The 57671-nt window shown below is 69.9% G+C and carries 48 protein-coding genes (2 of these 48 only partly in view); 13 read left to right on the top strand and 35 right to left on the bottom strand.

Annotated elements, in window-relative coordinates; all coding sequences use genetic code 11:
- The 18 genes from ADL05_RS17375 to ADL05_RS17295 form a co-directional block, all read right to left on the bottom strand.
- On the bottom strand, positions 1-3379 hold the 5' portion of the coding sequence (locus ADL05_RS17375; RefSeq protein WP_053618018.1) for a type IV secretory system conjugative DNA transfer family protein. 623 nt of this gene lie to the left of the window's left edge; only the first 3379 of its 4002 coding nucleotides appear in the window; its start codon is at positions 3377-3379; the stop codon falls past the left edge of the window.
- Positions 3380-3611: 232 nt separating this feature from the next.
- Positions 3612-5975 (bottom strand): hypothetical protein, encoded by a 2364-nt coding sequence (locus tag ADL05_RS17370; RefSeq protein ID WP_053618017.1) that lies wholly within the window; start codon positions 5973-5975, stop codon positions 3612-3614.
- Positions 5976-6079: 104 nt separating this feature from the next.
- Positions 6080-7861, bottom strand: a complete 1782-nt coding sequence (locus ADL05_RS17365) for an AAA family ATPase (protein ID WP_053618016.1) — start codon at positions 7859-7861, stop codon at positions 6080-6082.
- A gap of 222 nt (positions 7862-8083) precedes the next feature.
- Positions 8084-8287 (bottom strand): hypothetical protein, encoded by a 204-nt coding sequence (locus ADL05_RS30605; protein WP_197285832.1) that lies wholly within the window; start codon positions 8285-8287, stop codon positions 8084-8086.
- Between the two features lie 127 nt (positions 8288-8414).
- Positions 8415-8651, bottom strand: coding sequence for a hypothetical protein (locus ADL05_RS17360; protein WP_156365885.1), 237 nt, complete (start codon positions 8649-8651; stop codon positions 8415-8417).
- Between the two features lie 92 nt (positions 8652-8743).
- Complete coding sequence (locus ADL05_RS17355) at positions 8744-9790, bottom strand: hypothetical protein (RefSeq protein WP_053618014.1); 1047 nt, start codon at positions 9788-9790, stop codon at positions 8744-8746.
- Positions 9791-9829: 39 nt separating this feature from the next.
- A complete protein-coding gene (locus tag ADL05_RS17350; protein WP_053618013.1) occupies positions 9830-10318 on the bottom strand; it encodes a hypothetical protein in 489 nt (162 codons plus the stop codon).
- A 35-nt stretch (positions 10319-10353) separates the two neighbouring features.
- Positions 10354-10998 (bottom strand): hypothetical protein, encoded by a 645-nt coding sequence (locus tag ADL05_RS17345; protein WP_231640788.1) that lies wholly within the window; start codon positions 10996-10998, stop codon positions 10354-10356.
- Complete coding sequence (locus tag ADL05_RS17340) at positions 10991-12031, bottom strand: hypothetical protein (RefSeq protein WP_082376492.1); 1041 nt, start codon at positions 12029-12031, stop codon at positions 10991-10993. Before ADL05_RS17340 ends, ADL05_RS17345 begins: the two co-directional genes overlap by 8 nt.
- A 129-nt stretch (positions 12032-12160) precedes the next feature.
- Positions 12161-12811 (bottom strand): hypothetical protein, encoded by a 651-nt coding sequence (locus ADL05_RS17335; RefSeq protein WP_053618010.1) that lies wholly within the window; start codon positions 12809-12811, stop codon positions 12161-12163.
- Complete coding sequence (locus ADL05_RS17330) at positions 12811-13824, bottom strand: hypothetical protein (RefSeq protein WP_053618009.1); 1014 nt, start codon at positions 13822-13824, stop codon at positions 12811-12813. The genes ADL05_RS17335 and ADL05_RS17330 overlap by 1 nt, the downstream gene beginning before the upstream one ends.
- Before the next feature lie 114 nt (positions 13825-13938).
- Positions 13939-15924 carry a phage tail tip lysozyme gene (locus tag ADL05_RS17325; RefSeq protein WP_053618008.1) on the bottom strand — a complete coding sequence of 662 codons (1986 nt, stop codon included), beginning with the start codon at positions 15922-15924 and terminating at the stop codon, positions 13939-13941.
- A 69-nt stretch (positions 15925-15993) separates the two neighbouring features.
- A complete protein-coding gene (locus tag ADL05_RS17320; protein ID WP_231640787.1) occupies positions 15994-17295 on the bottom strand; it encodes a hypothetical protein in 1302 nt (433 codons plus the stop codon).
- A 157-nt stretch (positions 17296-17452) separates the two neighbouring features.
- Positions 17453-17788: a hypothetical protein gene (locus ADL05_RS17315; protein WP_053618006.1), complete on the bottom strand. Its 336-nt coding sequence runs from the start codon at positions 17786-17788 to the stop codon at positions 17453-17455.
- 225 nt (positions 17789-18013) lie between these two features.
- Positions 18014-21205 carry an ABC transporter permease gene (locus ADL05_RS17310; protein WP_053618005.1) on the bottom strand — a complete coding sequence of 1064 codons (3192 nt, stop codon included), beginning with the start codon at positions 21203-21205 and terminating at the stop codon, positions 18014-18016.
- A complete protein-coding gene (locus ADL05_RS17305) occupies positions 21202-23568 on the bottom strand; it encodes a hypothetical protein (protein WP_053618004.1) in 2367 nt (788 codons plus the stop codon). Before ADL05_RS17305 ends, ADL05_RS17310 begins: the two co-directional genes overlap by 4 nt.
- A gap of 114 nt (positions 23569-23682) precedes the next feature.
- Positions 23683-24549: a hypothetical protein gene (locus tag ADL05_RS17300; protein WP_053618003.1), complete on the bottom strand. Its 867-nt coding sequence runs from the start codon at positions 24547-24549 to the stop codon at positions 23683-23685.
- A 147-nt stretch (positions 24550-24696) separates the two neighbouring features.
- On the bottom strand, positions 24697-25314 hold the full coding sequence (locus tag ADL05_RS17295; protein ID WP_053618002.1) for a hypothetical protein: 618 nt from the start codon (positions 25312-25314) through the stop codon (positions 24697-24699).
- A 256-nt stretch (positions 25315-25570) separates the two neighbouring features.
- Between ADL05_RS17295 and ADL05_RS17290 the strand changes: the two genes are divergently transcribed.
- The 4 genes from ADL05_RS17290 (at position 25571) to ADL05_RS17280 (ending at position 29600) form a co-directional block, all read left to right on the top strand.
- Positions 25571-25897 carry a transposase family protein gene (locus tag ADL05_RS17290; protein ID WP_231640786.1) on the top strand — a complete coding sequence of 109 codons (327 nt, stop codon included), beginning with the start codon at positions 25571-25573 and terminating at the stop codon, positions 25895-25897.
- Between the two features lie 114 nt (positions 25898-26011).
- Entirely contained in the window at positions 26012-26674 is a 663-nt protein-coding gene (locus tag ADL05_RS30600; protein WP_156365884.1) for a hypothetical protein, read from the top strand.
- Complete coding sequence (locus tag ADL05_RS31180) at positions 26667-28223, top strand: hypothetical protein (RefSeq protein ID WP_197285831.1); 1557 nt, start codon at positions 26667-26669, stop codon at positions 28221-28223. The genes ADL05_RS30600 and ADL05_RS31180 overlap by 8 nt, the downstream gene beginning before the upstream one ends.
- 234 nt (positions 28224-28457) lie before the next feature.
- On the top strand, positions 28458-29600 hold the full coding sequence (locus ADL05_RS17280; protein WP_053618000.1) for a DUF418 domain-containing protein: 1143 nt from the start codon (positions 28458-28460) through the stop codon (positions 29598-29600).
- A 30-nt stretch (positions 29601-29630) separates the two neighbouring features.
- Here the strand turns inward: ADL05_RS17280 and ADL05_RS17275 are convergent, their stop codons facing one another.
- On the bottom strand, positions 29631-30320 hold the full coding sequence (locus ADL05_RS17275) for a CPBP family intramembrane glutamic endopeptidase (protein ID WP_053617999.1): 690 nt from the start codon (positions 30318-30320) through the stop codon (positions 29631-29633).
- Positions 30321-30786: 466 nt separating this feature from the next.
- Here ADL05_RS17275 and ADL05_RS17270 point away from each other — a divergent pair, with 466 nt between their 5' ends.
- Positions 30787-31479, top strand: coding sequence for a hypothetical protein (locus tag ADL05_RS17270; RefSeq protein WP_156365883.1), 693 nt, complete (start codon positions 30787-30789; stop codon positions 31477-31479).
- A gap of 113 nt (positions 31480-31592) precedes the next feature.
- Here ADL05_RS17270 and arsB read toward each other — a convergent pair whose 3' ends face one another.
- Positions 31593-32672: an ACR3 family arsenite efflux transporter gene (gene arsB / locus ADL05_RS17265; protein ID WP_053617997.1), complete on the bottom strand. Its 1080-nt coding sequence runs from the start codon at positions 32670-32672 to the stop codon at positions 31593-31595.
- Positions 32669-32983 carry a helix-turn-helix transcriptional regulator gene (locus tag ADL05_RS17260; RefSeq protein ID WP_053617996.1) on the bottom strand — a complete coding sequence of 105 codons (315 nt, stop codon included), beginning with the start codon at positions 32981-32983 and terminating at the stop codon, positions 32669-32671. The genes arsB and ADL05_RS17260 overlap by 4 nt, the downstream gene beginning before the upstream one ends.
- 95 nt (positions 32984-33078) lie before the next feature.
- Here ADL05_RS17260 and ADL05_RS17255 point away from each other — a divergent pair, with 95 nt between their 5' ends.
- The gene (locus tag ADL05_RS17255) at positions 33079-33480 is read left to right on the top strand and encodes an arsenate reductase ArsC (protein ID WP_053617995.1); all 402 of its coding nucleotides are present in this window, start codon (positions 33079-33081) and stop codon (positions 33478-33480) included.
- Between the two features lie 29 nt (positions 33481-33509).
- Here ADL05_RS17255 and ADL05_RS17250 read toward each other — a convergent pair whose 3' ends face one another.
- Complete coding sequence (locus ADL05_RS17250; RefSeq protein ID WP_053617994.1) at positions 33510-33953, bottom strand: hypothetical protein; 444 nt, start codon at positions 33951-33953, stop codon at positions 33510-33512.
- A gap of 150 nt (positions 33954-34103) precedes the next feature.
- Here ADL05_RS17250 and ADL05_RS17245 point away from each other — a divergent pair, with 150 nt between their 5' ends.
- The 4 genes from ADL05_RS17245 (at position 34104) to ADL05_RS17230 (ending at position 40136) form a co-directional block, all read left to right on the top strand.
- The gene (locus ADL05_RS17245) at positions 34104-34679 is read left to right on the top strand and encodes a TetR/AcrR family transcriptional regulator (protein WP_053617993.1); all 576 of its coding nucleotides are present in this window, start codon (positions 34104-34106) and stop codon (positions 34677-34679) included.
- 278 nt (positions 34680-34957) lie between these two features.
- The gene (locus ADL05_RS17240) at positions 34958-36058 is read left to right on the top strand and encodes an SDR family oxidoreductase (protein WP_053617992.1); all 1101 of its coding nucleotides are present in this window, start codon (positions 34958-34960) and stop codon (positions 36056-36058) included.
- A 270-nt stretch (positions 36059-36328) separates the two neighbouring features.
- Complete coding sequence (locus ADL05_RS17235; RefSeq protein WP_053617991.1) at positions 36329-37129, top strand: hypothetical protein; 801 nt, start codon at positions 36329-36331, stop codon at positions 37127-37129.
- A 412-nt stretch (positions 37130-37541) separates the two neighbouring features.
- Complete coding sequence (locus ADL05_RS17230; protein ID WP_053617990.1) at positions 37542-40136, top strand: glycoside hydrolase family 9 protein; 2595 nt, start codon at positions 37542-37544, stop codon at positions 40134-40136.
- 203 nt (positions 40137-40339) lie between these two features.
- On the opposite strand, the gene ADL05_RS17225 is transcribed toward ADL05_RS17230, so the two are convergent.
- From ADL05_RS17225 to ADL05_RS17205, 5 genes are all read right to left on the bottom strand, one after another.
- Positions 40340-41488, bottom strand: coding sequence for a sorbosone dehydrogenase family protein (locus ADL05_RS17225; protein ID WP_053617989.1), 1149 nt, complete (start codon positions 41486-41488; stop codon positions 40340-40342).
- A 130-nt stretch (positions 41489-41618) separates the two neighbouring features.
- On the bottom strand, positions 41619-42437 hold the full coding sequence (locus tag ADL05_RS17220; protein ID WP_053617988.1) for a hypothetical protein: 819 nt from the start codon (positions 42435-42437) through the stop codon (positions 41619-41621).
- 268 nt (positions 42438-42705) lie between these two features.
- Complete coding sequence (locus ADL05_RS17215) at positions 42706-43845, bottom strand: aromatic acid exporter family protein (RefSeq protein ID WP_231640785.1); 1140 nt, start codon at positions 43843-43845, stop codon at positions 42706-42708.
- Between the two features lie 193 nt (positions 43846-44038).
- Positions 44039-44551: a DUF1360 domain-containing protein gene (locus tag ADL05_RS17210; RefSeq protein ID WP_053617987.1), complete on the bottom strand. Its 513-nt coding sequence runs from the start codon at positions 44549-44551 to the stop codon at positions 44039-44041.
- A complete protein-coding gene (locus tag ADL05_RS17205; RefSeq protein WP_053617986.1) occupies positions 44548-46449 on the bottom strand; it encodes a glycoside hydrolase family 15 protein in 1902 nt (633 codons plus the stop codon). Before ADL05_RS17205 ends, ADL05_RS17210 begins: the two co-directional genes overlap by 4 nt.
- Before the next feature lie 405 nt (positions 46450-46854).
- On the opposite strand from ADL05_RS17205, the gene ADL05_RS17200 reads away from it, so the two are divergent.
- Complete coding sequence (locus ADL05_RS17200) at positions 46855-47958, top strand: SDR family oxidoreductase (RefSeq protein ID WP_082376488.1); 1104 nt, start codon at positions 46855-46857, stop codon at positions 47956-47958.
- Positions 47959-47974: 16 nt separating this feature from the next.
- Positions 47975-48343, top strand: a complete 369-nt coding sequence (locus ADL05_RS17195) for a DUF3140 domain-containing protein (protein WP_053617985.1) — start codon at positions 47975-47977, stop codon at positions 48341-48343.
- A 254-nt stretch (positions 48344-48597) separates the two neighbouring features.
- Here ADL05_RS17195 and ADL05_RS17190 read toward each other — a convergent pair whose 3' ends face one another.
- Together ADL05_RS17190 and ADL05_RS17185 are read right to left on the bottom strand one after the other, a co-directional pair.
- The gene (locus ADL05_RS17190) at positions 48598-49368 is read right to left on the bottom strand and encodes an O-methyltransferase (RefSeq protein ID WP_231640784.1); all 771 of its coding nucleotides are present in this window, start codon (positions 49366-49368) and stop codon (positions 48598-48600) included.
- Positions 49369-49491: 123 nt separating this feature from the next.
- Complete coding sequence (locus ADL05_RS17185; RefSeq protein WP_053617984.1) at positions 49492-50871, bottom strand: MFS transporter; 1380 nt, start codon at positions 50869-50871, stop codon at positions 49492-49494.
- Positions 50872-51281: 410 nt separating this feature from the next.
- Here ADL05_RS17185 and ADL05_RS17180 point away from each other — a divergent pair, with 410 nt between their 5' ends.
- Positions 51282-51482, top strand: coding sequence for a DUF397 domain-containing protein (locus tag ADL05_RS17180; RefSeq protein WP_053617983.1), 201 nt, complete (start codon positions 51282-51284; stop codon positions 51480-51482).
- Positions 51483-51569: 87 nt separating this feature from the next.
- Here ADL05_RS17180 and ADL05_RS17175 read toward each other — a convergent pair whose 3' ends face one another.
- The 6 genes from ADL05_RS17175 to ADL05_RS17150 form a co-directional block, all read right to left on the bottom strand.
- On the bottom strand, positions 51570-52136 hold the full coding sequence (locus ADL05_RS17175) for a putative toxin-antitoxin system toxin component, PIN family (RefSeq protein WP_053617982.1): 567 nt from the start codon (positions 52134-52136) through the stop codon (positions 51570-51572).
- Between the two features lie 14 nt (positions 52137-52150).
- Complete coding sequence (locus ADL05_RS17170) at positions 52151-52603, bottom strand: helix-turn-helix domain-containing protein (protein ID WP_053617981.1); 453 nt, start codon at positions 52601-52603, stop codon at positions 52151-52153.
- Between the two features lie 123 nt (positions 52604-52726).
- Positions 52727-53887: a VWA domain-containing protein gene (locus ADL05_RS17165; protein ID WP_053617980.1), complete on the bottom strand. Its 1161-nt coding sequence runs from the start codon at positions 53885-53887 to the stop codon at positions 52727-52729.
- Positions 53884-56418, bottom strand: a complete 2535-nt coding sequence (locus ADL05_RS17160) for a DUF5682 family protein (protein WP_231640783.1) — start codon at positions 56416-56418, stop codon at positions 53884-53886. Before ADL05_RS17160 ends, ADL05_RS17165 begins: the two co-directional genes overlap by 4 nt.
- Positions 56418-57503, bottom strand: a complete 1086-nt coding sequence (locus tag ADL05_RS17155; RefSeq protein WP_053618113.1) for an AAA family ATPase — start codon at positions 57501-57503, stop codon at positions 56418-56420. Before ADL05_RS17155 ends, ADL05_RS17160 begins: the two co-directional genes overlap by 1 nt.
- 96 nt (positions 57504-57599) lie before the next feature.
- Positions 57600-57671, bottom strand: the end of a protein-coding gene (locus tag ADL05_RS17150; protein ID WP_053617979.1) for a DUF5691 domain-containing protein. 1446 nt of this gene lie beyond the right edge of the window; 72 of the gene's 1518 nt are visible here — the last part of the coding sequence; the start codon falls outside the window, past its right edge — the gene reads right to left on this strand; its stop codon occupies positions 57600-57602.

Raw genomic sequence — 57671 nt, 5'->3', positions numbered from 1 at the left:
CCTCGTTGGCGTAGGTGTCGGGGTCCAGCCGCGCGACGTCGACCTCGGAGAGGCCGTGGACCTTCTTGTGCTTCTCCCTGCACTCGGTGGTCAGTTGGGCCTGCTGCATGCGCTTGGCCAGCATCGCCTCGAAGTCGGGCTGGTTCATCCGCACGTCGAAGTCGACCGCGTTGGACAGCGTCGGGATGGTCTGGAGCGTGTAGTCGTGCCCGGGGTGGTTGATCGTGTCCTCGAACATGCGCCAGGACATCGGCAGGATCGTCTCGTTGCGGTTCCACACCGGCGAGTCACCCGCGCGGAAGACGATCGAATTGCGCTCGGAGATGAAGGCCATGTCGTTGTAGGAGATGACCGGCTCCTCCTTCGTGGACATGGTGTAGGAGACCTTGCCCTCGACACTCAAGCCCTTGACCACGTGTCCCTTGTCCTGGGTCACGGTCTTGGAGTCCATGTAGGTGGTGTGGCGCTTGCCGGACATCTTCTCCAGCGTGTCGAGCATCGAGTCGTCGGTGCTCTTGAGGAAGACGATGTTGGAGGTGTTGCCCTGCACGATCTTGTCCACGGACTCGCCGTAGACGTCGCGCAACTGCTGAAGCGTCTGGAGGATGAGCGTGAACTGCTGCTCCTGGCCCAGTCCGATCGACAGCATCGTCTCGAAGCCGGAGATACCGTGCCCCTCCGACTGGAGGTTGCCCAGCTCGTCGAGCATGAACCGGGTCTTGTACAGCGGCTTCTGGTTCTCCTTGGTCATGTACGACTTGTCGAAGTTCAGGTCGACCAGTTGTTTGATCAGGATGAGGATGAGCTTGGCGTACTTCATCAGATGCGGCGGCGTCACCAGGAACACCACCTTGGGCTGCTCCGAATAGCGCACCATCGTCTGTGTGATCGCGTTGGCCTGGCCCATCTCCTTCTGGGGCAGGTCCCCTGTGACGTTGGTCAGCCGCATCTGCGGGTAGGTGGTGTTCCCGGGTGCGAACGAGCCGTCACCCTGTTTCCTCAGCTCCAGCAGGATCCCGTTGCGGATGATCTTTTCGCCGGTCACCGGGTCGGTGACGTAGAACCGGCCGTTGAGCGAGGTCTGGTAGTCCTTCTTGAACTTGAAGTGGAAGGTGCGGATCAGCATGCCGGTCTGCGGGTTCAACAACCGCAGTCGGACGTAGGCGACGTCGGCCGCGAACTTGCCCTTGAAGTAGTAGCGGGCCCAGCCTTCGCGGGAGACGATGTCCTCGTGCTCGAAGTCCTTCCCGAGCGCCTGCTCGAACCGCTCGTCGGCGTAGGCGTCCCACTTGGCCTGGGCGCCGATCAGGTGGTCGCGCTTGAGGTAGTTCATGGCGAAGCGCACGCCCATGCGGCGAGGGAAGCTCAGGCCGCCGAGGTCGGTGTTCTGGCTCGGGGTGCCGGAGGTGAGTGTGGAGATCGTCGGGTCTGCGAAGAAACTCATCGCCGTGATCGCGATGCCGTAGACACTGGCCAGCATCTTCTCGGCCGCGCCCATCGCCCGCAGCGCGTTGTCCGCGTTGCCGACCAGGGTCCGCATCGAGTTGGTCGGCAGCCCGTTGGTGGCGTTGAAGAACAAGGTGAGCATGTCCAGCTCCTTCTTGTCCTCCCAGAGGAACGCCTTGTTCTCGGCCTCCACCAGCGCGGCCTCGGCTTCGGCCTCACGGAACGTGCCGTCCTCCAGGCTCCCGTAGTCGCCCCTTCGGACGCTCTCCTCGACCAGGTCCACCGGGTTCTTCACCTTCTTGGCCGAGAGCTGCACGAACAGCTGGTAGCAGTTGTACAGCGTGACCTTGCCCCACTTCTCGTCGAGCTTGGTCTCCAGAACCTTGGGATCCATGTCCACCCGGGCGGCGTAGGCACGCAGTTCGCGCTCCTCCTCCAGGTAGAAGTCGATGAGGCCGTAGGCGGCGCGCTTGAAGGCGTTGCTGGCGGCGTTGGGCCACACCGGATCCTCACCGCCGTCAAGCGGAAAGAAGACGTCGGCGATGTTCTCGATGTACATCGCGCACTTGGTCGAGTCACCCTCACGGGCTGCTTCGGCGGCCATCCCGAGCGGGTTGTAGATGTCGGTCTTCATCGCGTTGATCAGGTTGAACTGCACCACCTGGAAGCCGCGCATCGTCGCTCGCACGTAGTGCTTGACCAGGAGCTCGCCCTTGGGGTCGTTGATGACCATGTTGTTGGGGCTCTTCTCGCGCAGCCACATGTCGATCATCGGCTCGATGTACGTCTGGCCCTTGCCGGCGCGAGTGATGGCCAGGACCATGGTGTTGACCGGGGCGGTGTCGACGATGTACGCGCCGGCCGGGCGCTGCACTTCGTACTCGGGGAACTCCCAGTCGGCGTTGATCATGTCCGCGACGGTCTTGTGCTCTCCGAGCTTGCCGCGGTCCTTGCCGTCCGGGTTGTAGGGGATCCTGGTGGTGTCGAACCGCTTGCGGATCTTCTTGTCCTTCGGCAGACCGGAGGCCTCGAACAGGTCTTCGCCGAACTTCTCGTCGATGAGCGGTGTCTTCGCGGTGATCGCCCGATCGTCGTCGTCTCGCAGGATCTCGCCCTTGAGGAACTCGACGTCGCCGTCGGAGTCGAGAACGTCCTCGTCCGCCCGTTTGGCGACCTCGATCGATTTGAGGCCCTTTCGGGCCACCATGACGTGGCTGATCATGGAAGACGGCTGAACGGAGCTGTGCGCGCCCACATCGGGGAACCAGTCGAACTTGCGGACGACCTCGTCCGGCAGGGCGATGTGCTGGTCGCCCTGGTACTGGTTGATGTCGCTGGTGTCGTGCAGCAGGTTCTGTGCGTCCCGGTTGCGCATGAGCAGCAGGTAGGCCACGCCGAACGTGATCAGGCCGGCGCCGAGCGACACGGCGAGCTTGACCAAGGTCAGGTGAAGGAACCACCCGGGGAGGGCGTCCGGCTCGCCCTCGCTCTCGGCGTGGATCTGTGCCTGCTGCGCGGCGACGTCGTCGAGGACCCACTGGGGCGGGTCCGCCAGGGCCTCGTCCTCGGTCTCGTGGCACGGCTGGTCGGGGGCCGCCTCCCCGTCCTCGTCCAGGACGCGGTAGCAGTACTGCGTCGAGGACATCTGCTCGCGTTCGACGAAGTCAGGGACTGTGGGCCCGCCGAGCGAGGAGGCCACGGCGCTCACGGTGAACTGGCCGACCGACCACAGCGCCCACACCAGCACGGCGACGAGGACTCCCGCCACGATCGCGATCATGGTGCGTGCGGTCCGGGTCCGTTTGCGTTCGATGCGCGAACGGTCGAGCTGCTGGGACTCGTAGATGTCGCGGTTGGCGAGCGTCTCCTCGGCACCGCGGGAGGAGAGTTTGTCCCACGCGCTCGCTTTAGGGCTGGAGCCCCTCCTGGCCATGAGGCGAGCCTTTCTCTTGACGTGTGCGCTGGAAGGCGCTGGTCTTACTGCCTTGTCAGTCGACATGACAGCGCGTTCGGGGTTCCTCGACCCATGTGGTCAGGGCACCACCCGCCTCGTCGAGGGTGGCGCCCCGTACCGGGACGCGCCCGGGACGCTCGGCTTCTCCAGGGCCGGCTCGACCGGAGCCGACCTTGCTGGGCGGCACCCCGAAGGCATCGCCGGACACGACCTAGACGACCCACACGGGGATGATCATCGCGCTTGCGCTGGTGGTCGAGCCGTATCCGAGGGTCCAGCCGACGATGACGCCCACGGCGATGGAGATCAGTACCAGCACCGCCGCCAGAACGACGAGGAGCTTGATGAAGCGGCTGTGCACGTGGCTGGTCCGCTTCAACTCCTCGATGTAGGAGCGCTTGTCGCCCTCGAGTTCGTCGATCCTGCCGCGGTACTGCCGGTGCATGCTGTCGGCCATGTCCTGCATCTGGGCGTGCAGGTCCTTGTACAGCTGGTTGGCCGAGCGCAGCTTCTCGTCCTTGATGTCGGCCTCGTGCCGCCATCCCCCCTCACGCTCGCGCAGCCGGGCCTCGGCCCGCTCGCGCTCGCGCTCCAGTTCGGCCTCCAGCCGGCGCACCCGGTTCTCCCGATCGGCGTTGAGCTCCTCCACCCGGAGGGCGTGCTCGGCCTGAAGCTCCTCGATCTGGTTGTCCAGCCGCAACTGCTCGGCCAACACCTCGGCGCGGGCGATGTCGTGCTTGAGGTTGTCGTTGATGAAACGCGTCAGCTTGGCGTTCCACTGCTCCAGCAGCTCCATCTCCGCTTCGCGCTGCTTGGCCTCGCGCTCCGCGAGCAGTTGGAAGGTGCGTGTGGTGCCCAGACGCATCCGAGTGTGCGCGTCCTTGCGCCGCATCTCCAGCACGCGCCGGCGTTGGTGGGCGTAACGCTCTTCGTTGCGACGCTCGATCTCGGGGGCCACGTCGGCGAGCTTGCGTTCCAGCTCCGGACGGAACCGGTCCCAGAACACCTGCCTGGCGTGGGCCGCGGCGACCTCGGCGCGTTCCTCGGCGTCCTTCTCGTAGCGCCGGGTGATCTCCGCCCGTCGAGTACCGACATCCTCGGACACCCTGGCCTTGAGGTCGGCGAACTCCTGCTCCGCCGCGGCCGAAAGCGTGTGGTAGACCGAACCCTCGTGGTGCTCGTCGACCTCCCGCGTGACCGACTCGGCATGCAGGCTCATGGTCTCGACGAAGAACTGGCGCAACGCCCTTCTGTGGTCGCTGTGCAGCTTCGTCAGCTCGGTGTTGGCCTGCTCGGCCATGACGGCGATCTGCTCGCCGAGCCAGTCGGAGACCTCGTCACCGAACTCCAGCCGTACTGACGGTGCCCGAGTGTCGAACGCTGCCTCGAACTCGGAGTACGGGATCTCCAGACCCAGGTCGTCGGAGAGGAAGCGCCGCGCGATGGTCTCCCGCACCTGCTCTTCAGTGAACTCCCGGTCCCTGTTCTGTTCGGCGTAGTGAGTCCAGGCGGGGTCCTGTGCCCCTTCCCCCTCCGTCACGGAGCCCCGGCCTTCGTCCTCTTCGCTCTCTTCGTCAGTGTCGTCGTACGTGCCGCCCTCGTCCGCCTCGTCCTCATACGCGCCGTCGTCGTCCACCTCGTCGTCGTGGGCGTCGTCGTCGTGGGCGTCGTCGTAAGCGTCGTAGGCGTCGTCGTAGGCGTCGGACTCGTCGTCGCCGGGGCCTTCGTCGAACAGGTCCGCGGAGAACTCGCCGTCGGCCAGGGGACCGCCCTCCGGTTGCTCCTCGTCGACACTCGCTCCAGGGGTGGGGGCCGCGGACACCGCTCCGGGCAGGCGGTCGATGTGGTCAGGGCCCGGCGGGACCGGCGGGGACGGTGGTGCGGCCGGAGGCTGCGGGGTCGGCGCCGGCGTGGCGACGGTGGCGGCTGACGGGGCGGCGTTCGCTCCGTTCGGAGCGGCCATGGGGGTCGCGGTCGCGTCGATGGCCTGGGTCCAGGCCCACATCTGCGGCAAGCGATCGGCCAGGCTGGAGCTGCCGTCGGCGATCGCCACCGCCTCGGCGTAGGTGGTCCCCTCGTCGATGACGGCCCCGACCACCAGTTCCTGGCGGTCCTGGCTCGGGCTCAGCACCATCCAGTAGTACGTGGCGCCGGTGAGTATCGAGTACTCACTCATCCGCTCCAGCGTCTGGGCGGTGGGGATGATACCGAGGACTTCCTCGTCCAGGAGTTGGCGGGTGGTGACGGTCTGGATGAGGTCGTGGTTGATGAGCTCGATGAGCGAGCCCTTGGCCTCGTCCTTCTGATGCTTCTTGCTCAGGCCGCCGATGTTCTCCACGGGCAGGGCCAAGGCCGCCCAGGAGTTGCCGCCGGGCAGGACGAAGCGCTCGTTGCGGCTCAGGAGGTCGATCGCGGCGTTGACGGTGCTCTCCCGCACCACGCTCGCCAGCATCTCCTCGGGCTTGCGCCGCTTGGTGCGCTTCTTGCCGTCTCCGCTCGGCGAGGCGACCGCTTCCGAGCCGTCAGAGGAGTCGCCGGTCTTCCCCTTCTTCCACATGTTGTCGATGAGTCCCATCGGCACGTCCTCTCGTTCTCGCCATGACGTCTGGAGTCAGCTCGTTTGTCAGCCTGAGCAAGGCAATCGTCGGTCGGCGGGCTGCTGCCGCCCCGCGCGCCGCCTCAGCGCGCGGCGGCCACCTCGATATGGGAATCGCTCTTGAGAAGGCCCTTGTCCTCGCTGCGCATCGTGCCGCGGACGTCCACCCGCAGGACCCTCTCGCGCGTGTGGGCGTTGACGAACGCGGCGATGGCGGTGGTGACCTCGTCGGTCATCTTCGCGATCGCCGCACGCGCGCCGCCCGCGTTGGAGTCGGTGTCGGCGTGGTCGTCGATGAGGTACTGCAGGACCCGTTCGGCGATCTCGACCCTGACCCCGTGCTTGACCATGACCTCGCGACGCATCTGGCGCAGCTTGTTCTTCACGATCTTGCGCTGGGTCTCACGCGAGAGCGGTTGGAAGGGGACGATCGCGTCGATGCGGCCCAACAGCTCGGGCGGGAACTTGTTGTCGCCCTGCGTGGTGGAGATGGACCGGCGGATCTCCTTCATCTTCTCCACCAGTTCCTTGCCAGAACCGGTGTCGTCCACGTTGTACTGGGCGATCGTCTCGTAGATCTCCGACCCCGCGTTGGTGGTCAGCACGATGTAGGTGTTGAGGAACGAGACCTGACGGCCGTTGTCGTTGGTGAGCCTGCCGTCGTCGAGCACCTGGAGCAGCACGCGCGTGACCGCCGGGGCGGCCTTCTCGATCTCGTCGAACAGCAGCACGGCGTGCCCCATGTCCCACACGCGCTTGGTCAGCTCCGAGCGGAACAGGTCCAGGGACTCCTCCCTCGCGTACTCCGACATGTCGAAGCGGATGAGGTGGCGCTGGTCGTCACCGAAGAGCAACAGGGCGAGCTGCTTGGTCAGCTCGGTCTTTCCGACACCGGTACTGCCCGTGAAGAGGAACGACGACATGGGCTTGGTCTTGTCGTTCAGATCGGCTACGCAGACCTGCAGCCTCTTGGCGACCACGGAGGTGGCGAACTCCTGTGAGAACACCGCCTCGTCGAGCTGTCTCTTGATCCGCACCGCGTCGACGCGGAACGCCACATTGACGTTGGTCGACTCCATGAGGACGTCCGCGAGCAGGCCGCGGTCCATCGGACGGCCGGCGTACCGGTGCCAGCCCACCATCGAGTCGAGGACCAGGATGGACTTGCGCGGTTGCGTCGAGGCCGGGATGTAGCGGTTGGTGTACTCGTAGATCATCTCGAAGATGTGGTCGTCGTAGAACTGGTCGGCCACCCCGTAGCGCCGGGCCATCCCCTTGAGGATCTCCACCGTGGTCTTCTGGTCGGGCGGGCTGACGTTGATGCGCTGGAGGCGTTCCATGAGCGGCTGGTTCGGTGCCACGTACTTGTGGAACTCGTCGAAGGTCGTGGCCGCGATGACGCGGATACCGCGCGCGCCCGACGCCGCCAGAACCGGCTTCAGCGCTTCGACGGAGGCGGCGCTGAGCTGCACCACCTGGTGGAACTCGTCGATGAACAGCACCAGCTCGACGTGTTCGTCGGAGCTGAACCTCTCGGCCTCGTCGAACAACCCCTTCAGCAGTGCCGCCATTTCGTCGGGGGTGCTCAGTCCGGCGATCATCCGAGCCAGGTCGACTTCCCTGTAGACCCGCTTGACGTCTTTCAGCATCGCCGCCTGGACCAGAGCGGTCTTACCCGCACCGGCCGGGGCCAGCAGAAGGGCGTTGCACAGTTCGGGGCGGGCCATGGCCGCCATGAGCTGGGAGATCTCATGCTCGCGGCCGACGATCTCACGCTCAGGGGCTTTGAGGGGATCGCTGTACTGGGCCAACTTCGGGTAGCGCTCGTCGCGGCCGTCGAGGGAACCATCCAGATTGGTGAACAACTGCTGCCGCCTTCGTGGACGAGAAGGTCATGACCTCATCTCGTTCTTCCTCATAAATCAGGATAATCGTAGCACGCCACGCACAGCTGGCACCAGACGTGAAGCGCGTTATTGCCATGGCCGAAAACACAACAAAGAAAGGCGGGTTACGGCGCCCACTCAAAGAACGAAAGACAAGGAAGAGAGAGGGATTCTCGTAATTCAGGTGTATCGACACGGCCATCAACCGCCGGGCTGGTAACCATCCGTCTCGTTCTGGCGCTGATCGCGCTCATAAACCGCGCTGGTGTTCGGGTGCAGCAGCGCCGCATAAGGACCGGGTTCCTTGGACGGCGTCCTCACCGAGAGCATCTGCGGGCGTCGCCCACAACCGTGCAGGTCGTCGTAGACCGCCCACTCGGTTCGGAGTGCCGCCAGCGACAGCATCGACGGCTTCGGCGTCTCCCAGATCGCGCTGGCAGTCTTCTCCTCACCCTCCCGGCCGCGCCACGAGCATCCCCGGCCCGTTCTGTCGTCGAGCTGTCCCGGGTGAGGTCATACTCCTCGAACGCCATCAGCGCTCCAGCTCGGTAAGCTCCTCAGCCCAGCGGCGCGTGTGCTCGAGAATGGCCTCCCGGTCGTTGGAGTTCACGCGCCAGCGCTCATCGCGCAGGGCCATGAGCTTGTTGTTCCAGACTTCCCTCTCCTCTTCCGGGGTCGAAGGATGCTGGCCGAGCTCGATGTACCGTCCGCTCAGGGCGGTGGCGGTGTCGACCATGACGTCGTACAAGACGGTGAGGTCCTCGTTCATCAAGACTCCCGGGGTGATCATTGGGTCATGAGGGGCACTGCAGTCGTCATCGGTAGGTGCGGTACCGCCGGAACGAGGCAGGTAAGACAGGCTCAACCCCCGGGCTGGTAGTCGTCCGCCTCGTCCTGCCGTTCCCCGGCGAGGGGCCACCGGTCGGCACTCGTGCGGACCGGGGCGGTGCCGGCCTCGGACGTGTCCTCTGGCTCGTCCCAGTCGAGGAAGCCGGACTCGGCTGACTGGTCCCGCGCGCGTCCGGTGCCGGGCTCAGGGACGCCGGCCGGTGCTGCTGCGGTCCGGCTCGCCAGCGCCTGCCGCACGCCGGGGCCGATCCGATCGCGCAGCGCCCCGGCCGGGCTCTCGGGGTCGTAGCCCACGTCGGTCTCCGTGGTGTTCCCGGGCTCCCGGCGCTGGGCTTCCAGGTCCTTCACAAGGCGGTCGAATTCGCTGTCGGAAGCCTGTCCGGTCGGGTTCACGGCCGCGTAGCGGTTGCCGGGCCCGGCCGGTCGGCGGTGTTCGGCGTCATCGAGGTACTCGTCGGCGAACAGGTCCTGGATCGCCCCCGAGTGCGTGGGCACCGTGGCTTCGGGCTCGGCCGAGGACCGCACCGGGCTTTCGGCGGAGTAGTCCGGGAAGTACTCGGCGAGCGTGTAACCGCTGTTCTCCTCCGTGAGCACGGCGCTGTTCTGGTCGCGCACACCGGCGAAGACCAGCGGAGGCTGATCGGCGTTCTCCGGTGCGACGACGAGGAAGTCCGCTTCGGCGGGCAGTTCCCACTCGATACCGGTCATCGACTCCGGCACCCGGAAGCGGGTGCCGAAGTAGCCCTTGCGGACCAGCTCGGCCAGCTGGGCGGGGTCGAATTCGTAGTAGGCGTCGAAACCGGGTTCGGCTCCCGCGCGGTACTGCGTCTCCGTGATACCGAAGGGCAGTTCGACGTCGGGCCGGATCTGGATGATCTGGCCCCGCAGGTGCAGGTAGGGCCGGTAGTTCTGGTCGATGCCGTGGTGCAGGACCGTCACCGTCTCCATGTGCACGGAGATGTCGCAGGGCACGGCGTTCAGGGTCCGCACGTCGGCCTTGCCGTCCCGCGCCAAGCGGTGGAACCAGGGATCGGTGATCGGTAGGGGTGCGATCCTCATGGGAGCGTCTCGCTTCCGTGTCGGGGGTCGGCGGGCCGGTCAGCGACCGGCGCTGTCGGTGCTCTGGGCGGCGTCGGGCTCCTCGCCCAGCAGCGCATGACGGGCCCGTTCGGCCAGACGGAGCTGGGCGCGCCACAGCGCGCGCATCCCGATCAGAACCAGGACGAAGACGAGGCCGATGAGGAAGACCGACGGCGCCAGCCAGTGCGCCAACTGCATCTCCAACGGCGAGGTGGGGCCGACGCCCGTACCCGCCGCCACCATCACGAACAGGTTGGGCACCACGGTCACCGCCGCGAACATCGCCAGGACATAGCTGGCCAGAGCGGAACCGGCCACCAGGCCCCCGCGCACGAGCGCCAACAGCGAGCGCGATCCCGACTCCCCCAGACGCGCACGCAGGCGAGCGTCCGACGGCGTCGCGGCCCTGTCCGCGTCGGCCTGCTTGGCCTCGGCGGCCCGCTGCGCGGGACTCTTCTTCTGCTGTGGCTTGCGCTTGTTCCTGGGTCCGGTGGCGGCGGAGCTCATCGGTTCTCCTGTTGTGGACTGACAGTGCGGGCGTGCTAGGAGTGTTCGGGGGCCCCTTGGGTCCAGTCGGCGTCGATCTCGGTGATCGCGCCCTCGGCGTCGGTGGACCACTCCACCGCCAGCGCCGCGACCGTGCGCTCCTCGTCGTCGGCGTCCTGGACCTCGACGAAGGCGAAGTAGGAGTAGTCCATGCCTTCGATGCCGGTCAGCACCGGCTCGAACGGCCCCAGACGCGCCTGTGAGGCGGCGTCCAGGCCGGGGACACCGTCGCGTCCCAGTTCCTCGAACAGGGGCGGGGGATCCTCGGCACCGGCCAGTCCTACCGACACGTCCTCTCCCTCCTCAACGGCCTCGCTCAGTAGGATGCGCACCGCCTCGCGATCGTTCTCCAGACGTTCGACACGAACCGCCGACGAACCCGCCAGTACGTCGGACCAGGCGTCGTGGAACTCGTCCTCGGCTTCCTGGGCCTCGGCCTGGCGTTCTTCCACCAGGGCCGCGACCTCGGCGCGGTCGGCGTCGTGGCCCGAGGAAGCCGACCACAGGGACAGCCCGCCCATGGCCAGCATGAGGGCGGCCACCCCCAGCGGGGCCCAGAACAAGACGCGCCGGATCGTCTGCCGACGGCGCTCGCGCTCGCGCTCGTAGGCCTCCATCTCGGCCAGGCTCACGTCACTCACCGTCCTCGGGCTCGTCGCCCTGATCGTCCGCGCCATCGCCCGCGGCGGTGTCGCCGTCGGCTTCGTCGGCGGTGGAGTCCTCACCGGTGCCGTCCTCGGTGCCCTCCTCGCCCGCGGTGGCGGCGGTGCCGAGCACCATGTCGTCGAACTTGTTGACCAACGGGTCGAACCGACCGCCAAGCCAGGCAACGGTCCGCCCCGTCTCGTCCTCGGTCAGTGTCCAGACCATGCGGATCGCCAGGTCCTGCTCGAAGACCTGAGCCTCATGGGCGGTCCAGGTGTAACCGGCCAGCGAGGCGTCATCGTCGAGGGCGGGTATCGCCGCGTGCCACTGGCTCACGGCGTTGAAGCCGTCGGAGTCACGGGCGCCCGCGCTGAAGTGGGGAGTCAGCGTCCGGTCCAGACCGCCGATGGCGCTCTGGCGCAGCCCCTCGGCACAGGTGGTGAGCTCCTCCTCGGTGTAGTCGCGCGTGGTGGTCGGCAGGTCGTCGAGGTAGGGGTGGCACTCGTCGCGCCCTCCCGGTCCCGGCGTCTGTTCGGGCAGGTCGTCGGTGGTGATCGGCCCGGTGTGGTCCAGGTAGGTGTTCTGAGCTTCGGCGAGGTCCGCGCCCACGGTCGTGGCCCGGGTCAGCCAGCGCTGGGCTTCGGCCTGGCTGGGCATATCCTCCAGGCCCTGCTCGGCGGCTGTGATGCGATCCTGCGCCTCGAAGCCGTCCTGGGCCTGTTCCGCCAGCCCGGCCTGGTGGTGGGCGCTGATCGAGCCCGCCATGGCGAAGAGCACCAGCGCACCCAGCGCGACCAGGCCGGTGGCCGTCCCGTAACCGATGCGGATGAGGAGTACCCGGAGGCGCCCGGCGGTCGGACGCCGCGGTGCGGGGCCCTCCCCCTGCTGCTCCTGCTGCTGTTCTTGTTGTTGCTGTTGCTCTTCCGGCTGCCCCAGGGAAGAGACCAGGCCCAGGCGTCGGGCCAACCGATTGCCTTGGTCCGGGTCCGGAGCCGGAGGACCGCCGGGACTGTCCGATTCATCGGCCACGTCGGCCTCCTCCCTTCCGTGACAGAAGCTTTTTTCCTCGTATATCAGTATAATTTTAGCACTGCACGACGGTGGCCCGTTCGCACCGAGCCACGGGTCGGATCGCTGTGTCACCAGGTCAGCGCCGGATCAGTCGGGACCAGCGGAGCGCACCGGGGACGTGGCGGCATAGCCCTCGACATCCGAGACTCCGCCGTCGCCGTCGGTGGTCAACAGCACCGTCGCCGTGTTGGAGGCGCTGGCCTCCCCGTCGTCGGAAGTGGTCCGCACATCGACCAGGACCAGGTAGGAGTACTCGGCGCCCTGGACCGACAACAGCTCGGTGCGGAAGTCCCCCACCCGGGAGTCGAGCCCGAGCAGGTCGATGAGCGCGTACTCGTTGCCCTCCCGGTCGACGTTCACCGGTGCCACGGGCAGGAACGCGGTCATGAACGCCGAGTCCTCGTTGAGTCCGTAGACGGTCATCATGGCGCTGCGCGCGTCCTCGTACTCAGCGTGGGTCTCCCACGTCAGGGCGGTGTCCAGCACGTCGCCGATGAGTTCCTCGTCGGCGTCCAGCCGTGCGGTGTCCGTGCCCTGGACCACGCCGGCGACCTCGTTCTCCCTCTCCTCCTGCGCTTCCTCAAGGTCGGCCACGCCCCCCTGGAGCTCCTCGATCCGTTGTTCCTGGTCCGTGAGCGCCGCCTCCTGCGCACTTCGCGTGGCGGCGAAGGAACCGCCCGACACCAGGAGCAGCGCGGCCGCGGACAGAGGGAAGGCGTTTCGTCTGAAGAACCCCATCAGTCCTGGTCCTCCTCGTCCTGGCCCGCCCCGCCCGCGAACCGGTCACCGATCGTGGTCTGGCCGACGGACACGCTGATGAACGCCCCCGCTTCGGCGTCGTAGGTGCCCCGGGCCCAGGCCAACAGGTCGCCGCTGGAGGCGTCGCTGTTCAACCAGGCGACGGTGACGGTCCCTTGCGATCCGATGCGGGGCGTGGCCGAAACCAGCTCCCAGGAGTTCAGTGACGCCTCGGCGTACTGATCGCGGTGCTCGTCGGCGTAGCGGATGTACCAGGGGAAGAGCACGTCGATCTCTCCAGGGCCGTGGGGCACGTCCGCGCCGGGGCGGTAGGCATCCTCGTTCTCGACGATCCGGGCCGACTCGTCGAAGTAGTCGACAAGCTTCGCTCGGTGTTCGGACACGGGCGCGAGCGCCTCGTCTCCGCCCCCGTCACCTTCCCCGTCCCCGGACAGCTCCGCGTCGTCGAGGTCGGCCAGGATCTCCTGGTAGGTGGTCTGGAGTTCGGCGACCTCCTCGCCCTTCTCCCTGGCCTGGTCCACGGCCTCGTCGAGTTGCTCCTCGAGCGCGGCGGCGTCCCCCTCGTCCCACGAGGCGGCCTCCAGCTCCCGGATCTCGCCTTCGAGCGAGGCGATCTCCAGGTCGTTGTCCCGGCTCTGGACCTCCGTGGTGTCGGTGCTGGTGGCGGCCAGGGCCCCCGTGCCGATCGCTCCGACCATCAGGGCCCCGCCCAGGCTCATCCGCACGACCTGGCCCGTGTCGCGCTGAGGTGCCTGGCCGTTGTGGCGCCGTTCCCGGCGTTCACTCCTGCGCTGGCGCCGGTCGGCGCGGCGCTGGCGCAGCATCTCCTGGACGTCGTCGCCGGTCATCCTCCTGCGGTTGGCGCGCTGCTTGGCGTGGTAGGCGTCGAATCGCTCCATCGCCTCTTCACGGTTCATCTCGCGCCAGGGCTTCTTGGGGGCCGCCTCCCGCGAAGCGCCATCACCGCTGTTCGGCGTGCCCTCCTCGGCCATCACAGCGCTCCTTCCCTGCTGGTCTCTGGGGCCCCGACGCGGGGAAAGCTCCGGCCCGTTCCACCGTTTCCCTGCGCTCGCCGGTCCATCCTGAGCCCGGCTACTCGAACTCGATCAGCGGACATAGCTGATGTGGACGTGGTCGAAGTGGTTCTCGGTCAGACTGCCCCTGTCCGGCATTCCGCACCATTTGCCGCCGGGAACATCGGGGACGTCGTTGTACCACTCGGCCCATCGGGGTTCGCTCCCCCCGCGTTCGCCTGCACAGGCGCTCCAACCCGGATTCCAGATCGACTGCTTCCAGATCACGTACTTCACGCCCAGGCGCTCGTGGTTGGAGATGTACCACAGCGCGAGCTGGTCGCCGGCGGCGTCCTCTTCCGCGGAGCCGGAAGTGCCGATGGCACTGGTCATCAGATCGCATGCCCGTCCCGAACCGTGGTCACCCGAGGACGCCCGATAGCAGTACGCCGACCCGGCCTTGGTCCACTGCGCGCCTGGGAAGGCCTGGATGGCCGCGTCCCTGCTCGCACACGTCATCGGAGTCGCCGTGGTCGGGGTCGTGGTCTCCCCGCACGAGACCAACGCCCCTGCCCCCATACCGGACAGGTCGGGTGCATCGCCAGGCGCGATGCCGGCTCCGTTGACGTTGGCGGTTCGGCACTCCTGCACCGCTGCGGTGCGGCGGTTCTGATTGGCGACGTCCACCGTCGCCTCGGCCTGCTCAAGGATGGAGTCGGCCCGGCCCTCGTCGGCTTCCCAACCGTCCAGCTTGGCGAACCACACCTTGGCGTCCTCCTGACGCTCGGTGAGTTCGGATTCAATTGTCAGGCCCTCCCACTGGAACATCCAGTCCTTGGTCGACTGCTCGACCGAGCCGGAGGGGTTCTCGATGAGGTCCTGGACGAACCGCACGCGAACCGGATCATCCTCGGAGAGCATGAAAGTCAGCTGGGTCTCCAGCTCGTACCACTCTCCACCTGTGCTCTCGGCGTAGTCGGTGAGCAGCGTGTTGCGGCCGTTGGTCCACTGCCCCAGTCCGATACCCACCAGGTCGATGCCGGGATACTTCGCGGCGTAGTCGGCGTCGATCAGCTCGACCTGGAAACCGTTCTCCTCGGCCTCCCGCGTACGCGGGCCGACCTCGTAGGGCTCGTTGAAGATCGTCTCGACGGTGGTCGGGTCGATCCCCGACTCGTGTTGGAAGTTGGCCAGCACACCCGCGATGTTCTCGTCCTGCATGCCCATGCCCGCCAGGATCGAGTACACCTCCTCGGCCGTCGCCTCGATGTTCGCGGAGGTTGCCCCCGATTCGGTGTTGTCGTCGATCTCCTGCACAATCCTCTCGGTCTCCTCACGACAGCTGTCCGGCACGGGTTCGTGCTGGGCGCTGGAGTTGCCCTGCACGACGACCACCGCACTGGCGATCGCGGTGACCAGGCCCAGGAGACCCGCGCCGGCGGAGACGACGGCGCCGGTGACCGCGCTGAACATCCCGCCGAAGAACCCCGCGATCGCTCCGCCGATGGAGACGAAGAAGCTGACGACGGCCTTGACGACCTGGAGCACCAGCATCCAGATGAGGCTCCACAGGTTCATGAGCAGCGCCAGCAGCATGGCCATCATGCCCTTGAGCCAGTTGAGGAACATCAACAGGACCATGAGCTGAGCACCGACGCCGACCGCCGGGACGGCGGCGGCCGTGCCCACGCCCTTCTTGGCCACGCCCTTGGTGTCGGACTCGGAACCGCCCTTGGCCGCCTCCGAGGTGCCGCCCGCGCCGAGCTTCGGGCCGGCGCCCTCGTCGGGGTCCTTGCCGCCCCCGGAGTCCCCGGCGGAGTCCTGGGGCGACCCTGCCCCGCCCGCGGGAGCCTTGGGCGCGCCCTTCGCCGGGCCGCCCGCGGGGTCCTTCGTCGCGCCCTTCGCCGGGCCGCCCGACGTGTCGGACCCGCCGGCGTCGCCCTTGTGATCGCCACCGCCGGGCTTGTCACCCGGGTCGGGCAACCCCTTCCCGGCGGCCTCGCCGACCTTGTCCGACGCGCCCGATCCGGATCCCGGGGGCTGTATGCCCCCCGCTCCGCCGCCACCGATACCCGCCATCGCGTCCTGCTCCTCCGCCTCTCGACGTGCTCGTCCGTGTGATCGCCCCGCGCTCCGTACCGCTTCGCGTCAGTACGTGAGCAGGGCCTCCTCGTCCGCGTTGACCGATCCGGCGGATTCGACGCCGCGCAGCGCCACCTCCAGCTCCAGCAGTGCGCTCAGGGAGTCGACCTGGTACTCGGTCTTGAGGCGGTGATAGTCCTGGTAGGCCTGCGTGGTGTTGTTCATGATGTTGTTGAGCGGATCCAGCGCCTGGCTTGAGTCCCGGCTGTCGCTCAGATCGCTGCCGTCGGTGAGGTGCCACTCCATGTCGTTGGCCGTGAACCCGCCGTTCTCCTCGTCCTCGGCGCGAGCCTTCTCCCCCAGATACGTGACGTAGGAGGTCTCGCCCTCGGGCATGAGCTCGTCCAGATAGCCCTCCTCGACCGTGCCCGAGCGCCAGTCGAAGTCGTAGCCGCGCGGGTGCACCCAGCCGGTCTCCAGCGCCAGCGTGGCCTCGTTGTCGCCGTCGGCCGGCTCACCGGTGACCTCGTCACCGGCGACCTGCACCGGCACCTCCGGCGGTTCGATGAACACCCCGTCGACGTTGACCCGGCTCATTTCGCCGTCGTACTCCTCGATCCGGTTGAGGACGGCGCCCATCTCCATGAGCTGTTCGTCCATCGCGGCGCGGACCTCCTCCTCCTGTTCGGCGACGACCAGCTCGTAGTACATGGCGGACGGGTCGATGCGCGCGCCCGCCAGGGAGGTCGCCTCCTCCGCGCCGGAGGCTCCGGGGTTGAGGAACAGCCGCCACTGGTCGAACTCCGCGAAGGAGTTGTCGCTCTGCAGGTCCTCACGAAGCTCGCGCCCCGCGCCCTCCTGGTAGACCAGTTCGCTGTTGGCCCGCAGGGTCAGGCTGATGATCTGCTGCTCGAAGGGCGCGTCGGAGTCCAGGACCACCCCGATGTAGCCGGTGGAGCCGAACACGACGATCGAGCCGGTGACGGCGGTCTTCAGCGCCTGGGTGTCGAGCTGTTCGTTGGATCCGGTGAGGAACGCCTGGTAGTTGACGGCGTCGGTGGAGAAGGAGCCCGCGTCGGAGTCGCGGAACCGCATGAGGACCAGGGCTCGGGTGCGCTCCTCGTTGGTGTAGATCCCGTTCACCTCGCCCGACAGTTCGGTCCTGGAGGTGGTGAACGACGCGGTGTACAGCGCGGTCTGGTCCAGTTGGGCCCGGTTGTTGCCGACGGCCGAGGCGATGGTGCCCACCAGCAGCAGCACGAAGGTGGCGCTGATGATGCTGGTGATGACCCCGAACCGCTCGATGGCGTGGTGGGGTCCCAGCTTCATCCTCGCCGCGAAGGCTTTCGTGGTCTCTTGAATCCCCATGTGCTGCGAGTCCTTCTCCTGCTCGGCCTTCGGGCGTGCGGGGCCGACCGCTGTCGCGGTGGCGCTGTATCAGCGACGGAGGGTGTCCCCGGGACGTACGAAAGGGTCGGCAGCACGGTGGCCGCCGACCCTCACGCGTCCCCTGGTCGAGGGTCGGCTAGGACGCGGACCCGAGGAACCCCTGGAGGAGGATCATGCCGCCACCCAGGTCCTCGATGGTGGTCTGGCCGCCCTCGGCGATATTGGAGATGAGACCGAATCCACCGGCCATGAGCGCACCGCCGACAAAGATCAGGCCGACGATCTTGATCCAGCTCGTCTGGTCCTGCTGCGACGCCATCAGCTTCTTGATGAGAAGGACGCCGCCCCAGATGACTCCGACGGTTCCCATGAGCGCGAGAAGGCCACCGCCCGCCGTTCCGGCGTATTCGCGAGCGCTATCGAAGAAGGAGATGAGGTCCCATCCCGCAGCCGGGAGGTTGGTGATGTTCATGCTTTTCCTTGTCCTGTTCGGATCCGACGCATTGCGCGCGGCGATGGAGGGTTCGGCGGTTCCGCTGGGGGATACGGGGGCGGATTTGATGCTAGTTGTCGGACAGCGCTGGGAGCAACACTTTTTAGTGTGACTTTCCCTGGAAGACGAGGCTAAACGGCGTACGACTCATGCCATTGCCCGCAATGCGGAAAAGGGGGGTCGGCCCTTGATCCCCATCAGTTCTCACTTCTTCCTGTTGTTGCCTCCACGCGGTTTGCGCGGGTTTCCAGTCCGTCCGCCGGCCGGTTTTGGACCGCCGCCGGACTTGCCCCCGGTTCCGCCGGTGGGTTTCGGCCCACCGGTCGGCTTCGGTCCACCGCCGGTGGGCTTCGGACCGCCGCCACCGGGTTTACTCCCGGTGCCGCCGCTCGCCAGGCCCGCGGTGTTGGACACCGTGCGTCCGGTCTGCTGCATTTGCCGTCCCTGGTTCATACGACGCACGTTGTTGGGGTTCGGGTTCTGGTTGTCGAGGGACGATTTTCCAGCCCGTTCCTTGTGCTCCCTGGACTGGGCGTTCTTCGCCGTGGCGGAGCCGCCCTTCTCCAGGGCCTTGCCTCCGGACTCGGCCGCACCGGCGGCGTCCCCGGCCATGCCGCGGCCGACGGCGACCCCCGCGTGCACGCCCGCTTCGGCGGTGTCCTTGACCGCGCCGACCTTGGCCGCGTCGGCCTTGCGGTACTCCTCGCCGGACTCCTGGACGGACTTCATCCCGGCCTCCAGCGGGTCGCCGTCGTCGCCGACCCTCGGATTGTCCGGGTCGGCGCTCCCCGGAGGCATCGACAGCCCGTCGGCCTCGACCCGTCGGCCGAGTGCGGTCTCCCGCGCGGCGTCTCCGTTCGCGTCCCCGGGATCCAGGCCCGCGCCCGACCCGTCGTCGCCACCGTCGCCGCCCCCGGTCAGTTCACCGGGCCCTTCCAGCGTGCCGTCGGTGTCCACGTCGCCGCCGACCCTGGTCTCGTTACTGTCTCCCGATGCGGTGCTGATGCCCTCGGGACCACCGCCGTTGGTGCCGCCCGCGTTCGGGCCGCCGCCCTTGGGTCCGCCACCACCGCCCATCATCCGGTTGCCCATCGCCGCGCCGGCACCGGAGGCGGCCCCCGAACTCAGGGCGGGCATCTTGCCGCTCATGCCGCCACCGCCGCCGCCGGGGGGCGTGACCTTGCTGTCGGTGAGCTTCTCGACCAACTTGGTGGCGGCCTCCTCCACCGCCTTCACCAGCGTCTTGCGCAGACGCATCGCCATGACCGTGAAGAGGATGACCAGGATGATCGTCACCAGGGTGACGATCATGGTGATGAACCCTCCGGAGACCAGGAAGGCGACCATCGCCGACTGCTCATCGCCGTCGGTGCTGTTGAGGGCTGCCGCGAACGGGGTCTCGATGATGCTCGGCAGGCTCAGCAGGAACTCCTGCACGAACTTGTACAGGAAAAGCGTGACCACGACTTCCATGATCAGCGCGATGGTGTAGACGATCACTTTCGCGATGCCCGATATCGCGCCCAGCGTCGCGAACGGAATCGCCGTGATGAGCTGGAAACTCCTCCGGATGTTCCCGATCAGCATCGCGACGGCGTACCCGATGCCGATGGTGATGAACGCGCCCAGCAGCACCACGGCGTTGAACCAGTACACGGCGCTCATGGTTCCGGTGCCCACCAGCGACACCGAGTTGTGGATGGACCGGGTCGCCTCGCTGCTGCTCCTGCCGGAGGAGTAGGCCGTGTAGGACGTCGGCCCGAAGTCGGAGTTGAGGTAGTTGTACATCGCCAGCGGCGCGAGGTTGCAGGACATGGGATTGCCGCTGGGCGTGGACAGATCCAGCCCGCAGGCGCCGACATCTTCGCTTGTCCTGAACCTCCTGGTGTCGCCACCACCGCTGGCGGTCAGGCCCGCACCTCTCACCGAGATCAGGGGGTTGTCGCCGGGCGCCGGATCACTGGTGCCCACGATGTCCTCTGGATCGCCCATGTAGTTCTCGAACCAGTCACGCGCGCACGGTTCATTGTCTCCGCACGTTCGGACCTCCTCGGGCAGGGTGGCCTTGGACTCGGTCTCGAAGGATGAGGCGGACACGTGGGCGCTGCTCATGTACCGGCCCAGGATGCTCGCGACCTGGGCGTAGTGCGTCTCCTCGAATCCCGCTTCGCTACCATCCGTCGCACCGCCCCAGGATTCGTCCTCACCCAGTGTCGGCTCCGACAGACCCAGGACCCGGTGGTTGATCTGCAGCGCCAGGGTGCGCACGCTGGACTGGGACCTTCCGGAGGGGGCATGCTGGCTGTCGTCCCATTCGACGTACGCCCCTTCCCCGTCCGGCACGCGCAGGCGGTGATCCATCGCCCAGCCCTCGAAGTCGACATACGTGGAGAGCACCACCCGCGCGGAGCCCGAGTTCCCCTCGTCGGTGGCCTCGGCCATGGCGTTGAGCATGCCTGTGTACATCGACCCCAGCAACGGCAGGCCCAGACCGATGAAGAGCATGCGGATGAACAGCTTCTTCAGGCCCGAGGCCTTGTCGAACTGTTTGAACAGCAGAATGCTCATCAGGAAGACACCGATGAACAGCGGCACCATGACCGTCCACGCCAGGTCTTCCAGGACCTCGTACCACCCGGAGATCCACGTGACCAGGCCCTCGAGGGCCTCCGGCGGCTCCCCGCCTCCGGTCATGGCGTCGGCGAACACCGGATTACTGATCGCGTCAGCGAACAACTGGAACGGATTCAGCCCGATCAGCGCCCGAATGAGGATCGACCACAGGGCGTCCACCGCGGCCGAGACCGTGTACAGGAGGAAGATGATCCCGCCGAAGAGCGCGTTGAAGAACCCCAGCGAAAGCCCGGTGCTGGTGGAATCCAGCCCCAATCCGTTGAGCGTGGCGCCGAACAGCGCGAAGTCCTGCGCACCCGTCTCACCGGGGATTCCGGAGTTGTCGCTGCCGACCAGGGTCTCGTAGCCGACGCTGTCGGAGGACTGGGCCATGCGCGAGTTGAGCCACCCCGCGATGATGTTGTAGTCCTCGTCGGCGTAACCGAGCATCGATCCGGCATTCGCCGGCTGTGCCATGAGTTCGGCCCAGGCGTCATCCTCGAGGCTGACGCCACCGTCACCGCTCGGCTCCTGCGCCGTGGAGAACAGAGCCGTCATCGACGAGGAGAGCCGGTAGAACGACAGCTTGTTGAGTTCGTCCTCCTTCTCGTCGGCGTGCGCGGTGCCGGACACCCCCAGCATCAGGGCCAGCGGGATCACCACGAACAGCACCCGCGTGACCAGGCGCACGAGGGTGCTCGGCCCGCTCGAGGGAAGGCCGCGGCTCCCGTTCGGGGGCGCACCCTGCTCCACCGTCGGTTCGTTCTCTCTCACGTCGGTCACCGGCCACCTCCCCTGCGGTCACTCCGCACGGCCCCGCCCTGGGCCGGGTCCTGCCGGTCGGAGCGGCGAGGCGGCTTCGCCCGCGGCTTCATGCGTTCGGCGCGCAACCGTGCCTCGGCGCCGTTCTCGGCCACGCGCTGGGCCCGCTCCTCGGCCATGTCGCCCTTGGCCGCCATCACCGCCGAGGACTGCTTCCGTTCGCCCTTCTCGCGCCGGCCCGCCCCGATCAGCTGGGCGCGCCGATCGGCTCGGGCCGGGTTGACGCCCAGTGCCAGGTCCATGTGGAAGATGACGTTGGTGTGTCCCCGCCGCAGGTAGGCGAGGTTCTCTCCGCGCGTGGTCACCAGGCGTTCCAGGTCTGGCGGGATGTCCTGGTGCAGTTGGCGCTGGTACTCGGTGACCGTCGCGTCGCGCATCGGACCCAGGACCGTCCAGTCGGCGGAGTCGAAACGGTTGAACGCCGAGTCGGCGAGCATCCGGTCGATGTCGTTGTACAGGTAGGCGACCCGCCCGCCGCGCAGGAACAGGTGCCCGAACTGCTCGCCGAGGTACTCCTTGACGCGGTCGTCGATGTTCTCGGCGCCGTGGATGATCACCGTGTCGCCCAGGCCGAGGTTGTCGACCGCGAAACCGATGACGTTGACCAACTGGGCCATCGCCACCCCCTTCCCGCGCTTGAGAAGCCGCGAGAAGTCGTAGAGCACGCGGCGGGCGTCGGCCACCCCGTCGATCTCGTCGTTGGTGTGGGTGTTGAACAGGTCGCCGTTGTTGTCCAGCAGGTCCTTGAAGACCAGACGCAGGATGTTGTAGGCGTGCAGCGCCTCGTCGTCGCGGGCGGTGGAGTTGGCCAGCGCCCGGTACTGGGTGTCGAAGTAGGTGACGATGTCCTGGAGGCGCGGCACCTGGGCGTGCGGGACGCCCACCACCCGCAGCCGGTCCCGGTTGTGCTTGGCGTTGCGCGCCCACATGGCCTTGTCGATGTAGAACTGCGTCAACGTCTCCTTGAGCGCACCGCGGATGATGGAGCGGTCCTGGTCGGTCGTCTCGTAGGCCTGCTCGGCCATGAGCACGACCTTCTCCAGGTGCGCCGGGAAGATGCCGAGTTCGTCCTCCTGGGCTCCGAACATCTCGAACATGTTGATGTCGCCGGAGTTCATGTCCAGCCGGGCGGTGAGCGCGTCCAGGCGCGGGCCCAGGCCGTCCAGGTCGGCCCCGTCCAGGATGATGTGCACGGTGCGGGCGTTGGACAGCAGCGCCGCCTGCGAGATCTTCGATCCCCACATGTCGGGCACGTGGGCCCGGTCCAGCACCGGGTTGACCCCGTTGTCGGCGACGACCACGTGGTGGTCGTAGGCATTGACGTCGAAGAGCACCGCGGAGTTGTTCACGTCGCCGACCATGTAGCCGACGTACTCGCCCGCCGGGTCGTTGAGCCCGTTGGTGACCAGGGAATGGGATCCGGCGAACTCCACGCTGGTGAAGTGGAAGCCCTTGCCGCGCTTGCGTTCGGACCTGCCGAAGAGGTTGGTCAGCTCCTGCCGCTGCTCGCCGGGGTAGGCGGCGACCGTCAGGGTGCCGAACCGGTCGATGTACAGGCGGCCGATGCGTTCGACGGCGTCGTCCAGGACCTCCAGCGTGGGGGCCTTGACCAGGAGGCGGTCGTGCACGTGCAGGTAGCTGGCACCGTCCTGGATCTCTCCGGAGACGATCTCCATGTCATCGCTGACCTTGGCGGCCTTGCGCCGCGAGGTCATGGTGCCGGACTGGGACTGCTCGCCCTCCTCCAGGCGGTCGAGCTTCTCCGCCGTCTTGATCCGGTCCTCGATCCACTTCTCGCCCATCCGGCGGACCTGTTCGAGCACCACCACGGTGACGTCGTCGGGCAGTCCGGTCGGGATGCGGTTGATGCCCCAGAACGCGGCGAAGTCGTCGCGGGAGCCGTCGTCGTGGAAGAAGCCGAGGACGCACGCGTGGTGGTCGTCGATCCGGAAGTAGTCGCTGTGGAAGACGTAGCGCTCGCGCGGCTTGACCGCGAGCAGGTGCGGGTGCTCCTCGAAGGTGCCGCCGATCTGGCGCTCCTTCTTCTGCGCGGCACGGCGCTCGGCGGCACTCGTCCCCTCGGCCGGGTCGTCGCCTCGCTCGGCCTCGGCGGCGTCCTGTTCCGCCGCCCGCCGCTGCCGTTCCCTCAGGTTGCCGAACGAGACGCCGCGGCCCATCGGGCTCGCGACGGGCTGCTCGTCCGTCCGCGTGTCGGCGGCGGTCGGCTCCGTCCGCCCCGTGGCGTGGGTGGTGCCCAGGAGCGCGCCGGGCAGGTCCACCTGCGAGGTCCCGGTCGCGCTGCCTCGAAAACGTCTACCGGCCATGCGCGCTCTGCACTTTCTCCTCGTATATCAGCAGAAATTAGACTTTTCTCGACGCACCGGTCCCACATCCCGGCTATCGGGGTGTTCGAATGTCCGTGCGGTCGTGCGGCCGACCTATCGTTCTGCGGTGTAGATGGTCCGCAGCATCTCGTAGAGGTCGTCGGCGTTGAGCATCGTGGCCTGCTTGATCATGAGGCTGGAGCCCTCGGCCTCGGCCCGCACCAGTGCGTGCGCCCGGCGCAGCGCCTCCAGGTTGTCGCCCTTGATCACCAGGTACTGGTGGATGGAGTTGAACTGGCCGCCCACATAGTCCTTGAGGATCGAGTACCGCTCATCGAGCAGATCGAACAGCTCGGGGTCGCGGATCGCGAGGTTGCGGTTGAGCATCTCCAGGTTGCCGAGCTGCCGATAGACCCGCTGGGGTTCCTTGGTCGTGATCCAGATGAACTCCGCGTTGGTGTCGACCTTGCGCCAGAACGCGTCGACCCGGTTGAGGATGGCCTGCTTGTCCTCGTCGAAGACCAGCACCGAGGCGGATCCGACGACGAGGTAGGCCTGTCCGACGGTGCCGTCCAGCCACTCGATGAAGCCGGTCTCATCGATGCTCTTGACGCCGAACACCGAGTAGAAGCCGCTGGGGTTGGACCCGCGGCGGGTGATGACGCGGCGCGCGGGCCGGGGCAGGTACTCCAGGAGCGCGGGCAGCGACGCGAAGCGCATCTCCTTGGTCCTGGAGTACTGGCCGAAGAAAGCGGTGGTCGCCAGCCACCAGATGATCACCAGGAGGATGAGCCACCAGTCGGCACTGGAGACGAACGTCGAGGTGGTGACCCAGAACAGCAACAGAATGGAGGCGGCCCAGAACAGGATCACCTTCATCGGCAGCGGACGCATCTGCCATCCGCCGCCCGCCAGCGCGATCTCGTGGTCCAGGAAGGACCGGTCCAGGCTGGTAGGGATCTTGAAGACGCTCTTGGCCATCACTCACCTACTCTGTTTCTGCTCGTTTACGAGCATCACCCTACAGTTGCGCTCGGACACTCGCCGTCGCTCTCCTGCCGGTGTACCGCCCGCCCCGGCGCACCAGAGAACCGTGCACCTGGGGCGGGGGTCCGCCACGGCCGGGTTCTACTCGGCCCGGATCCAGTTGCCGTTGGAGTCGAGCTCCCAGTTCTCGACCTCGGGCTCGTGGACGTACAGCTCGCCGCCCTGCATGGCGGAGAACTTGACGCGGGCGAGACTTCGGGTTTGGTCCCCATCCCCGACGAACCGCGAGAAGGAGATTTCCGAGACGCTCTCGTCGTCGGTCGGTGAGGCGGCACATTCCACGGGCACCACCGCGGAGCTGTAGTCCTCGCTAAGCTCGATCTGATCCAGGTTCTCGCCGGTCAGCCGGCTGGCCATACGTTCATCCAAGGTCGTGTCGCTACCGGCGATGTCGTTCTCCTGGTACTCGAGGTAGCGCTCAAGCCCGCCGTCCGCGAAGTCGAACTCCATCTCCACGGCACACCCCGAAGGGTCGTCCGAGTCGACCGCGGACACAGTGATGGACTCGTACACACGGTCCTCGAGGTAGTCCTCACTCAGCTCGGCAAGCTCGTCGGGGATGCGGAACTCGATACTCGAGGCCGGCTCCATCACCGGCTCCTCGGTGAAGTCGTACACGAGTGAGCCACCACCCGAGCACGCGGTCAGGGCGAGTACAGCGACCAGACTCGCGGCCACGGGGGTCTTGGCGGTCGTCACGATGGGGGTCTCCTTGATTCGGCTGGGAATCCGGGGGTTCGGCGCCACCTAGTGTGAAGCATCGAAGCGGCTCAAGGTTGTGCACATCGGGTGGTTTCGCACGGCGGGCGCGCTTACCTGGTCTTTATGTTGTTGCGCAAGCATGGCCTGTGGCTACTGGTCTTCGGTGTGATGAACGGCATGCGCTGTGTACACAGCACTCAGATGCACTCGCCTGCGAGTAAGTTCTCACGGCCGAGAAAGACCCCAGGAGACAGTGGGTCGCCATCTCCCGCGGTTGCAGATCGAGTCCGGCCAGGTCCCAAGATCGGTGCACGACACCCGGGCCGCCCGGGTGTGGAGGATCGCCGAGCGAATCGCCTCCTCAGGTCTGCTCTGCCTGGGCGACAAGGGGTACGTGGGCCTGCCGGAGGCGGTGTTCTGCCCGTTCAAGGGCCGGGGCAAGCCGCAGTGGAAGAAGGACTCCGACTCCGAGCACGCCAGACTCCGCAGCCCTGGGGAGCGGGCCATCGCCCAGCTCAAGAACTGGGACGTCCTACGTCGGCTGCGGTGCTGCCCGCGCAGGGCTGAGCCGGGCCGGTGAGATCACCCGAGCCGTGCTCGTTCTTCAACTCCGAGAAGCAGAATGAAAGACGCTCACTTCAGCCGGACCCGCCCCAGTACTTCGCCGCCGCTGTGCACACCAATGTCGCACCGTATGATCATGGATGCTTCCTGTGACACAGAAGAGGAGTGCGAGTATTTCATGATCGAGGAAATCGTGCACATCACACCGGAGCTTCTTCGGACTGAGCTCGAAGACCTGCGAAACGTGGATTGGACGAGTATCTGGTCCGGCCCTCCCCACCCGGGGACTCCCGATGTCCAGCGGTGGTGCGACCGCTACGGGTGGAAGGCGCTCACGACCGAGTTCGATCTGGACGTGCAGACACGCCATGGCAACAAATTGGATCTGCAGTCGAACGGATTCTGGCACCCGGTCGTCTCCGTCGTAGCCGATCTATGGAGGGCGATCTCCGCTCTCCCTGAAACCAAAGAGGAAGTAGTGTCCCTCGGCGTCGCGTCGTGGGAGAACTACCTGGCGCAGGGAACCGGTGTTTTCGGGGAACCGTCATGGTTGCGCCATTCCGGATCAAAGGACTATCCGCGGGCGCCTTACGACGGACTGTGGAGCAGACCGCGATCTTCCCAGGATAACCCTTATCGCCTGGCATGCTGGGATCTCAGAAATCCCTATGACGACAGCCCGATCATTCTTCTTGAACAATCGGTATCTCTCAGAACTTGGCAAGCCGCCGGTGGAGCCGGGTCCTCTGCCCGAATCTCATTCAACGCGCCTCGAAAGTTGACCCGTGGCTAGATCGGGTCGAATTGCAATTTCGGCGAGCGAGTGGCAAAGAGCGAAGGATCTCGAAGAGGAATACAACAGCCTGAGCGATGCCGAAGCCAGGATGATTTCCGACAACCTTGCAGAAGAATGCTTTCATCGTGGCCTGGTGACTACGGATGGCAGGCCTGATGTCCATGCTTATGTCGTTGAATGGGCCAAGAGCAATCCTGTTGCCCCCACGGGAAAGCCCTTCGCCTTCTGGTCGTACGAGTCCGCACCCGATCCCTCTTCAAAGCCGGTGAGTCATCGGTTTCTTGCGCAGGCGTGTGCCGAGACTCGTGGATACGAGGTTCTGGAGAGAACGGACTCTGGGAAAAAGCTTGATTCACACAGGCTCTTCGACAGGAAAGTTAACCTGGCGCTCGACAGGTACTATGATATCTCCCCAGGAGAGGTAAAAGCAGCGCGGAAGGAAGCGTGGTCCTTTCTTTCCAGATCCTACACACAGGCGACCCGCGGCAACTCTTATATTTTCGCTGCCGACGTGGCGAGGGAATCTGTTTTAGGAATGGATGAGATTCCCGAACTACTGGCCAACAAGGAGGTCGGTCTTGAAAAGATCCAGTTCGAGGTCGAATTTCCGGAGCATGGACATCTGCCCAAGGACATCAACGATTTCTTGGGGCGCGACGCGGTCCGGTCACAGATGACGATGGACTGGTATAGCGAGGACGGGCCAAGCACAGATGTCCGCCTGATGGAAGGAATCGCACTGGGGACGCCTGAACCGCACGTTCTGGCCGACAAGTTGGGGAAGGTGGATCTTCCACCAGATCTACATGCCGAGCGCAACCGAGTGATAGGGCGTTTGCGTAGTGTCCATTCTTATGAAGATCTCAGAGTAACGGGAGTCGGCGTCGCCCCTTCGCCCGGGATGGTCGGTCCCCTCCAGGTTGGACCGGTTGATCCTGGTGCGCACTCTGGGGCAAGCGCAGGCGGGCAGGGGGCGGACCGTGCGCTGGCCGACCAGGTGATCGTGAACGACCTGCTCGCGCAGCGCGGTGACCGTGTGGCCTCCCAGTTCGACATGCTGATGGCGGGCATGGGTCAGGAGGAGACCGCTGCTGCGATCTCCGCATGGGAGGCGCTGGGAAAGCCGGAGACGGCGCGGGAGCGCGAGGCCCGCCTCGGGGCCGAACACACCCGGGAGGGCTCCCAGGAGAGGGCGTCGCAGACAGCCGAAACCCCGAAGCCCAGCGCGGAGTCCCAGACACAGCCCGACAGCTCCGAAGAGGCCCCGGGGCGCCACCGGCGCACGGAGACACAGGCCGCGGCCAGGACTTCCAGCGCGATCTGGGAGACACCGAAACCGCCGTTGAAGTCGATGGCGCGGCACCGCACCGAGTGGGGACTCTACGACGACCACCACGGCTATGGGCGACGGCCTCAGACGCTCTCGGTGAAGACACCGTCCAAGGCGCCCGGCCCCTACGAGTCGCTGCTGCACCCGAAGACAGGCAAGGCCTACGAAAGCGATCAGCGCCAAGCCGAGTCGGACAGCCGGGGATTCGGGGAGTAACAGTCCACAGGCGGCAGCGCCATCCCGGTGAATCCTGAATCGGGTAGGAGGTCCGGGGCGCCCGGCCCTTCTCCCACACCACCGGACATGCGGGCCCGCATCCGGTGGCTCGCCAAACCGTCTCAAGCGACGGCCGGCCCGGCTGTCATGCCACCCGACGGCCCCGGAGCGCGCATCTGGTAATTTCATTCCGTGTGCACTGGTAAACGAGCAGAAACTCCGCTACCAGGCACAATGACCGGCTCCGGACGCCTGCTCGTGCCGGACCTGGCGCGGGGAGCGATGCTGCTCCTCATCGCCGCGGCCAACGCGCACTACTGGTTCCGGCAGGACCCGAACACGTCCGCGATCGCCGAGACGGTCGTGTCGGGCCTGCTGCACCTGCTGGTCGACGGGCGGGCCTACCCGCTCTTCGCCCTGCTGCTCGGCTTCGGCCTGGCGACGATCGCGCAGAGGTCCATCCGGGAGAGCCTGGCCGCAGGCCTCGACCGCGAACAGGCGGAACGGCGCGCCACGACACTGCTGCGCAGGCGGGGCCTGTGGCTGCTGGTCTTCGGCGCCGTGCACGCCCTCGTCTTCGCCCAGGACATTCTGGGCACCTACGGGCTCATCACCGTCCTGGTCGCGGGCATCGTCGCCGCCCGCCGCCGACGGCTCGCGCTGTTGCTGGCCGCCCTCGGCTGCGCGCTGTCGACATCCTTCCTGGCGGCGGCCGGGCCCGAGGCTGTCCTTGCCCGCAGCCACGGTCTGGCGGCGCAGGCCCTGTTCGACGAACACCTCGCCGGGGTCGCGGTCAACCTGGCGCTCTGGCTCGTCACGACACCGGCGACGGTCCTGACCTCGATGGCGCTGCCCAGTGTGCTGCTGGGGGCGTGGCTGGCGGGCCGGGGGCGGATCGAGCAGCCGCACCGGCACCGGCGGCAACTCGCGGGTGTGGTCCTGGTCGGACTCGTCATCCCCGTCACGGCCGTCCTCCCGCTCTTGATGAGCGTGGACGGCACCGGCATCCTGGCACGCGTCCTGGTCACTTGGCACCAGGGACCGGCCGGGCTGCTGGCCGGAGCCGCCTTCCTGGCCCTCGTCGCGCTGGCCGCCTCCCGGCCCACAGCGGGCACGGGAGTCCTCGGCCGAGCACTGGCGGCCACCGGGAGGCGTTCCCTGTCGGCCTACCTGTCGCAGACCGTGCTCCTGGTGCTGGCGGCGGGAGTGCTGCGTGTCTGCGGCATCGAGGCGCTGGCCTCGGTCTGGCAGCTCACCGTCGCGGTCGTCGTCTGGTCGGTCTCGGTGCTCGTGTGCGCCCTGATGGAGCGGCACGGAATCCGGGGACCCGCCGAGCGGACGCTGCGCCACCTGGTGGCCGCGGGTGCGCTGCGGTGACGGCGCCCGCGCCGAAGGGTCGGTACACGATCACCGTGGCGACGAGGTCGTCTCGTCACGGTCGTCGTCGGTCGGGTGGAGCGCCATCATGACCACGGCCGCGCCCGCCAGCGCGAGTGAGAAGACCACGGGGGTCGCCATCGCCTCCACCAGAGGCACCGGCACCAGCACCGAGGCGAGGTTGAACAGCGCGTGCAGCGCGACCACCGGCCAGAGCATTCCCACGTGTTCGTAGACGAGGGCCAGCAGCACCCCCAGCGGCAGTGCCACGGCGACCTGTACAAGGTTGCCGTGCAACGCGGCGAACACCGCCGAGCTGACCAGCGCCGCGGCCAGTGCCGGCCAGCGGCGCCGCAGCAACGGGTAGATCAGGCCGCGAATGAGGGCCTCCTCGCCCACCGGGGCGGCTATGACCAGCGCGAAGAGCAGCAGTGCCACCGGTACCGCGTTCTGCGCGTTCTGCGTGGCGTCGAAGGAGGTCGAGCCGAGCGCGGCGTAGAGCCACACGGCCAGCGTCTGGCCCCCGAGGAAGCACATCACCAGACCGGTGAGGGCGAGCGCCCAGAACTGGATCCCCCGCGCCTGCTCCGAGACGGGTCCTGCCGACCACGCACCGAAGGTCCAGCGCCGCCAGACCACGACCGCACCGAGCACCACGGGACCCGAGACGGCCGCACCGAGCACCGCCGAGCCCGACAGCAGCCCCACCGTGAGCGACACGGCGACATAGAGGGCGAGCCCGGCAGCGCACTGGGCACTGATCGCCCACCATGAGCGGGACCGCCCACCGCGGGCACTCACCGGATCCCCAGAGGTCGGGCTCGCGGCGCTGTGGTTCAAACGTTCGACCAACAGGCGGATCGCGTCACCGACGGGGGGTCTTCGGTTCGCCACGACAGTCGGTCCTCCACTGGCCGGTACTTCTCGGCGGGTCGGGTCACGCTCGCGCGGCTGGTCGCTACCGGCGCGGTCGCGCATGGGGGCGCACCACAGCCTGCCATCCCTCAGCCGTGGTCGGGTTCCCGACACCTCACTCTTCTGCCCAGATGCCATGATGGCCCTGTTCGTTCTCTCGCGGGGTGAATGTGCTGGTCTCTTCCTCTCGGTGGGGAGCACACCACGACGGCACGGCGCACAGCCGTCCTGTCACGGCACATGGAAGGTCAAGGGGAAGGCGATGGCGGGCATGGGCGGCGAGACGGACCAGGGCTCGGACGGAGACGCACAGGAGAAGGACACAGCGGATCCCGAGGGCTGTGCACCCGAGGACGACACCGGCGAAGCCGCGGAGCCGGCCGAGGACCTGGCGCCCACGCGGCTGCCCGCGCTCGCCGTGGTCCTGGCCTTCCTCGTCCCGCCGGTAGGTGCGGTGCTGGGCCACACCGCGGTGCGGCGCACCTACTGGCGACGAGGCCTGTCGCGGCTGGCGATCGCGGCCGGGTGGACGATGACGGCGTTGAGCGCCAGCGGACTGCTCCTCTACCTGCACTACCGGGACGAGGTGGCCCGGGTCGAGGCGTTGGAGGCCGCCGAGGAACAGGCCCAGGAGGAGATGCGCCAGGCGATCGCCGAGAGCCCCAGTTACGGGCTCGTCGACGAGGACTTCTGCCAGGCGTTGACCGAGGTCGCCGAGATCTCGCCCCCCACCGAATTCGTCACCAGCCAGGAGCAGATCAGCGGCACGATGATCGAGGGCTACGAGACGCTGGCGGGGACCGACACCCCGAACGCACAGGTCTACGGCGACTACGCGCACTACCTGGTCTCGTTCACCGACCACGAGGTGAACGAGCACGTCGCCCGAGCGGAGGAGCTCCAGCAGGCGGTCAACGACGACGTGCTGGCGTGCCTGCCCCTCGTGGACGAGACCCTGGAGTAGAGTCCTCGCCCACGAGGAAGCACACGAGCAGGGCTCGGGTCCGCCGTGCCGAGCGCGTCCTTGGGCTGTCAGGCGGTCTGTTCGTCCACGCCTCACCGGCCCCGGCGGCCCCGCTATCTCCGGTCGGCGGTGAACCTCTGGCGCCAGGCCAGGGACACGTAGACCAGGGCGATGAGGACCGGGACCTCGATGAGAGGGCCGACGACTCCGGCCAGGGCCTGGCCCGAGGTGACGCCGAACGTGGCGATGGCGACCGCGATGGCCAGTTCGAAGTTGTTGCCCGCGGCGGTGAAGGCCAGCGTCGTGGTGCGGTCGTAGTACATCCCGATCGCCTTGGCGAAGGCGAAGGTGCCGAACCACACCAGGACGAAGTAGACGAGCAGCGGGACCGCGATGCGCGCCACGTCCAGCGGTCGGCTCGTGATGGTCCCGCCTTGGAGCGCGAAGAGCAGCACGATGGTGAACAGCAGCCCGTACAGTGCCCAGGGTCCGATGCGGGGCAGGAACGCCGACTCGTAGCGCTCGCGGCCCATCCGCCGCTCGCCCAGGAGCCGGGTCAGGAAGCCCGCCGCCAGGGGGATGCCCAGGAAGATGACCACGTTGAGCGCGATCGTCCACGGGGAGACGTCGATTCCGTCGGTGTCCAGGCCCAGCCACCCGGGCAGCAGGTCGAGGTAGAACCAGCCCAGGACCCCGAACGCCAGCACCTGGAACACGGAGTTCAGGGCGACCAGGACGGCGGCGGCCTCCCGGTGCCCGCAGGCGAGGTCGTTCCAGATGATCACCATGGCGATGCAGCGGGCCAGGCCGACGATGATGAGCCCGGTCCGGTACTCCGGCAGGTCGGCGAGGAAGATCCAGGCCAGGGCGAACATCACCGCGGGGCCCACGACCCAGTTCACGACCAGGGAGGAGATGAGCAGGCGGCGGTCGCGGGTGACGGTGTCGAGCCGGTCGTAGCGGACCTTGGCCAGTACCGGGTACATCATGACGAGCAGGCCGAGGGCGATGGGCAGCGAGATGCCGCCCACCTCCACGGCGGCCAGTACCTCGTTCAGGCCGGGGATGAGGCGGCCCAGGCCGAGGCCGAAGGCCATGGCCAGCAGGATCCACACCGCCAGGAAGCGGTCGAGCGTGGAGAGCCGGGCGGCGACGGAGCCGGCGACGGGAGCCGGAGTGTCGGCGCGGGTCATGGGCAGGCCCTCTTGGTGTCGGCGGCGACGGTCGCGCGGGCGGTGGCGGCCAGGCCCCCCAGCGCGCCGGAAAGGGACTCCAGGGCCTCGGGGCGCAGCCGGTAGTAGGTGTACCGACCGCAGGGCTCGGTCTCGACCAGGCCGGCCTCGCGCAGGACGCGCAGGTGGTTGGACAGGTTGGTCTGACGCGCACCCGTCTCCTCGACCAGGTGCGTCGTACAGAGGGTCTCGTGGGCGAGCAGGGAGACGATGCGCACGCGCAGGGGGTCACCCAGAGCCCTGGTGAGGTCAGTGTCCACTGATGTCAGCATGTACTGATAATGTCATATCACTCCGCACTGATATGCATCCTCCGCCGGCCCGGGTCCGTGACCGGGGCCGCACCCGGGAAGAAGGTGGCACCTCCATGACCGACCGGCCCTCCGTGCTGTTCGTGTGCGTCCACAACGCCGGCCGTTCCCAGATGGCCGCCGGCTGGCTGCGCCACCTGGCCGGCGACCGGGTGGAGGTGCGCTCGGCGGGTTCGGCCCCGGCCGAATCCGTCAACCCCGCCGTCGTCGCCGCCATGGAGGAGGTCGGCATCGACATCGCCGACCAGAAGCCCAGGATCCTCACCTCGGACGCCGTCGAGGTCTCCGACGTCTGCATCACCATGGGCTGCGGCGACGTGTGCCCGGTCTTTCCCGGCAAGCGCTACCTCGACTGGTCGCTGCCCGACCCGGCGGGCCAGGGCGTGGCGGCCGTACGGCCTATCCGCGACGAGATCGAACAGCGCGTGCGCACTCTTCTGGCGGAACTGGGCGTCTGACGGCTGCCGAAGCCGGCCCATCCGCCCTCTCACGTGCCGTACATCGACACCAGCAGGGCGGCCGTGGACCCCGCGCAGGCCGTGCCGAGGACGAGCACGAGCCAGGCGGTGACGACCCAGTCGGCCCTGGGCGCGGTGTCGGGGTCCTCCTGCTGCGCGAGGTGGAGTCGGACCATGCGGGCGCGGACCGGAAGGAACGCGGCGGGGACGGCGACGAACGACATGCTGTAGAGGAACAGGATCGTGGACGGCGGATCGGGCCGGAGCACGCTCGCCCCGAGGACGATCGCGGCGAAGACCGGGGTCGCCACGTAGAACAGCCGCATCCCCCGTCTGCTCTGCTCCTTCCAGCCTCCCGGAACCCCGTCCCCGGAAGCCGACCCGAGGACCAGCGCGCGCATGCCGACCATGAAGACCGCCGTCGACGCCGCGGCGATGAGGAGCCAACCGGTCCCGGGGATCGAGAAGAGCATGTTCCTCCCCTTTCCATGCCGTGGGCACCAAGACCCTACTCCTCGGATGACCTGCGGACGGACGGCCTGCGCCGGGCGGCCCGACACCGGCGTCGAACGCCGCATGCCCTCGGGTTGGCAAAAATATGTAGATCGGTCTAGTCTGATCGCATGGGAACCAAGGGGACGGCGACACGGGCGCGGCTCATCGACGGAGCACGCGAGCTGCTGGAGGCCCACGGCTACGCGGGAACAGGACTCAACCAGGTGCTGGCCGCCAGCGGGGCGCCACGGGGCTCGCTGTACTTCCACTTCCCTGGTGGCAAGGACGAACTGGTCACCGCGGCGCTGGAAGCCGCGGGCGCCGAGGTGGGCGCCGCGCTCGCCGACCTGGCCGCCGAGGCGCCCGACCCGGTCGCGTTCGTCCAGCGGATGATCGACCTCTTCGCCACCAGAATGGTGGAGTCGGACTTCACCAAGGGCTGCCCGATCGCCGCCACCGCGGTGGACGCCGCCGCCACGAACGACCGTGTGCACGAGGTCTGCTCACGGGTCTACGCGTCCTGGCAGCGGGAGCTCGCACTTCGGCTCACGGCCGAGGGGCGCGCCCCCGAGGCCGCGGACGCGCTGGCCTGGTCCGCGCTCTCCCTCGTCGAGGGGGCCATCCTGCTCGCCCGCGCGGCCCGCAGCCGCACTCCGCTCGACCGGGCCCGGGCATCGGTGGCGCTGCTGCTCAAGGACGCCTGACCGAGGCCGGGGCCGAGGCAAGGGCCGGGACAGGCGTCGAGCGGCGCGAATCCGGCCGAAGGGCGGGGCGGCGGCACGACCGGCCGAGTGCCAGGTGCAAGGTACCGAGTGCCGGGCACACGCTCGGCTGACCGACCACTCGGCCCTACGACCGCACGGGCGCGGGGCGCCCGGCCGCCGGGCGCACAGCCGCCGGGCGCACAGCCGCACGGCTGATCCACCTTCCAGCACGGACCTGCGCGTCAAAAATATGTAGATCGATCTATAGAGGAGAAACCATGCCATCACTCCACACCGACCCGACCCCACGAGCCCTCGTCCTCGGCGCGACCGGACTCATCGGGCGCCGCCTCCTCGCCGAACTCCTGCACGACGGGCAGGCCGCTGCCGCCGGAACCCGCAGCCGCGGCAGCGAGGAGGCCCTGCTCTCCTGGCTCCGCGGGCACGCCGTGCCCACAGCGCGCCTGACCACCGTCCGGGTCGACCTCGCCCGGCCGGACCTCGGACTCGGCGGCGACGACGCGCACGGGCTGCGGGACGTGCGCGACGTCTACAACTGCGCCGGTCGCTACCGGTTCGGGATGGACCGGCAGGAGGCCAGGGCGGCCAACGTCGACAGTGCGCTGCACGCGCTCGTCTGGGCGTCGCGCCTGCCCGGGCTGCGGCGCGCGGTGCACGTCACCGGGTACCGCGCGGGCGGCGCCCTGACGGCCCCGCTGACACCGGCCGGGACGGACCGGCTCTACCGGGAACACGGCGCCTACGAGGCCGCCAAGATCGAGGCCGACGCCGTCGTGCGGGACCTCGCCGTGCGCGAGGGCCTGCCGCTGAGCATCGTCAACCCGTCGACGGTCATCGGCGACTCGGAGACGGGCGAGGCCGGGCAGTACATCGGCCTGGCCGGGACCGTCCGCGACCTGTGGCGGGGACGGCTGCCGCTTCTTCCCGGCGGGCCGTCGACGTTCGTGCCGGTGGTGACGGTCGACCACCTCGCGCGCTTCCTCGCCGCGGTCCCGGAGCACGACTCCTCCGACACCGCTGCCGTCCCCGCGCACTGGGTCCTCGATGACGGCACGCCCCCGCTGCACGACCTCCTGCGCGGCCTCGCGGCGCACCTGGGCGTGCGCGCCCCGCGGGGCAGGGTGCCGGTGGGCCTGCTGCGGCGCCTGCCCCGAGTGCTGACCGGTGTCGAGCCCGAGACCCTGGCCTTCCTCAGCGACGACCGCTACGACACGGCGTCGGCCGACGCCCTCGCCCGGGCGGCGGGCCTGTCCCATCCGCCGGTGTGGCCGTCGCTCCGGCTCTGGGCCGACCGGCTGGTGGCCGAGGACTTCGGCGAGCGCCCCCGGGTGCGGAACGCGCCCGCCGAGCGCCCGTGATCCGGCGTGGTGGGGTTCCCGCGCGCCCGCCGAGCGCCCGCCGAGCGCCCGTGATCCGGCGCCGTGCCCGCTGCCCCGAGAAGCACCGCCGCCCGGCGGACGCCTCCGGGATCACGGGGCGATCCGGCCAGCGACGCCCGACCGGGCGCGCGACGGGTCGAATCGGCGACAGGGCCGTGGGAGCTGTACGATCGGGGCGCCAAACCTCCCTCATCCCGTGCCCCGGGCAGCGTGCGGCGGGGCCCACGGCGACCACGGAAACGGACACTCATGGACGTCGAGGCAACCCAGGTGATGACCCGGACGGGTCAGTTCACCACCCCTGTCAGCTGGGAGACCCCGGTGCGCGGCAGGCTGGCGGCGGCGATCGACCGGTTGTCGGGCCCTCTGGCCGAACTGATCGAGCGCGACGCCAACGACGGGGACACACGCCTGCTGGTCGCCGACTTCCTCAGTGTCGGCCTGAACTACAGCAAGTACCAGGAGCTGACGACCGAGTACCGCACCAGCGGCGACTCCGTGGACTACGCGATCATCCTCGACGGAGACGTGTTCGCCCCGGTCGAGGTGAAGGGCGTCGGCCAGGACCTGGACATCCGCAACATCCAGATGGCCCGCCGGGTCGCGGCCGAGCACGGATCCCGGTGGGTCGTGCTCACCAACGGACGGCTGTGGAAGGTGTTCCACCTGCGCCCCCAGGAGGACGGCGGGACGACGCAGCCGGTGCCGGTGATCGACGTCGACCTCCTGGACCGCGACGCGCACGAACGCACGGTGGACCTGCTGTTCCACCTCACCCACGAGGCGGTCGAGCACGGTCGCCTGGACGCCCTGCGTCGCTGGCGCGAGTCGACGGAGGCCGCGCCGCTCGCCCAGATCCTGCGGTGGGACACCGTGGTGTCGGCGATCCTGGCCGAGCTCCGCGAGGTGTCCGAGCACCCCGGTCACACCGGGGACGCCGCCGAGGTGGTGCGCGCGCTGACCGAGGAGGTCATCGCCCGCGGCCTGCTGCCCGCCGACGCCGGGGACCCGGCCGGCGACGAGGGGAACGACGAGGCCGACCAGGCCTGAGCACACACGCTTCGCGATCCGCCCGCCCCGGCTCCGCCGCGGGCGGGTCTCGCCATGCGCGGGTCTGGCATGCGCGGGTCTCGTCATGCGCGGACCGCCGCGCCACCGCGAACCCGGACCCGACCCCTGTCCACAGGCTGTGGACAAGTCAGCTCGAACGGGCTTCCGTCCACAGCCTGTGGACAGGAATCCGCCGCGACCCGGATCGTCGGCGGCCCGCGAACGGCCGCTCGCGCCCTTGGGCGACGCCGGCCCCTGAGCACGGACTTCGACCGCTCCGGCGATCCCGGGCCGCACACCGCTGCGCTTACCCCCATTGACAGGTGTGGCCGCGCCCACAACCATGCATGTGGGAGCGCTCCCAACCTCCGCGGCGGCCGACCGGTCGTCCCACCCCCAGCGGAAGGAAGCCATGACCACGCCGACCAGGGTGCTCGCGATCAGTACGTGCGCCGCCCTCACCTGCGGCCTTCTCGCGGCCGCGCCCGCCCACGCCGACGACGATCCCGTCGAACAGATCGTCAACGGCGACTTCTCCGACGGCACCACCGGCTGGTGGGCCAGTTCCGGCATCGAGATGAGCGTCGTCGACGGCGCCCTGTGCGCCGACGTCCCCGGCGGAACCGAGAACCCCTGGGACGCCATCATCGGCCAGGACGGTGTCCCCCTGGAGGCCGACGACTCCTACGACTTCACCTACACCGCCTCGGGCGCGGACGGCGTCGTGGTGCGGGCGCTCGTCCAGGAGCCCGTCGACCCCTGGCGCACCGAACTGGACGCGCGCTCGGCCCTGGCCGCCGACCCCGCCCCCTACGAACACGTCTTCACCGCCTCCACGGATCTCCCGGAGGGCCAGGTCGCCTTCCAGATCGGCGGCGCCGAGCAGGCCTGGACCTTCTGCCTGGACGACGTTTCCCTCCTCGGCGGGGCCGAACCCCCCGTGTACGAGCCCGACACCGGCCCGCGCGTACGCGTGAACCAGGTCGGCTACCTGCCCCAGGGCCCCAAGAACGCCACCGTGGTCACCGACGCCGAACAGCCCCTGCCCTGGGAACTGGCCGACGCCGACGGCACCGTCGTGGCCGAGGGCGAGACCGTGCCCGAGGGCCTGGACCCGAGTTCCGACCAGAACGTGCACTCGCTGGACTTCGGCGGGTTCACCGAGGCGGGCACGGGCTTCACCCTGACCGCGGACGGCGAGACCAGCCACCCGTTCGACATCGCCGCCGACCGCTACGCGGACCTGGCGACCGATGCCCTGGACTTCTACTACACGCAGCGCAGCGGCATCGAGATCAGCGACGACATCGCCCCCGGCTACGGCCGCCCGGCCGGTCACGCCGGGGTCGAGCCCAACCAGGGGGACACCGAGGTCACCTGCCATCCCGACACCCCGTGCGACTACACCCTGGACGTGTCCGGCGGCTGGTACGACGCCGGCGACCACGGCAAGTACGTCGTGAACGGCGGGATCTCGGTCCACCAGCTGATGAGCGTGTACGAGCGCGCGCACCACGCCCCCACCGGCGACCCCGGCCGGGTCTCCGACTCCAGCCTCGCGATCCCCGAACGGGACAACGGCGTGCCCGACGTCCTGGACGAGGCCCGCTGGGAGATGGAGTTCCTGCTGAGCATGCAGGTGCCCGAGGGCGAGGAGCTGGCGGGCATGGCGCACCACAAGGTGCACGACGAGGCGTGGACGGGCCTGCCGCTGATGCCCCACCGCGACCCGCAGCCCCGCTACCTGCACCCGCCGTCGACGGCGGCCACCCTGAACCTGGCCGCCACCGCCGCACAGTGCGCCCGGGTGTTCGCGCCCTATGACGCCGACTTCGCCGACACGTGCGCGCGGGCGGGTGAGGCCGCCTGGGACGCGGCCGTGGAGCACCCCGACCGCTTCGCCACGGCCGGCGGCCAGGGCGGCGGGCCCTACGACGACGACAACGTGGCCGACGAGTTCTACTGGGCCGCGGCCGAGCTGTACCTCACGACGGGCGCGGCCGAGTACGCGGACGCCGTGACCGGTTCGGAGCTGCACACCGGCGGAGCCTTCACCGCCTCGGCCTTCGACTGGCGCTGGACCGCTCCCCTGGGCAGGCTCCAGCTCGCGACCGTCCCGAACTCCCTGGACGGCCGCGACGAGGTCCGCGCGTCCGTGGTGGCCGCCGCCGACGAGTACCTGGCGGCCGCGGAGGAGCACCCGTACGGCCTGGTCCTGAACCCGGAGAACGGGGTCCTCGTGTGGGGCTCCAACGGACTCGTCCTCAACACCATGGTCGTCCTGGCGACCGCCTACGACCTGACGGGGGACGCTCGCTACCGCGACGCCGTCCTGGAGGGGATGGACTACGTCCTGGGGCGCAACGCGCTCAACCAGTCGTACGTGACCGGGTACGGCGAGAACGACGCCGTCAACCAGCACAGCCGCTGGTACGCCGCCCAGCTGGACCCGTCACTGCCGAACCCGCCCGACGGCACGCTCTCGGGCGGGCCGAACTCCGACACGGCGACCTGGGACCCGGTCAGTGAGGCCAACCTGGCCGGGTGCGCGCCGCAGTTCTGCTACATCGACCACATCGACGCGTGGTCGACCAACGAGTTGACGATCAACTGGAACTCGGCGCTGGCGTGGGTGTCCGCGTTCGTCACCGACCAGGGCGATGCGGCCTCCCCGGCCGCACCGACCTGCGAGGTGGACTACACGGTGCACGGCGCGTGGGAGAGCGGGTTCACCACCCAGGTGACGATCCGCAACACCGGCGACGAGCCCGTGGACGGCTGGGAACTCGGGTGGTCGTTCACCGGCGGGCAGTCGGCGGGCCGGCACTGGAGCAGTGAGCTGGAGCAGTCCGGCTCCCGGGTGACGGCGCGGGACCTGGACTGGAACGCGGCGATCGACCCGGGCGAGGAGACGACGTTCGGCTTCGTCGGCACCGGCTCGGACCGCTCGGATCCGGCCCCCGAACTGTTCCGGCTCAACGGCGCGGTCTGCGGACAGGGGACGTAGCCACCGCCGTCGCGGTCACGGGGAGGGTTCGGCGCGGTGCCGGGCCCTCCCCGCCGTGCGAGCGGTGGCCGGTGGCGGGTTCTCCCCGCCGAACACCCGACGACCGGTGGTGGCACCCGCCGCCGTACGCATGGTGAGCGATGGCGGACGCTCCCGCCGTGCGCGCGGCGACCAGTGGAGGGCCCGCCGCCCTGCGATCGGCCTCACTCCAGCGGGACCCGCAGGATGCGGTCGTCCCCCTCCTGGGGGGAGCCGCGCCCGTCGAGGTTGCTGGTGGTGAGCCACAGCGCCCCGCCGCCCGGCTCGGTGACCACCGTGCGCAGGCGCCCGTAGTCCCCTTCGTAGGAGGACTCCGGCTCGCCGAGTCCGCCCTCACCGTCCAGGGGGACCCGCCACAGGCGCTCGCCGCGCAGGGCGGCCACCCACAGGGCGCCGCCCGCGATGGCCGCGCCGCTGGGCGAGGCCTCGGCGGGCGACCACGTCAGCAGGGGGTCGGTGTACTCGTCCCCGCCGCCGGGCCCCTCCACCTCGGGCCACCCGTAGTTCGCGCCGGGTTCGATGAGGTTGATCTCGTCGCGTTCGTCGGATCCGAACTCGGTCGCGTACAGACGCCCGTCGGCGTCCCAGGCCAGGCCCTGGACGTTGCGGTGCCCGTAGCTGTACACGCGGTTGTCGAAGGGGTTGCCCTCGGCGGGCTCGCCGTCGTCGGTGATGCGCAGGATCTTGCCCGCCAGGGAGTCGGTGTCCTGGGCCAGCGCCCCCTGGGCGGCGTCGCCGGTTCCCACGTACAGCAGGTCGTCGGGGCCGAAGGCGATCCGGCCGCCGTTGTGGTTGCCCGCCTTCGGCAGACCGTCCAGGATGACGTCGGCCTCGCCCAGCTCGTTCTCGTCGGCGTCGTACTCGATCCGGCTGATCCGGTTGTCGGACCGCGCCGTGTAGTACACGTACACGTACGGGTCCTCGGGGAACTCCGGGTCCATGGCCAGTCCCAGGAGGCCGCCCTCTCCACCGGGCACGACCCCCTCCACCCGCCCGGCTCCGGTCACCGTGCCGTCGGCGGCCACGTGCTCGACCTCGGCGGAGTCGCGCTCGGTGACGAGGGCCGATCCGTCGGGGAGGAAGCCCACGCCCCACGGGACCTCGAGACCGGTGGCCAGGTCCGTGGGCTCGCCGGGTTCGCCGGGCTCGCCGGAGCCCGCCCCCTGCGCTTCCTGCTCCGTGTTCTCCGGCCCCGGCGACCCGGGCTCCCCCGGTGCCGCCGACGTGCCGGTGCCGTCGTCCGCGCACGCGCACGCCAGCAGCAGGACGCCGAGCGCCGCGGCGGCTCCGGAGCGGTGTCCGTGAAGTGCCATACCGGTCCCCTGCCCCGCTCCCGGGGGCGCTACTCCCGCCCCCGGGCCACGACCGGGTGGGTGTGGCCGTCCCCGGATCGGCCGGGCGGATTCGTGAGCCGACGACCGTGGTCGCGGCCGCTCCCGCGGATCAGTCGCGCGGCCTCGTCCCCACGTAGACCGTGTTGGTGGCGGGCCGGTCCTGGTACGGGTTGGGGAAGCTGACCACCTCGGCCCGCACTCCGGTGAAGACCCCGCGCAGGACGTCGAGGTAGGCCTGGTCCGGCGGGTCGTTGGACCACAGGGTGAACACGCCGCCGGGTCGCAGGTGCTCGGCGAGCAGACGCGTCCCCTCCGCCTCGTAGAAGGGTGCGTGGGAGGGGTTCAACAGGTGGCGGGGCGAGTGGTCGATGTCCACGATCACCGCGTGGAAGCGGGCTCCGGGCGAGCGCGGGTCCAGCCCGCCCGTCGCCCGCTCGTGGGGCTGCTCCGCGTCGGGACCCGCCGCACCCCCGGGCCGAGATCCGGACCCGGCCGGGTTGCCCGGGTCGGCCGCGCGGGCGAAGAAGTCGCCCTGTGACAGGTGGCAGCGCGCGTCGGCGGTGAGTGTCTCCCCGGCCGGGATGAGCTTCTCCTCGTGCCAGTCGATCACCTCCTGGAGCGCCTCGACCACCACGAGGGAGCGCACGCCGTCGTCCTCCAGGACGGTGAGCGCGGTGTGACCGAGCCCGAGACCGCCCACGGCGACGTCGAAGCCGCCCTCGGGCGGTGGCCCGGCGGACCGCAGTTCGGCGAGGGCGATGCGGGCGACCTCCACCTCCGCGGCGACGAACAGGCTCGACATGAGGAACTCGTCGTCGAGCTTGATCTCGTAGACGTCGGTGCGCGCGGCCGGGTCCCAGCGCCGGCGCAGGCTGATCTCCCCCATCGGGGTGGCGCGCCAGCCCAGTTCCTGGATGCGAAGGCTCATCGGACTCCCTTGTCACGGCGGCGGTCGTGGACCCGTCCCCCGACCCTACGGGCCTGGGCGTACCGTGGCAGCTCGTCGCGGCGTCCGGGGCGCCGGGGTCGCCTGGGGCCGGGGCTTGCCAGAGGCCACCGGGGCCGAAACCCGACACGGGAACCAAGGCGACCGTGGCAGCTCGTCGCGGCGTCCGGGGGCGACCGGGCCACCTGGGGCCCGGGCCTGCCGGGAGCACGGGCACCGGAGGCCGCCATGGTCCGACACGTACGACCGCTCATCCCTGTTCGGCGCCCGTGCGTCCCTCGCTCAGCTCGTGCAGCAGGCGTTCGACATCGGTGAGCAGCGCCCCGCGCACGTGCCAGTCGCTCCCGCCCCGTGTGTGCTCCAGTTCCCTCTGGCACCGGTCGACGGCGTCCTGGGCGCACTCCAGCCGTCGGCTCAGGTCCTGCGGCACCTGGTCGCTCTCCCAGGCGCGGTCCTCGTGCAGGGTCCACAGGACGTCCGAGACGGCGTCCAGCAGGTCGCCGTACACGTGCAGGAAGTCCTCGCTCTGCGGGGGCAGTCGCCGCGGGCCGCGCTCCAGGGTGTCGAGTGTGCTCGTGATGGACCGCAGGTGCCAGGACGCGCGGTCCATGGCGTTGATCCACTCCCGGTAGGTCCGCAGACTGACCGTGGAACCGTTCCGCATCAGCAGCTTGCGCGGGTTGAACCGGACCCGCTCGTCCTGCGCCTCCACGGCGGCCCGCGCGTTCTCCCTCGTGGCGGTCAGGCTCTGCGCGATCCGGACCCACCGGCGGGTGTCCAGTCCCTCGCGCCCCTCGTGCAGGCCGGCGGCGATCTCGTCCACGAGGTAGGCCAGGGAGTCGGCGAACCCGTGCACCGCGTCCTCGGCGTCCCGGAAGCGGACGGACGGGGCGAGGACCAACTGGGTCAGGAGGGCGGAGGCCGAGCCGACGCAGACCATGATCAGGATCTCGCCCAACGGCTCCACACTCGCGGCGGTGCCCCCGGCGAAGGCGAACGCCGCCACCACGGGGATCTGCCGTCCCTGATCCCGGAAGAGGGAAGCCTGCCCCACGACGAGGGCCACCAGGACGACCAGGGCGAACGCCCACAGGTGCACACCGACGGTGAGCCCGGCGGCCCCCGCGGCCAGCACCCCGAGGAAGACCGCCGCGACGTAGCGGCTGGAGTCGAGCACGGACCGGTAGACGCTGGGGCGAACCACCAGCAGGGCGGAGAACGGGGCGAAGGCCACCTGAGAACTGTCCATCACCAGGGCCGCCACCGCCCAGGCCAGCGTCGAGGCGACGACGCTGCGCAGGATGAGGACCGCCCTCTCGCGCTCGCGTCCCCGACCGCGGACGGCGCGCCGCAGCTCCTCCCGCAGCTGCCCCAGTCGTTCGCCCAGCACGGCGCCTCCTCGGTTCAACGTCCCCGCGGACCGGACCCGCCGTCCGGCCGCGCTCCCCTCCACGCACGCCCGCCGACGCGTCCGCCACCTCGTCCGAGCGCAGGCATGGGAGCGGCGGCGTGCCGGAAGGCCGTTCGGGCGGGGAGCACGTGCGCCATCACGCGCCGGGCGGTACGGACCGAGGACCGCGGACTCACTCCTGGGCCTGTTGCAGGCGCGCGTACCCGAACTGCAGCCAGTCCGACAGCGCCACGGCGCTGAACACGGCTCCCGCGCTCCGGGTGAGGCCGGGGGCGAACACGAGCCCGAAGGCGTAGCCGGTCGCGACCCACTGCGCGGTGCAGAAGGGGCAGGTGACCAGCTCGCCCACCGCGCGGCGACCGCCCTCCCCGCGCACCTCCTCCTTCAGCTCGGAGGGAGCGGAGACGCCGCGGTACCGGGTGAAGAACGCGCGGAGCGGACTCGTCACCGGATCCTTGGCCAGCGTCCGGGAGAGCTTGTGCGTGGTCAGGCCCATGAGCACCAGGTCCCACGGCCCCACGTCCGGCGCCACGCCCCGCCTGCCGGTCACCCGGGCCGTCACCACGCCGGCGGCCACCAGGGCCGTGTACACCGCCACGGTGGCCGCGTATCCGCCCAAGGGCTGCCGACTGTCCCCGCGGTAGGCGCGCGCCTCCTCCTCGATCCTCTGCTTGGGCTCGGTCATGCCGACCTCTCCCTCCCGGACGGTGCCGTCTCTCGGCCGTCCTTCGCCGGCGCGTGACCGCCGGACCGGCGGCGCGCCCACTCACGCAGAGCCTCGACGTCCCCCGCGGAGTCGAGGTTGATCGCGGCGTTGATCTGGGCCAGATGGGAGAAGGCCTGGGGGAAGTTGCCGAGCATGGTGCCGTGCGCGTCCATCTCCTCCGAGAGCAGGCCGAGCGGCCCGCCCCGTTCGCACAGCCGCTCGAACCGGCGCTGGGCGTCGTCGACGCGTCCCGCGAGGACGAGCGCGGAGACCATGTCGAACGAGCAGAGGAGGAACGCCCCCTCGTCGGTCTCCAGACCGTCGCGGGTGTGGATCGGGTGGTAGCGCTGGAGGAGGTCACCGGCGCCCTCGACACCGAGTTCGGCGTCCAGGCGCTCCAGGGTGCGCAGGACGCGCGGATCGCGTCCCGAGAGGAATCCCACGAGCGGCACGCGCGTCAGGGAGCCGTCCACGCGGTCGCTGCCGTAGGACTGCATGAAGGCGCCCGAGCCGGGGTCGACCCCCTGTTCGAGGATCTCGGCGTGCAGCGAGCGGGCCTCCTCGCGCCATGCGTCCACCGGCGGCGGATCCCGGTGTCCGGTCAGCTCGGCGAGCTGGACCGCCCGGTCGAGGCAGACCCACAGGTACACGCGCGAGGTGGTCCAGTGGCGCGGCTCGCCCCGTGACTCCCAGGGGCCGTGGCCCCTGCACGGGCGCAGGCCGCGGGCCGCCGTCGCGATCCGCCAGAGCCCGTGGAGGTCCTGCTCGGTCAGGTCGCCCACGGCATGCTGGTAGGAGAGCGCGGCGTCGAGGACATGGCCGTACACGTCGATCTGGTTCTGGCCGCGGGCCCCGTTGCCGATGCGCACCGGGCCGGTGCCGACGTGTCCGTCGAGGTGGTCGAGCTCCTCTTCCTCGGGCGGCAGTTCGCCGTCGACGGTGTGCACGGGGCCGAGGCGCTGGGGCGTGCGGCGGAACGTGCGCAGCAGGTAGTCCAGGTAGCCGCGGGCCTCCGCCTCGTGCCCGAGGCGCAGGAAGGCCAGCACGGCCAGGGCCGCGTCCCGGTGCCAGACGTAGCGGTAGTCCCAGTTGCGGGCCTCTCCGGGCCACTCGGGCAGTGAGGTGGTCGGCGCGGCGATCAGGCCGCCGGACTCCTCGTGCAGGAGGCCGCGCAGCACGATGGCGCTCCGGCGCACGTGCTGGGCCCCGGCTCCGTCGTAGCGGGTCCGGTCGGACCAGGCGCGCCAGGACTCCAGCGTTCGTTCGACCAGGGCCTCGCAGCCGGCGGTGTCGGTGACGCCGGACTCGCCGAGGTAGTCGAGGGCGAACGCGGCGGTGCCGCCCTCGGAGATCTCGTGGCGGTACTCCACGGCGCCGTCGGCGCCGGTGCGGGGCACACCGGTGCCCCACAGCAGCGGGCCCGACCTCTCGCGCAGGAGGCCGTGCCCGTCCGGCCGCCAGTCGGCGCCGCGCCGGGCGTAGTCGGGTGCCGCGGCCACGCGGGAGACCACCGTGGCGAGCCCGGACACACAGCGCACCAGGCGCACCAGCACGCCCTCACTGCGCAGGCTGGGACCGGAGTGCCGGACGGCCAGCAGGTCGGTCACGACCGCGCTGGTACCGGCGCCCTCCCAACGGGTCTCCAGGGCCAGCGTGCCGTCGAGGTAGCGCCGCTCCACGGGGCGCGCGCCCTCCACTTCCAGGTGCCACCCTCCGCCCCGGTGCGAGTCGAGGATGCCCGCGAAGAGGGACGGTGAGTCGAAGCGAGGCGCGCACATCCAGTCGACGGTGCCGTCCGGCGCCACCAGGGCCGCCGTGGCGCAGTCGGAGAGGAACGCGTGCCCGCCGATCCACGGTTGGGGCCGGGCCCCGTCCATACCATCACCCCCGGGTCGCGGTGTCCGCGCGATCTGTCATCCATCCGACTGCCCAACGGGCGACAGGACGAAACGGCGGGCCCACCCCGGACGGGGGCACGTATGACGAGGGGCGTGCCTGGGTAGCGCACCCGTTGAGGGCCGGTCGGGCCGGGGCTCGGGCAAGTCGACGTCCGGCGCGCCTCAGCGGCCGGACGGACGACCGATGCGTGGTGCGGAGGTGTCGGCGCCGGGTGCGCTTCCGGGCCTGGACGGGCTGGAGGCCGCTGCGCCCTCCGGTCCGGACGTCGGCGCCGGGTGCGCTTCGGGGCCCGGACACGCGAGGACCCGGACCTGGGAAGAAGTCCCGGGCCTGGGGGAAGTCCCGGGCCCATCGGTCGAACACGCGGCATGGAGGGGAATCGGATGACGGGCACACGCAAACCGAGGACCGACCGGGTCGCGGTGGTCTGCGGCGCGAGCGCGGGCGTGGGCCGGGCGACGGCCCGCGAGTTCGCCCGCCGCGGCTACATGCTCGGCCTGGTCGCACGAGGAGCCGAAGGACTGGAGTCGGCCGCCCGGGAGGCCAGGGCCGCGGGAACGAGGGCCGTGACCGTCGAGGCGGACGTGGCGGACGCGGCGGCCGTGAACGAGGCGGCCGAGCGCATCGAGTCGGAACTCGGACCCATCGACGTGTGGGTGAACGCTCCGCTGCTGTCGGTCATCGGCCGCTTCACCGACGTCTCCCCCGAGGAGTACCACCGGGTCACGGACGTCTGCTACCACGGCTACGTCCACGGCACCCGGGCCGCTCTGGACCGGATGATGCCCAGGGACGCGGGCGTCATCGTCCAGGTCGGCTCGGCGCTGGCCTACCGGGGGATCCCCCTGCAGGCGGCCTACTGCGGAGCCAAGCACGCCATCCGGGGCTTCGACGACTCGGTGCGCGCGGAGTTGGCCCACGACGGATCGAACGTGCGCGTCACGGAGGTGCACCTGCCCGCCGTGAACACACCGCAGTTCTCGTGGGTGCGTGCGCGCGTGGGAGTGCCCACCCGCCCGGTTCCCCCGGTGTACCAGCCCGAGGTGGCCGCGCGGGCGATCGTGTGGTCCGCAGAGCACCCGCGTCGGCGCAGCCACTGGGTGGGCGGGTCGACCGTCGGCACGGTGCTGGGGCAGCGGGTGGCGCCGCGGCTGCTCGACCGTCGGCTCGGGGCCACCGGCGTGCAGTCGCAGGTCCGCGAGGACGAGGAGGGGCCGGTCCGGAGACCGGACAACCTGTTCCGTCCGCTGGACGACGACCGCGACCACGGCGCGCACGGGGTGTTCGACGACGAGGCGCGCTCGCGCAGCGTCCAGGAACAGCTGAACCGGCGGCGCCTCGGAGTGACCGCCGCGGCCGTGGGCGCCTGCGCGGCGGCCGCGGCCGCGTACAAGGCGGTACGCGGGTCGCGCGGGCCGCGCGGGGTACGCGGGCTCCCCGGGGCACGGACGCACGGGTTCCGGTCGCGGACACGGCCGGGCCGGTGACGAGAGGAGGAGGACCATGGCTCAACACGACCCCGCGGTGGACGAGGTCTGGGACGACTTCCACTCCGTGGTGAACATGACGGGAGAGGAGCTGCGGGAGTGGCTGCTCACCGATGCCTCCGGTGAGGAGTCGTTCGAGCAGCCCGAACCCGATCTGAACGTCTCCGGCCGCGGCGAGGAGATCGTGGCCGTGCTCAACAAGCGCAAGGCCGACGTCACGGAGTCCGACATCCGGCTGATGGGCGACGTGGCGCGCTTCGTCCACGACGCGCTGGCCGAGCCGCACCGCGAGGATCCGGGCTGGCGTCGCCGACTGATGTCGGTGGGCCACGACCCGCTGCGCCCGGACTCGGTCTGGCCGGGCGAGGAGGAGGGCGCGCCGTAGCGCCCCGGGTCGCCTGGGCACCTGAAGCTCACGGGCCCGCCTGGGCGTCAGGGCGTCGGGGCGTCGGGGCGTCGGGGCGTCGGGGCCGCGAGTACCCGATTCGTCGAGGCCGGGACCGCTGACCCGCCGAGCGCCCCGGTCCTGCGGGCTCTCCGGGTTCACGGGGCTCAAGGGGCCGCAGAAGCGTACCGGGCTCTCCTTGGACCGCCGGGGCCGGGGCGTCAGGGCTCACCGGGGCGGGGACTCCCCTCGTCCTAGGTGCGGACCAGGACGAGCACGCCGCAGGACCAGCCGAGCAGCGGCAGGACTGCCCAGCCCGTCCGGGACTCCAGGTCCGCGACGAGCGCGTCGACGGCCGACCGGTGGTCGTCGGGTACCGCTCCCTCGGGTTGGCGATCGAGGTCGTCGACCACGTAGAAGCCGCCCCGGCGCACCAGGGAGAGCGCCTCGTCCCGGTGGGTGTACTTGCCGGGCCAGGTGTCGGCGAACACCAGGTCGTAGCCGGGTGCCCCCACCCGGTCGGCCAGCCACGAACCGCCGTCGGCCTCGTGGATCGTCACGCGCGGGTCGCCCCCGTGGTGGCGGCGTGCCACCGCCAGGGCCTCGGGGTCGTGGTCGAGGGTGTCGAGCGTGGTCTGCCCGTCCATGCCCGCGAGCAGCCACGCGGTGCCCGCGCCGGTCCCCGTGCCCAGTTCGAGGAGGCGTCCGCCGGGCTTGGCGGCGGCGAGGGCGCGGAGCAGGCGCCCGACGGGCTCCTCGCACGCCATGGTGAAGCCGATGGCCTCGGTGTCGGCCTCGATCGCCGCCAGGGCGGCCGGTCGGTCGAACGCGTCCGTCTCCGGGGGCGCGGTGCGCCTCGTCCGGTCGAGGACGGGCAGGTCCGCTCCGTGGACCGTGTCCCCGATGTCGTCCAGGAGGTCGCCGCCCTCCGGGTCCCTGGTGCTCCGCTGCTCCGGCTCGTGGAAGCCGAAGTAGGCGCTCACAGCCCTGCGGGCGTCGCCCAGCCCGTCCGCGAATCCCGTCACACCGCTCACCCCGTTCACGCCGACACCAACGACGGCCCGCGCGTGGTGGCCGGGCCGTCCAGCCCATCATCCACTGGCGGACGGCCCGGCCGGTCACGCTGTCCGGAATCGGACATTAGGCGGTCAGCCCACGCGGGCCCCCTCGGTGGTGCTCCTGCGGCGCAGGACGCACACCCCGGCCACGACGACGGCGGTCAGCCCGCCGAGCGAGACGGCCACGGTGTGGAACGCGTCGGTGAATGCCATGCCCTCCAGTCGGCCGCCCGTCAGAACCGCCAGCAGGGCGCCGACCACGGCGATGGCGACCGTCTCCAGGGTGAGCCGGACCGCGTTGAACACCCCCGCCGCCGTTCCGGCACGTTCGGCTGGGACCGTGCCCACCGCGAGGCCGTCGATGAGCCCGTTGGTCAGCCCGACGCCCGCACCGATCAGGACGAACGGGACCGCGAGGGAGAGCGGAGTGACGTCCGGTCCCAGCACCAGGAGCCCCAGGGCTCCCGCACCGCACAGGACCAGGGCCCCGACCACGACAGCGGTGTGCGGCAGCCGTGCGGCCAGTTCGGCGCCCACTGTGGGCAGGAGCAGCGTCGGCACGGTCAACATCAGCAGCCACAGGCCCGTCTGACCCGCGGACAGCCCGACCACCCCGATCAAGTACGAGGGCAGGTACACGAGCAGCGGGACGAGCACCGCCATGAACGTGGCCGCCGCGAGCGCGTACGCCACGAAGCCGCGGTCGGTCAGCAGCGCGAGGTCCACCAGGGGCTCCCGACGACCACGCTCGACCAGGACGAACCCGCCGAGCAGCAGCGCCGAGACGACGAGGGCCCCGACCGCCGCGGGCAGTCCCCGCTCCGGACCCTCGACCAGCGCGGCCAGGAGAACCAGCAGGCCCAGGGTGAACAGCGCCGCGCCCAGCACGTCGACCCGGCGGCCCGTGCCGCGCGACGACGGCAGCAGCGGCACGAACAGCAGGACGGCACCGGCGACCAGGGCGGGCGCGACGAAGGCGGACCGCCAGCCCATGGACTCCACCAGCAGGCCGGAGACGGCCGGGCCGAACGCGGTCCCCGCGCCGAGCACGGTACCGAGCAGGCCGAAGGCGCGCGCCCGCGACGGGCCCTCGAACGCGGCCGCGAGCAGCGAGGTTCCGCCCGCGACCGCGGCGGCGGCCCCGGCTCCGCCCAGGGCGCGCAGGAGGACGAGTCCGGCGATGTCCTGGACGAAGGGGACGAGCACGCCGCTCAGCAGGAACAGGCCGACGCCCACGGCGTAGACCTTGCGCCGTCCGACCGCGTCGGCCACCGAACCGGCGACCACGAGGAAGGCGGCGAAACAGGCGTTGTAGGCGTTGATGACCCACTGCGCGGCGGTCAGTCCGCCCCCGAGCCGCGCCTGCATGTCGGGAAGGGCGGTGGAGGCGCCGGTGATGGACAGCGGGAAGACGAGTGTGGACAGCAGAACGGCGGCGAGGACGACCCCGCCGCGGTGGCGTTCGTGCACGAAGAGCTCCGAGCCTCAGACGTGAAGCCGGGCAGCACCGAAGGCCGCACCGGCGATGGACGCTGATGCGGCGGACCTGCTGTGGGGCGGGCCGCCGCTAGGCGGCCACGTCTTTCGACTCGGGCACGAGCGGAAGGCTAGCCGGATGCCCGGCCCCCCGCCACCGGTTTTCCCGTGGACCGCCACGGGAGCGCCTTGTTCGCCCGCGTTCCGGTTCCAGGGCCGAACGCCGTGCGACGGAAGGGGTGCGTACAGTGGCGATGCGTACGGCCTTGGTACGGCAGCCACCAAGGACTCTTGCGCGGACATCTACAACCGGCTGCGTGCCGCGGCCCTGGACGACGGAACCCCCACGCTGGCGCTGCTCGAACGTATTGCCCGCGAGCACAGTCAAGACAAGGAATGACGTCATGAACGCACCGACCCCCTCCCCTGGCGCTCGTGCCTTCCGCACGTCCAGCTACTCGCAGAGTGAGGCCGCCTGTGTGGAGGTGGCGGACTGGGCGACGGGGGCGGCTGTGCGCGACACCCGGCACCGGGACCTCGGCAGCCTCGCCTTCGGCCCCGGCGAGTGGCAGGCCTTCCTCGACACCGCCAAGACCGACCTCTGACCGGCTTCCGCCCCGGGCGGAGATCGCGGGGCCGGGGACGCGCCATCGGCGCGTCCTCGGCCGGACAGGTGTCAACGGTGAGCCGCCTCAGCGACGGCGAAGCCGCGTCCTCAGGTCCTCCGCGAACACGGGAACCCCCGCCTTGGACAGCGCGTCCGCGAGGTCCTCCGGTGTTCTGGGCGGTCGGCGCTTCTCGTCGGCCAGGCGTATGAGGGTGGCGGCCACCTCATCCGGTAGCTCCGCGAGCAACTCCTGGAGATAGGTGTCCGGGTCGATGACCCGCAGACCGAGATCCGCCAGGGGACCGGCCGGAAAGTCCCCCCGATCCCATGTGAGGATCTCGCGAGCCCCACCCGCCAAGGCGGCGGCCATGTGGTGGCGGTCATCGGGGTCGTCGCCGGGCATGTCCTTCACCAGGTGGATGTAGGCGGCCTCCGCCACACGGCTCTCGGCGAAGTACTCCCGGACGGCCGCCGTGATCGCGGAAGCGGACACCGCCGACCGGTGCTGTTCGCGCACGATCACCCGCTCCCATTCACGGAGCAGTCTCTCGGTCCAGATCACCTCGTGGAGCATGTCCTCGGTCAGGGTCGGCAACAGATCCATGATCGAGAAGGGGAAGAGGACGTTGGTGTCGACGAAGATCCGAGCCATGTGCGACCTGACACTCAGTAGGGGAGTTCGGCGGAGTCCACTTCTTCAGCGATCCGCCGTCTTCCCGTGCGCCGCTTCTCCCTCGCCGCCCTGAACTCCAGGACGTCGACCAGCCGTACGACCCGGTGCCGACTGTCGGGAAGGCGTTCGCTGGGGATGCGCCCCTCGTCGAGCAGGCGCACCACGAACGGCCGTGACACACCCAGCAGTTCGGCGACCTCAGCGGGGGTCAGGACGGTGTCGAGGGACAGCACTGTGACGCCGTGCCCCTCGGAGAGCTCACCGGCCGACGCCAGGAGGACCCTCAGCAAGGAGTCCGGAAGCCGGACCTCGGTGTCGTCGGACAGCCGTAGGACCAGGTGCGGGCTGCCTCCGGCCGCGGAGCTGACGACCTTCGCCGCAGCGCTGCGGTCCTCGTCGTTGGGCTCGATCCGCAGGGCACTGCCAAGAACACTCGATCGCGCCATCTCGACCCCTCCGGCCACCGACTCGCCATATCTGTCATAAGTGCAACTCGAATGCCACTCCGGCGCGCGCCAAGGCCGGGAGCACGGGCCCGGGGCCGCGCGGTGCGGCGCGGCCCCGGGCGGTCAGGTGTCCTGGTGCTGGTCGACCCAGGCGGTCAGGGGCTGTCCCTGGATCGCGGCGGCCATGAGTTCCGGGAAGGCGTCCGGAGTACAGGCGAAGGCCGGGACGTCCATCTCCGCCAGGGCCGCGGCGTTCGTGCGGTCGTAGAACGGCGCGCCCTCGTCGGACAGGGCGAGCAGGACCACCACCTGCACGCCGGCGGACTTCATCGCGGCGACCCGCTTGAGCATCTCCGCGCGGACCCCGCCCTCGTACAGGTCGCTGATCAGCACGAACACCGAGTCGTTGGGCCTGGTGATCAGCCCCTGGCAGTAGGCGATGGCCCGGTTGATGTCCGTGCCGCCGCCGAGCTGGGTCCCGAACAGCACCTCGACGGGGTCGGTCAGCTCCTCGGTCAGGTCGACCACCGCGGTGTCGAACGCCACCAGTGACGTGCGCAGGGCGCTCATCGACGCCAGCACCGCGCCGAACACGCTCGCGTACACCACGGACGACGCCATGGACCCGCTCTGGTCGATCGCCAGCACCACGTCCTTCTGCACCCCGCGGCTGCGCCTCCCGTAGCCCACGAGGGTCTGCGGCACGATCGTGTTGTGCTCGGGCAGGTAGTGCGCCAGGTTGCGGCGGATGGTGGCGTTCCAGTCGATGTCGGCGACCCGCCGCGGCCGGGACGTGCGCGCGGACCGGTCGATGGCGCCGCGCACGACCGAGCGGGTCTTCTGCGCCACCCGGCGTTCGAGGTCGTCGACGACCTTGCGCACCACCGCGCGCGCGGACTCGCGGGCCTCGTCCGGCATCACCCGGTTGAGCGAGAGCAGCGTGCCCACCAGGTGCACGTCGGGCTCGACCGCCTCCATCATCTCCGGCTCCAGCAGGAGCTGGTGCAGGCCGAGCCGCTCCATCGCGTCCTTCTGCATGACCTGCACGACGGAGGTCGGGAAGTACTCCCGGATGTCGCCCAGCCACCGCGACACCCGCGGGGCGGACGCGCCCAGGCCGGCCGAGCGGCGGCCGTCACCGGTGCCGGAGTCGTCGCCCCGGTTGTACAGGGCCTCCAGGGCGGCGTCCATCCCCTGGTCGGCGCTGCTCAATCCGCCTCCGCACCGGGCCTCCCGGCCCAGGACCAGCCGCCAGCGTCGTTCCCGTTCGTCCACGGCGTTCACGTGTGGCTCCTTCCGTTGGTGAGGACGGCCAGCACCGCGGCCACGGCGGGCGCGGCCCGGTCCGCGTCCACGAGGCGGCGCTCGGCGGCGGTGTCGTCGGGCCGCGGCGAGCCGTCGACGCGGGCCGCGGCCTCCCCGATCGCGCGGCGCTCGGGGGCGTCGAAGCCGCCGAACGTGCGCCGCAGCAGGGGCAGCACCGCCGTGAACCGCTCCTCGGGCAGGCTCAGCAGCCAGGTGTCGATGAGCCCGAACAGGTGGTCGTCGTGGACCAGGATGAGCCCGCTGCCCTGGAGGAACCCCTCCAGCCAGGCGGCGGCGTCCGCGGGCTCGGTCCCCGGGGACATCGCCAGGCCCAGCCGGCGGCGCAGTTCGTCGGCCGAGAGCAGTCCGCCGTCCGACAGCATCCGGGTGATCCGGCCGGCGATCCGCCCGGGCAGGGTGTCCCGCCGGGCCAGGGCGACGAGGGCGGCCGTCCACGCGTCGGCCGCGTCCCCGCCGAGCAGGGAGGCCGCGGCGTGCGTGGCGTCGATGCGCCGGACGAACTCGGCCGCCGCGTCGTCGTCCAGCCCGTGCACCGCCGGGGCCAGCCCCACGCACACCCGCCGCAGGATCTGCTCGGCGACCGCGCGCAGGTGGCCGCCGTCGGTGGCGCGCACGTCGCCGTACCGGGCCGAACGCGCCAGCGCCGGAAGCGCCGCCATCAGGTGGGTGACGTCGCTGTCGGTGGCCGCGCGGTCGGTGAGCAGCGCGAGCACGTGCGGCAGCGCGTCACCGAGATCGGCCAGCAGGCACTGCTCGGTGAGGCCGGTGAGCGCGGGCAGGTCGGCGTCCTCGGCGAGGTCGACCGCCCGGGCGGCGGCGGCCGAGGCCACCGTGGTGCCCCACCGGCTCGCCTCGATCAGCGCCACGTCCATGTCCGGTTCCCAGCGCAGCCGCCAGGCCTCCCGGAACGTGCCGCGCTGCCCGCCGCCGGTGTCTCGGGGCACGCCCCACTGCACGCCGAGCACGCGCAGCCGGTGCAGCAGGACACCGCGCTCGCGCTGGCTCTCCTTGCGCAGGTCCAGGTCGAGGTCGCGGTCGAAGGGCTCGGGCTTGAGCCGCATCCGCTTCTGGGCGGCGGCGAGGTCGCGTTGCAACGGCACCATGGGCGTGCTGGGCGGAACGGCGCCCATGCGCTCGCCGATCGCCATCCGGCGGTGGACGAGCGCCGCGCGGGCGGTCTCGCCCTCGCACAGGACGGAGGTGAGCGCCTCGGACACCTCGTCGAGCCCGGCGAGCGGGCGCCCCCGCAGGACGGACAGGGTCTCCGACAGCCGCACCCCCTCGATGACGTGCGACGAGGACACGGCCTGCCCCTCCTCGCGCAGCAGCCGCGCGGCGTCGGTGAGCCAGCGGTGCACCGGCCGGTCCGGCGCGGTGAACAGGTGGTGGTACCAGCCCGGGGAGGACACCCCCGCGCCGTAGCCGCTGTCGGCCGCCAGGCGCCCGTGGGTCCAGGGCACCCAGGTGGCGTTGACCTTGGCCTTGGGCAGTCCGCGCAGGAGGGCGGTGTCGTCCTTGACGGAGTAGTCGGCGACGTCGCGCAGGGCGGGCGCGTGCCAGGCGCCGCAGACCACGGCGACCCGGTCGTGCCCCTCCTTGAGCACCGCGCGCAGGGTCTGGCGCATGTACGCCTCCCGGCGCGCGTCCCGGCCCCGTTCGGGGCCGGTCTCGGCGCGCACGGCCGCCATGGCGTCGGCGATCGCCGGGAACGGCGAGGGCTGGTCGTCGCGCCGCTGCTCGATGACGTCGTCCCACCAGCGCTCGGTGTCGTCGTAGCCCGCGGCCCGGGCGAGCACGCCCAGCGGGTCCACCCGGACACCGTTCTCGTCCTGCCCGGCCTCGGACGGCGCCTCGTCCCGAGCGTCCTCGGACGACACCTCTCCCGGAGCCGGTTCCCCTCCCGCCTTCTCGGACGGTGCCTCCTTCCGGACGGCCTCCGGCCGGGCGTCCTCCCGCGAGCCCCCTCCGGGCACGTCCCCCGCGGCCTCCGGTCCTTCCCCGGGAACCCGTTCGCTCTCGTCCCGTTCCTCCTCGGCCCTCGCCCGCTCCGCCTGGTCCCGCGCCTCGGCACGGGCGACGCGCTCGGCGAGGGTGTGCGCGGCGGGCAGGTCGCAAAAGCGCACGGGGACGTCGTGCTCGACCGCGTAGCGCAGCGCCTGCCACTCCGGGGAGAAGGAGGCGAAGGGCCAGAACGCCCACCCGCCGCCCGCCGCCACCCTCAACGGACGGCCTCCGGCCGCAGCGCCTCCCCCTTCCTCCCGCGCCCGCGGCGCGTCCCCCTTGGGGGTGTCGGCCAGGTAGGCCAGCAGGGCGACCGGCGGCTCCAGCTCGCCCACCAGGGACGTGAGCCCGTCCGCCTCGGGCGGCCCCTCGATCAGCACGGCGTCCGGCTTGATCTCCTCCAGGGCCGCCCGGACCGCCCGGGCCGAACCCGGGCCGTGGTGCCGCACGCCCAGGACGTGCAGCCCACTGGTGTCCAGTCGGCGCATCAGGCGCTCACCTCGCGGCAGGCGCGGTAGAACTCGCTCCAGCCCTCGCGGCCGCGCGCCACGGTCTCCAGGTACTCGCGCCACACCACGCCGTCGGAGACGCGGTCCTGCACGACCGCTCCCTGGATGCCCGCGGCCACGTCGGCCGGGCGCAGCAGCCCGTCGCCGAAGTGGGCGGCCAGCGCGATGCCGTTGGTGATGACGGAGATCGCCTCGGCGGTGCTCAGGGTGCCGCTGGGCGACTTGACCTTGGTGCCGTTGTCCTCGGTCACCCCCGAGCGCAGCTCGCGGAAGACGGTGACCACCCGCTGGATCTCGGTGAGGCTGGTGGGCACCTCGGGCAGCTCCAGCGCCCGGCCGAGCTGCTCCACGCGCTGGGTGACGATGCGGACCTCGTCCTCCGCGCTGTCGGGGACGGGCAGCACCACCGTGTTGAAGCGGCGGCGCAGCGCGCTGGAGAGGTCGTTGACGCCGCGGTCGCGGTCGTTGGCGGTGGCGATGACGTTGAACCCGCGCCGGGCCTGCACCTCCACGCCCAGCTCGGCGACGGGCAGCGCCTTCTCCGACAGGACCGTGATGAGCCCGTCCTGGACGTCGGACGGCATCCGGGTGAGCTCCTCGATGCGGGCGATCGACCCGCGCGCCATCGCGGTCATGACCGGGCTCGGGACCATCGCGGCCTCGGACGGGCCCTCGGCGAGCAGCCGGGCGTAGTTCCAGCCGTACCGGACGGCCTCCTCCGAGGTGCCGGCGGTGCCCTGCACCAGGAGGGTCGAGTCGCCGGCGATGGCCGCGGCCAGGTGCTCCGACAACCAGGTCTTGGCCGTGCCGGGCACGCCGATCAGCAGCAGGGCGCGGTCGGTGGCCAGCGTGGCGACGGCGACCTCCACGACCCGGCGGGAGCCGATGTACTTCGGCGTGATCTCGGTGCCGTCGTCCATCGTGGTGCCCAGCAGGTACTGGGTGACCGCCCACGGGGACAGCTTCCAGCCCGGGGGGCGCTGGCGGTCGTCGGCCCCGGCGAGGGCCGCCAGCTCGGCGGCGTAGGTCTGCTCGGCGTGGGGGCGCAGGGCCGCGCTGGACACGGGGTCTCCGTCGGGGGTGGTGGCGGGCGAGGCGTGGGACTGCTCGTCGGGAGTGCCCGTGGCGGCGTCGGTGGCGGCGTCAGTGGAGGTGGACAACTAGAGCTCCCGGGTCATGTCGTGTCGGAATCGGAGGGTGTCCCGCAACCGGAGGTAGGACTCCTCGGCGGC

The sequence above is a fragment of the Nocardiopsis sp. NRRL B-16309 genome (genome assembly GCF_001279585.1).
GTDB lineage: Bacteria > Actinomycetota > Actinomycetes > Streptosporangiales > Streptosporangiaceae > Nocardiopsis.
This window is presented reverse-complemented; position numbering and strand designations above follow the sequence as displayed.

Bases quoted from the DNA above. Each gene is read 5' to 3' on its own strand.
- ADL05_RS17370 (WP_053618017.1), bottom strand. From the start codon at position 5,975: ATGGGACTCATCGACAACATGTGGAAGAAGGGGAAGACCGGCGACTCC.
- ADL05_RS30605 (WP_197285832.1), bottom strand. From the start codon at position 8,287: ATGCTGTCGCTGGCGGCACTCCGAACCGAGTGGGCGGTCTACGACGAC.
- ADL05_RS17360 (WP_156365885.1), bottom strand. From the start codon at position 8,651: ATGAACGAGGACCTCACCGTCTTGTACGACGTCATGGTCGACACCGCC.
- ADL05_RS17355 (WP_053618014.1), bottom strand. From the start codon at position 9,790: ATGAGGATCGCACCCCTACCGATCACCGATCCCTGGTTCCACCGCTTG.
- ADL05_RS17350 (WP_053618013.1), bottom strand. From the start codon at position 10,318: ATGAGCTCCGCCGCCACCGGACCCAGGAACAAGCGCAAGCCACAGCAG.
- ADL05_RS17335 (WP_053618010.1), bottom strand. From the start codon at position 12,811: ATGGGGTTCTTCAGACGAAACGCCTTCCCTCTGTCCGCGGCCGCGCTG.
- ADL05_RS17330 (WP_053618009.1), bottom strand. From the start codon at position 13,824: ATGGCCGAGGAGGGCACGCCGAACAGCGGTGATGGCGCTTCGCGGGAG.
- ADL05_RS17325 (WP_053618008.1), bottom strand. From the start codon at position 15,924: ATGGCGGGTATCGGTGGCGGCGGAGCGGGGGGCATACAGCCCCCGGGA.
- ADL05_RS17320 (WP_231640787.1), bottom strand. From the start codon at position 17,295: ATGGGGATTCAAGAGACCACGAAAGCCTTCGCGGCGAGGATGAAGCTG.
- ADL05_RS17315 (WP_053618006.1), bottom strand. From the start codon at position 17,788: ATGAACATCACCAACCTCCCGGCTGCGGGATGGGACCTCATCTCCTTC.
- ADL05_RS17305 (WP_053618004.1), bottom strand. From the start codon at position 23,568: ATGGCCGGTAGACGTTTTCGAGGCAGCGCGACCGGGACCTCGCAGGTG.
- ADL05_RS17300 (WP_053618003.1), bottom strand. From the start codon at position 24,549: ATGGCCAAGAGCGTCTTCAAGATCCCTACCAGCCTGGACCGGTCCTTC.
- ADL05_RS30600 (WP_156365884.1), top strand. From the start codon at position 26,012: ATGATCATGGATGCTTCCTGTGACACAGAAGAGGAGTGCGAGTATTTC.
- ADL05_RS17280 (WP_053618000.1), top strand. From the start codon at position 28,458: ATGACCGGCTCCGGACGCCTGCTCGTGCCGGACCTGGCGCGGGGAGCG.
- ADL05_RS17270 (WP_156365883.1), top strand. From the start codon at position 30,787: ATGGGCGGCGAGACGGACCAGGGCTCGGACGGAGACGCACAGGAGAAG.
- arsB (WP_053617997.1), bottom strand. From the start codon at position 32,672: ATGACCCGCGCCGACACTCCGGCTCCCGTCGCCGGCTCCGTCGCCGCC.
- ADL05_RS17260 (WP_053617996.1), bottom strand. From the start codon at position 32,983: ATGCTGACATCAGTGGACACTGACCTCACCAGGGCTCTGGGTGACCCC.
- ADL05_RS17255 (WP_053617995.1), top strand. From the start codon at position 33,079: ATGACCGACCGGCCCTCCGTGCTGTTCGTGTGCGTCCACAACGCCGGC.
- ADL05_RS17250 (WP_053617994.1), bottom strand. From the start codon at position 33,953: ATGCTCTTCTCGATCCCCGGGACCGGTTGGCTCCTCATCGCCGCGGCG.
- ADL05_RS17245 (WP_053617993.1), top strand. From the start codon at position 34,104: ATGGGAACCAAGGGGACGGCGACACGGGCGCGGCTCATCGACGGAGCA.
- ADL05_RS17240 (WP_053617992.1), top strand. From the start codon at position 34,958: ATGCCATCACTCCACACCGACCCGACCCCACGAGCCCTCGTCCTCGGC.
- ADL05_RS17235 (WP_053617991.1), top strand. From the start codon at position 36,329: ATGGACGTCGAGGCAACCCAGGTGATGACCCGGACGGGTCAGTTCACC.
- ADL05_RS17230 (WP_053617990.1), top strand. From the start codon at position 37,542: ATGACCACGCCGACCAGGGTGCTCGCGATCAGTACGTGCGCCGCCCTC.
- ADL05_RS17225 (WP_053617989.1), bottom strand. From the start codon at position 41,488: ATGGCACTTCACGGACACCGCTCCGGAGCCGCCGCGGCGCTCGGCGTC.
- ADL05_RS17220 (WP_053617988.1), bottom strand. From the start codon at position 42,437: ATGAGCCTTCGCATCCAGGAACTGGGCTGGCGCGCCACCCCGATGGGG.
- ADL05_RS17210 (WP_053617987.1), bottom strand. From the start codon at position 44,551: ATGACCGAGCCCAAGCAGAGGATCGAGGAGGAGGCGCGCGCCTACCGC.
- ADL05_RS17205 (WP_053617986.1), bottom strand. From the start codon at position 46,449: ATGGACGGGGCCCGGCCCCAACCGTGGATCGGCGGGCACGCGTTCCTC.
- ADL05_RS17200 (WP_082376488.1), top strand. From the start codon at position 46,855: ATGACGGGCACACGCAAACCGAGGACCGACCGGGTCGCGGTGGTCTGC.
- ADL05_RS17195 (WP_053617985.1), top strand. From the start codon at position 47,975: ATGGCTCAACACGACCCCGCGGTGGACGAGGTCTGGGACGACTTCCAC.
- ADL05_RS17180 (WP_053617983.1), top strand. From the start codon at position 51,282: ATGAACGCACCGACCCCCTCCCCTGGCGCTCGTGCCTTCCGCACGTCC.
- ADL05_RS17175 (WP_053617982.1), bottom strand. From the start codon at position 52,136: ATGGCTCGGATCTTCGTCGACACCAACGTCCTCTTCCCCTTCTCGATC.
- ADL05_RS17170 (WP_053617981.1), bottom strand. From the start codon at position 52,603: ATGGCGCGATCGAGTGTTCTTGGCAGTGCCCTGCGGATCGAGCCCAAC.
- ADL05_RS17160 (WP_231640783.1), bottom strand. From the start codon at position 56,418: ATGCGCCGACTGGACACCAGTGGGCTGCACGTCCTGGGCGTGCGGCAC.